44 protein-coding genes (2 of these 44 cut by a window edge) are annotated in these 57671 nt (G+C 72.1%); 29 read left to right on the top strand and 15 right to left on the bottom strand.

Going from position 1 to position 57671, the window contains the following annotated elements; all coding sequences use genetic code 11:
- Window positions 1–31, bottom strand: partial view of a secondary thiamine-phosphate synthase enzyme YjbQ gene (locus tag WMF24_RS27335; RefSeq protein ID WP_437730332.1) — the beginning only. Its footprint begins 383 nt before the window's first position; 31 of the gene's 414 nt are visible here — the first part of the coding sequence; it begins with the start codon at window positions 29–31; the stop codon falls past the left edge of the window.
- 180 nt (window positions 32–211) lie between these two features.
- Here WMF24_RS27335 and WMF24_RS27330 point away from each other — a divergent pair, with 180 nt between their 5' ends.
- On the top strand, window positions 212–565 hold the full coding sequence (locus tag WMF24_RS27330; RefSeq protein WP_437730331.1) for an HNH endonuclease: 354 nt from the start codon (window positions 212–214) through the stop codon (window positions 563–565).
- 60 nt (window positions 566–625) lie between these two features.
- On the opposite strand, the gene pdxH is transcribed toward WMF24_RS27330, so the two are convergent.
- Complete coding sequence (gene pdxH, locus WMF24_RS27325; RefSeq protein ID WP_437730330.1) at window positions 626–1213, bottom strand: pyridoxamine 5'-phosphate oxidase; 588 nt, start codon at window positions 1211–1213, stop codon at window positions 626–628.
- Window positions 1214–1495: 282 nt separating this feature from the next.
- On the opposite strand from pdxH, the gene WMF24_RS27320 reads away from it, so the two are divergent.
- The 8 genes from WMF24_RS27320 (at window position 1496) to WMF24_RS27285 (ending at window position 12135) form a co-directional block, all read left to right on the top strand.
- The gene (locus WMF24_RS27320; protein WP_437730329.1) at window positions 1496–3082 is read left to right on the top strand and encodes a serine/threonine-protein kinase; all 1587 of its coding nucleotides are present in this window, start codon (window positions 1496–1498) and stop codon (window positions 3080–3082) included.
- A 104-nt stretch (window positions 3083–3186) separates the two neighbouring features.
- On the top strand, window positions 3187–4263 hold the full coding sequence (locus tag WMF24_RS27315) for a hypothetical protein (protein ID WP_437730328.1): 1077 nt from the start codon (window positions 3187–3189) through the stop codon (window positions 4261–4263).
- Window positions 4264–4345: 82 nt separating this feature from the next.
- Window positions 4346–4543 (top strand): hypothetical protein, encoded by a 198-nt coding sequence (locus WMF24_RS27310; protein ID WP_437730327.1) that lies wholly within the window; start codon window positions 4346–4348, stop codon window positions 4541–4543.
- 64 nt (window positions 4544–4607) lie between these two features.
- A complete protein-coding gene (locus WMF24_RS27305; RefSeq protein ID WP_437730326.1) occupies window positions 4608–6812 on the top strand; it encodes a hypothetical protein in 2205 nt (734 codons plus the stop codon).
- A 106-nt stretch (window positions 6813–6918) separates the two neighbouring features.
- A complete protein-coding gene (locus WMF24_RS27300) occupies window positions 6919–8418 on the top strand; it encodes an FAD-binding oxidoreductase (protein ID WP_437730325.1) in 1500 nt (499 codons plus the stop codon).
- A gap of 4 nt (window positions 8419–8422) precedes the next feature.
- Complete coding sequence (gene ruvC / locus WMF24_RS27295) at window positions 8423–8962, top strand: crossover junction endodeoxyribonuclease RuvC (RefSeq protein ID WP_437730324.1); 540 nt, start codon at window positions 8423–8425, stop codon at window positions 8960–8962.
- Between the two features lie 327 nt (window positions 8963–9289).
- Window positions 9290–9979, top strand: coding sequence for a LolA family protein (locus WMF24_RS27290; RefSeq protein ID WP_437730323.1), 690 nt, complete (start codon window positions 9290–9292; stop codon window positions 9977–9979).
- Between the two features lie 458 nt (window positions 9980–10437).
- The gene (locus WMF24_RS27285) at window positions 10438–12135 is read left to right on the top strand and encodes a PrsW family intramembrane metalloprotease (RefSeq protein WP_437730322.1); all 1698 of its coding nucleotides are present in this window, start codon (window positions 10438–10440) and stop codon (window positions 12133–12135) included.
- Between the two features lie 294 nt (window positions 12136–12429).
- On the opposite strand, the gene WMF24_RS27280 is transcribed toward WMF24_RS27285, so the two are convergent.
- The gene (locus tag WMF24_RS27280) at window positions 12430–13011 is read right to left on the bottom strand and encodes a serine O-acetyltransferase (RefSeq protein ID WP_437730321.1); all 582 of its coding nucleotides are present in this window, start codon (window positions 13009–13011) and stop codon (window positions 12430–12432) included.
- Window positions 13012–13221: 210 nt separating this feature from the next.
- Here WMF24_RS27280 and WMF24_RS27275 point away from each other — a divergent pair, with 210 nt between their 5' ends.
- The 7 genes from WMF24_RS27275 to WMF24_RS27245 all read left to right on the top strand — a co-directional run bounded on the left by WMF24_RS27275 (window position 13222) and on the right by WMF24_RS27245 (window position 21100).
- On the top strand, window positions 13222–13929 hold the full coding sequence (locus WMF24_RS27275) for a response regulator (RefSeq protein ID WP_437730320.1): 708 nt from the start codon (window positions 13222–13224) through the stop codon (window positions 13927–13929).
- A gap of 179 nt (window positions 13930–14108) precedes the next feature.
- Window positions 14109–14882: an energy transducer TonB gene (locus WMF24_RS27270; RefSeq protein WP_437730319.1), complete on the top strand. Its 774-nt coding sequence runs from the start codon at window positions 14109–14111 to the stop codon at window positions 14880–14882.
- 57 nt (window positions 14883–14939) lie between these two features.
- Window positions 14940–15650, top strand: coding sequence for a MotA/TolQ/ExbB proton channel family protein (locus WMF24_RS27265; RefSeq protein ID WP_437730318.1), 711 nt, complete (start codon window positions 14940–14942; stop codon window positions 15648–15650).
- A complete protein-coding gene (locus WMF24_RS27260; RefSeq protein WP_437730317.1) occupies window positions 15601–16062 on the top strand; it encodes an ExbD/TolR family protein in 462 nt (153 codons plus the stop codon). Before WMF24_RS27265 ends, WMF24_RS27260 begins: the two co-directional genes overlap by 50 nt.
- 10 nt (window positions 16063–16072) lie before the next feature.
- Window positions 16073–16504, top strand: coding sequence for an ExbD/TolR family protein (locus WMF24_RS27255; protein ID WP_437738861.1), 432 nt, complete (start codon window positions 16073–16075; stop codon window positions 16502–16504).
- A gap of 198 nt (window positions 16505–16702) precedes the next feature.
- Window positions 16703–19624, top strand: coding sequence for a TonB-dependent receptor domain-containing protein (locus tag WMF24_RS27250; RefSeq protein ID WP_437730316.1), 2922 nt, complete (start codon window positions 16703–16705; stop codon window positions 19622–19624).
- Between the two features lie 81 nt (window positions 19625–19705).
- Window positions 19706–21100 carry a T9SS C-terminal target domain-containing protein gene (locus tag WMF24_RS27245; RefSeq protein WP_437730315.1) on the top strand — a complete coding sequence of 465 codons (1395 nt, stop codon included), beginning with the start codon at window positions 19706–19708 and terminating at the stop codon, window positions 21098–21100.
- 127 nt (window positions 21101–21227) lie between these two features.
- Here the strand turns inward: WMF24_RS27245 and WMF24_RS27240 are convergent, their stop codons facing one another.
- Window positions 21228–21875, bottom strand: coding sequence for a hypothetical protein (locus WMF24_RS27240; RefSeq protein WP_437730314.1), 648 nt, complete (start codon window positions 21873–21875; stop codon window positions 21228–21230).
- A gap of 206 nt (window positions 21876–22081) precedes the next feature.
- Here WMF24_RS27240 and WMF24_RS27235 point away from each other — a divergent pair, with 206 nt between their 5' ends.
- Both WMF24_RS27235 and WMF24_RS27230 read left to right on the top strand, forming a co-directional pair.
- Window positions 22082–23476, top strand: coding sequence for a sigma 54-interacting transcriptional regulator (locus WMF24_RS27235; protein WP_437730313.1), 1395 nt, complete (start codon window positions 22082–22084; stop codon window positions 23474–23476).
- Window positions 23477–24595: 1119 nt separating this feature from the next.
- Entirely contained in the window at window positions 24596–25813 is a 1218-nt protein-coding gene (locus tag WMF24_RS27230; RefSeq protein ID WP_437730312.1) for a GRAS family protein, read from the top strand.
- A gap of 33 nt (window positions 25814–25846) precedes the next feature.
- On the opposite strand, the gene WMF24_RS27225 is transcribed toward WMF24_RS27230, so the two are convergent.
- From WMF24_RS27225 to gltB, 4 genes are all read right to left on the bottom strand, one after another.
- Window positions 25847–26125 (bottom strand): hypothetical protein, encoded by a 279-nt coding sequence (locus WMF24_RS27225; protein WP_437730311.1) that lies wholly within the window; start codon window positions 26123–26125, stop codon window positions 25847–25849.
- Window positions 26126–27011: 886 nt separating this feature from the next.
- Window positions 27012–28001: an MDR/zinc-dependent alcohol dehydrogenase-like family protein gene (locus WMF24_RS27220; RefSeq protein WP_437730310.1), complete on the bottom strand. Its 990-nt coding sequence runs from the start codon at window positions 27999–28001 to the stop codon at window positions 27012–27014.
- 9 nt (window positions 28002–28010) lie between these two features.
- Window positions 28011–29450 carry a glutamate synthase subunit beta gene (locus WMF24_RS27215; protein WP_437730309.1) on the bottom strand — a complete coding sequence of 480 codons (1440 nt, stop codon included), beginning with the start codon at window positions 29448–29450 and terminating at the stop codon, window positions 28011–28013.
- Entirely contained in the window at window positions 29443–34047 is a 4605-nt protein-coding gene (gene gltB / locus WMF24_RS27210; RefSeq protein ID WP_437730308.1) for a glutamate synthase large subunit, read from the bottom strand. Before gltB ends, WMF24_RS27215 begins: the two co-directional genes overlap by 8 nt.
- 303 nt (window positions 34048–34350) lie before the next feature.
- Between gltB and WMF24_RS27205 the strand changes: the two genes are divergently transcribed.
- Together WMF24_RS27205 and WMF24_RS27200 are read left to right on the top strand one after the other, a co-directional pair.
- Complete coding sequence (locus tag WMF24_RS27205) at window positions 34351–35190, top strand: metallophosphoesterase family protein (protein WP_437730307.1); 840 nt, start codon at window positions 34351–34353, stop codon at window positions 35188–35190.
- Window positions 35191–35931 (top strand): 4'-phosphopantetheinyl transferase family protein, encoded by a 741-nt coding sequence (locus tag WMF24_RS27200; protein ID WP_437730306.1) that lies wholly within the window; start codon window positions 35191–35193, stop codon window positions 35929–35931.
- A 74-nt stretch (window positions 35932–36005) separates the two neighbouring features.
- Here the strand turns inward: WMF24_RS27200 and WMF24_RS27195 are convergent, their stop codons facing one another.
- Window positions 36006–37628 (bottom strand): metallophosphoesterase, encoded by a 1623-nt coding sequence (locus WMF24_RS27195; protein WP_437730305.1) that lies wholly within the window; start codon window positions 37626–37628, stop codon window positions 36006–36008.
- A gap of 411 nt (window positions 37629–38039) precedes the next feature.
- On the opposite strand from WMF24_RS27195, the gene WMF24_RS27190 reads away from it, so the two are divergent.
- The 6 genes from WMF24_RS27190 (at window position 38040) to WMF24_RS27165 (ending at window position 45269) form a co-directional block, all read left to right on the top strand.
- Complete coding sequence (locus WMF24_RS27190; protein ID WP_437730304.1) at window positions 38040–39275, top strand: YncE family protein; 1236 nt, start codon at window positions 38040–38042, stop codon at window positions 39273–39275.
- Window positions 39272–40036, top strand: a complete 765-nt coding sequence (locus WMF24_RS27185) for a c-type cytochrome (protein WP_437730303.1) — start codon at window positions 39272–39274, stop codon at window positions 40034–40036. The genes WMF24_RS27190 and WMF24_RS27185 overlap by 4 nt, the downstream gene beginning before the upstream one ends.
- 25 nt (window positions 40037–40061) lie before the next feature.
- Window positions 40062–40691 carry an endonuclease III domain-containing protein gene (locus WMF24_RS27180; RefSeq protein WP_437730302.1) on the top strand — a complete coding sequence of 210 codons (630 nt, stop codon included), beginning with the start codon at window positions 40062–40064 and terminating at the stop codon, window positions 40689–40691.
- 269 nt (window positions 40692–40960) lie between these two features.
- Window positions 40961–42013: a 3-oxoacyl-ACP synthase III family protein gene (locus WMF24_RS27175; protein ID WP_437738860.1), complete on the top strand. Its 1053-nt coding sequence runs from the start codon at window positions 40961–40963 to the stop codon at window positions 42011–42013.
- A 149-nt stretch (window positions 42014–42162) separates the two neighbouring features.
- Window positions 42163–42972 (top strand): class I SAM-dependent methyltransferase, encoded by an 810-nt coding sequence (locus WMF24_RS27170; protein WP_437730301.1) that lies wholly within the window; start codon window positions 42163–42165, stop codon window positions 42970–42972.
- A 620-nt stretch (window positions 42973–43592) separates the two neighbouring features.
- Complete coding sequence (locus tag WMF24_RS27165) at window positions 43593–45269, top strand: protein kinase domain-containing protein (RefSeq protein WP_437730300.1); 1677 nt, start codon at window positions 43593–43595, stop codon at window positions 45267–45269.
- A 36-nt stretch (window positions 45270–45305) separates the two neighbouring features.
- Here WMF24_RS27165 and WMF24_RS27160 read toward each other — a convergent pair whose 3' ends face one another.
- Window positions 45306–46280: a BON domain-containing protein gene (locus WMF24_RS27160; RefSeq protein ID WP_437730299.1), complete on the bottom strand. Its 975-nt coding sequence runs from the start codon at window positions 46278–46280 to the stop codon at window positions 45306–45308.
- A 205-nt stretch (window positions 46281–46485) separates the two neighbouring features.
- On the opposite strand from WMF24_RS27160, the gene WMF24_RS27155 reads away from it, so the two are divergent.
- Entirely contained in the window at window positions 46486–48255 is a 1770-nt protein-coding gene (locus WMF24_RS27155) for a MutS-related protein (protein ID WP_437730298.1), read from the top strand.
- A 55-nt stretch (window positions 48256–48310) separates the two neighbouring features.
- Window positions 48311–49294, top strand: coding sequence for an aldo/keto reductase (locus WMF24_RS27150; protein WP_437730297.1), 984 nt, complete (start codon window positions 48311–48313; stop codon window positions 49292–49294).
- Window positions 49295–49351: 57 nt separating this feature from the next.
- Here the strand turns inward: WMF24_RS27150 and WMF24_RS27145 are convergent, their stop codons facing one another.
- Together WMF24_RS27145 and argG are read right to left on the bottom strand one after the other, a co-directional pair.
- Window positions 49352–49711, bottom strand: a complete 360-nt coding sequence (locus WMF24_RS27145; RefSeq protein WP_437730296.1) for a phage holin family protein — start codon at window positions 49709–49711, stop codon at window positions 49352–49354.
- A 156-nt stretch (window positions 49712–49867) separates the two neighbouring features.
- Window positions 49868–51220 (bottom strand): argininosuccinate synthase, encoded by a 1353-nt coding sequence (gene argG / locus WMF24_RS27140; RefSeq protein WP_437730295.1) that lies wholly within the window; start codon window positions 51218–51220, stop codon window positions 49868–49870.
- A gap of 201 nt (window positions 51221–51421) precedes the next feature.
- On the opposite strand from argG, the gene WMF24_RS27135 reads away from it, so the two are divergent.
- Entirely contained in the window at window positions 51422–52249 is an 828-nt protein-coding gene (locus WMF24_RS27135; RefSeq protein ID WP_437730294.1) for a GNAT family N-acetyltransferase, read from the top strand.
- A gap of 355 nt (window positions 52250–52604) precedes the next feature.
- On the opposite strand, the gene WMF24_RS27130 is transcribed toward WMF24_RS27135, so the two are convergent.
- The 3 genes from WMF24_RS27130 to WMF24_RS27120 all read right to left on the bottom strand — a co-directional run.
- The gene (locus WMF24_RS27130) at window positions 52605–54758 is read right to left on the bottom strand and encodes an anthranilate synthase component I (RefSeq protein ID WP_437730293.1); all 2154 of its coding nucleotides are present in this window, start codon (window positions 54756–54758) and stop codon (window positions 52605–52607) included.
- A 109-nt stretch (window positions 54759–54867) separates the two neighbouring features.
- The gene (gene pabB, locus WMF24_RS27125; protein ID WP_437730292.1) at window positions 54868–57048 is read right to left on the bottom strand and encodes an aminodeoxychorismate synthase component I; all 2181 of its coding nucleotides are present in this window, start codon (window positions 57046–57048) and stop codon (window positions 54868–54870) included.
- Window positions 57049–57145: 97 nt separating this feature from the next.
- Window positions 57146–57671, bottom strand: the 3' portion of a protein-coding gene (locus tag WMF24_RS27120) for an isochorismate synthase (RefSeq protein ID WP_437730291.1). The gene runs 755 nt beyond the window's last position; 526 of the gene's 1281 nt are visible here — the last part of the coding sequence; its start codon lies off the right edge, out of view; the stop codon is at window positions 57146–57148.

The raw sequence follows: 57671 nt of genomic DNA, 5'->3' as shown, positions 1-57671 counted from the left end.
CGAAGTAGAAATAGTCGGTCTTCGACTTCATGGCTCCTCCTGCGCGCCCCTCGCGGGCCGTGACGGGGCGCGCGCGATCAGCGACAGCGCGGTCGCGCCGCGGCCGCCTGCCCCCCGCGGGCGCGCGCCGGCTCGGGGGCTCCATAGCCCACCTGCCGGCCCGGCGCGAACCGCGTGCGGGCCGGGCGCGCGCAGGCTACGGTCGAGCGCCGTGAAGGCCGCGCGGCGCCGGTTGATCCTGGACATCGTGGCGACCGACGCGACGTTCGAGCGCACCGAGATCCGCGGCCAGGCGGCGTGGGTGGGCAAGTGCATCCACTGCCTGTCGCACGTCGTCGTCGGCCTCGACGGCGAGCCGATCCAGCGCGCGACGATAGAGCACATCGTCCCGCGCACGCACGGCGGCACCGACGCGCTCGACAACCTGGCGCTCGCGTGCGGCCGGTGCAACGCGCTGAAGGGCATGCGGCTCGACGTCCGGCGCCGCGACGACCCGAAGCTCGTCGCGGTGATCGAGCGGCTCAAGGAGCGCAAGGCGAGCCGCCGTCGCATCAGCGGGGCGTAGCGTCGCCGCGATCGAGCGGGGCGTGGCGCCGCGATCGAGCGGGGCGCAGCGCCGCCGCGATCAGGGGTAGAGCCGCTCGACGCGCCAGCCGTCGCCGTCGCGCAGGTAGACAACGCGGTCGTGCAGGCGGCTCTCCTGGCCGCGCCACAGCTCGACGCGCTCCGGCACGACCCGGTAGCCGCCCCAGAACGCCGGCCGGGGCACCGGCCGCCCCTCGAAGCGGGCCTCGATCTCGTCCACGCGCTCGATGAGCCGCTCGCGCGAGGGCAGCGGCGCGCTCTGCCGCGACGCCCACGCGCCGATCTGGCTGCCGCGGGGGCGCGTCGCGAAGTAGGCGTCCGACTCCGCCTCGCCGATCCGCTCCACGCGGCCCTCCACGCGGATCTGCTCCGCCGCCTTCGCCCAGTGGATGCACAGCGCGGCGAACGGGTTCGCCTCGAGCTCCGCCGCCTTGCGGCTCGCATAGTTGGTGAAGAACACGAACCCGCGATCGTCGATGCCCTTGAGCAGCACCATCCGCGCCGAGGGGCGCCCGGACGCGTCCGCGGTGGCCAGCGTCATGGCCGTCGCGTCGGTCGGTTCGGTGGTCTGCCGCAGCTCGAGGAGATCGCGCGCGAGGACGAGGGGATCGTTCGGCTCGGTGGTCATGGCGAAATTGCGGCATGCATATACAGGCGCGGGGCGCCCCTGGCGAACCCGAACGGTGCGCGAACGGTGCGCGAACGATGGGGGAACGATGGGGGAATGATGGGGGAACCGTACGGCAACGGCGCGCGGACAGTGCGCCGCGTCGCCCCGAGCCCGCGGCGTCGCTTCGCTTCCGGTTCCGCTCTGGTTCCGGTTTCGGTTCGGCTTCCGGATTCCGGGAAGGCTCGCGTTGTGGCCCACTCCCTGTTTTGATACTAGCGAGGAGCCAGAGCGAGGGCGTGCATGGTCGCACCGGTGAGCGTGGGGGACGTCCTCGCGGACAAATACGAGGTCGAGCGCGTCCTCGGTGAGGGCGGGATGGGCGTGGTCGTCGCCGCCCGCCATCTCCTGCTCGGCGAGCGGGTGGCCATCAAGTTCCTGCTGCCGAAGGCCCGCGAGCGCGCGGACCTCGTGGCGCGCTTCCTGCGCGAGGGGCAGGCCGCCGCGCGCATCCGGAGCGAGCACGTGACGCGCGTGTACGACGTCGGCACGCTCGCGCGCGGCGAGCCCTACCTCGTCATGGAGTACCTCGAGGGCACCGACCTGAAGGCGCTGCTGCGCGATCGCGGGCCGCTGCCGGTCGAGCTCGCCTGCGACTACCTGCTGCAGGCGTGCGAGGCGCTCGCGGAGGCGCACGCGCTGGGCATCGTCCACCGCGACCTCAAGCCGGGCAACCTGTTCCTGAGCCAGCGGGCCGACGGCAGCCCGCTCCTCAAGGTCATCGACTTCGGCATCTCCAAGATGGCCCTCGGGGCGGCCGAGTCCGCGGCGCCCAGGGAGCACGACATGACCGAGAGCTCCGCGATGCTGGGCTCTCCGCTCTACATGGCGCCGGAGCAGATGGTCTCCTCGAAGAACGTCGACGCGCGCGCCGACGTCTGGTCGATGGGCGCCATCCTTTACCAGCTCCTCACGGGCGCCATTCCCTTCCGGGGCGACTCGGTGATGGAGATCTACGACCGCATCCTGGAGGGGCCGCCGCGGCTCGGCGCCCTGCGCGCCGACGTGCCCGGGCGGATCGACTGGGTGGTGCAGCGCTGCCTGCAGAAGAGCCCCGCCGATCGCTTCGGCAACATCGCCGAGCTCGCCGCCGAGCTCGCCCCGTTCGCGCCGCCGCACGCGCAGCACCTCGCCGAGCGCGCCGCGCGCGTGCTGCGGGTCCGCCTCGACTCGATGACGGAGGGGGCTGCCGCCGGCGGCCGCTCGCTGGGGCCGCCGCGGGCCCCGCTCTCCACGGCGCCGGGGCCCCCCGGCGGGACGCCGCAGCCCGGTCGCAGCTCGAGCGGGCCGAGCGTGCCGGCCGGTTCCGCGTGGGGCGCGCCCACCGCGCTGCTGGCCGACGGCGCGGCCACGGATCGCTCCTGGGGCGGCACGCGCGCCTCGTCGGGCCGCCCCGGGGCGCGCGCCGTCGGGGTCGCGGCGGGCATCGCCGCGGCGCTCCTCGGCGCCGCGTGGCTCGCGTGGTTCGCGCTCCGCCCGCCCGCGTCGGACGCCGCGCCCGCTGCCTCCGTGGCTCCCTCGTCGGCGCCCGAGGCCCCGCCGCGCGCCGCGCCGTCGCCCGCGGTCGATCCCGCGGCCGGCGAGGCCCCCGGGCTCCTCGACGGCGGCCCCGCGCCGCAGGCAGGCGCGAGCGCGACGGCGCCGCCGTCGAGCGTGACGGTGCAGCCGAGCGCGAGCGCGACGGCGCAGCAGCCGCCGAGGGCGAGCGGATCTGCGGCGCCGAAGCCCGCCGCATCCGTCAGGGGTACGCGGCCGCCGGCGCGGCCCTCGGCGGCGCCAAGGCCCGCGGCGCCCCGGCCGCAAGACGAGCTCTTCTCCGATCCGCGATGACACAACGTGAGCCCAAGCGAGGTCCCGTCTTGCTCTGCCATCGTCGTCCGTCGAGCACCTGTCCGGAGGCCGGCCGCCGCGCAGCGGCCTCCAGCGCGCCTCCGATGACCGCCGGCGCGCCTCGCCGGGCGCTCGCGGTCCTGTCGGCGCTCGCCGCGCTCACCGCGCTCGCGCCGGCCGCGCGCGCCGCGGATCCCACCCCGGAGGAGCGCGCCGCCGCGGTTGCGCTGTTCGACGAGGGGCGCGCGCTGATGGCCGCGGGCAAGTACGCCGAGGCGTGCCCGAAGTTCGCGGAGAGCCACGGGATCGACCCGGGCATCGGCACCCTCTTCAACCTCTCGGATTGCCACGAGCGCACCGGCAGGACGGCCACGGCGTGGATCGGCTTCCGTGACGTCGCGGCCGCCTCGCTGTCGGCCGGGCAGCTCGAGCGCGAGCGGGTCGCGCGCGCCCGCGCCGCCGCGCTCGAGCCGCGGCTCTCGCGCCTGCAGATCGTTGTCCCGCCGGAGGCGGCGATCCCCGGCCTGGAGCTCACGCGCGACGGTGTCCCCGTGGGGCGCGCGCTCTGGGGGACGGCGGTGCCGCTCGACCCCGGCGAGCACCGGGTCGCGGCCGCGGCGCCCGGGTACAGGCCCTGGGAGACGAAGGTCGAGCTCGGGAAGCCTGGTGTCGTGAGCGTCACCGTGCCGGCGCTCGAGCGCGCGCCGGCGTCGAGCGCCGCCCCGGGGACGAGCAGCGCGCCGAAGGCGAGCGTCACGCCGCCGGTCCACCCGCCCGCGGCCGACGCGCCCGCGCCGCAGGGCGGGAGCGTCCGCAGGCCGATCGGCATGGTGGGGGTGGGGCTCGGCGTCGTCGGGCTCGGCGTGGGCACCGCGCTCGGCTTCATGGCCAAGTCGACCTTCGACAAGGCCACCGAGGGCGGCCACTGCAACGCGGCGGGCGAGTGCGTCGACCAGGAGGGCCTCGACCTGCGCGACGACGCGGTCGCGAAGGGCAACATCGGGACGGCGGTGTTCATCGCCGGGGCGGTCCTCGCCGCCGGCGGGGCGATCCTGTGGATCACCGCCCCCTCTGCGCCGCCCGCCGCGACGCCGTCCGCGCGCGGGCTGTCGGGCGGCGCGCCCTGGAGCGCGCGCCTCGGCATCGGCCCCGGGAGCGTGTGGATCGAGGGCAAGCTCTGATCGGAGCGCGGTGCGGGCGGCGCGCCCTCTTCCGAGCGCCCGGCGGATGTGCTTGGCTTGCCCCGCTCATCCAGGAGGAGCCATGAAGAATGTCTTGACGGTGCTCGTGGCGCTCGGCGCCGTGTCTCTCTTTGGCTGCGAGGACAAGCCCGCGCAGGTGGCGCCCGAGCCGCCGAAGGCCGCCGCCACGGCCGAGGCGGCGAAGCCCGCGGCCACGCTTGAGCCCGCGAAGGCGGCGCCGGTCGAGACCGCCAAGCCGGCGAGCACCGGCGGCTGGTGAACCGCGCGGCGGCGCGGACCGCCGCCCTGCGGCGCCGCGGGTCGCCGCCCTGTCGCCTCGACGCATGGACGCGGTGCGCCTCGCGCTAGCGCTCTCGCTCGCCCTCGCCGCCCTGGCCTGCGACGGCCGCCCCGCCGCGCCGGCCCCCGCCGGCGGCGCGCCGGATCCGCTCGAGCCGCTGCGGCAGCTCGAGGCGTCGCGCCGCGCCGCGACCGATTTCTCCCGCCAGCCCAGCTCCGACCGCCTCCACGGGCCCGACCCGATCGCGCTCCGCCCCGTGGATCCGCGGGGCCGCCCCGCCGCGCCGGGCGCTCCTGCGCTGCTCTCGCCGCTCCGCGGCCGCGACGCGCTCGTCCTGCTCGACGCGTCGCTGCGCGAGCTCTCCCGCGCCCCCGCGCCGGCCTCGCCGACGGGGGTCGCGGTCCTGCCCTCCGGCGAGGTCTTCGCGAGCGGCGAGGCGTCGCCCGCGCTCTTCCGCTACGCCCTCCGAGGCACCTCGATCGAGCCCTCCGGCCGCGTCGAGCTCGCCGGCGTCCGCGGCGTCCGCGACCTCGCCGCCGGCCCCGAGGGCGTCCTCTACGCGCTCGACGAGCGCGCCGGCGCGCTCGTCACGCTGCGCCCCGGCCCCGCCGGCGCGGACGGGCACCTCGCGCTCGAGCGCTGGGACGAGCCGATCGGCGCCGGTCCCTTCCGCGTCGTGCGCCTCGCGCGTCACCTCCTCGTCGGCTGCCTCCTCGACCACACGCTCGTCGTCCTCCCGGTCGGCCCGGACGGCCGCCCGCTCCCCGGCGGCGCGGCGCGCATCCGCCACGACGGCCCGATCTGGAGCTTCGACGCGCTCGAGACCGAAGGCGGCGGGCTCCTCCTGGCCGCCGGCGGGGTCGAGGATCACCCGCTCGACAGGACCGGCGGATCGTTCGGCTACATCGACTCGTTCGTCTTCCTCTACCGTGTCGCGACGGGCGCCCGGCCCGAGGTCGCGCGGCTCTCGGCCGTGAACGTCTCGGAGCACGGCGTCCTCACCCCGAAGGCGATCGCGATCTCGGCCGTCCCCGGCTCGGCCGACGTGCGCGTGATCGCGACCGGCTACGGCGGCGATCGCCGCGCCGAGCTCCTCTTCCGCGCCGCGGAGGCCGGCCTCTCGCCTGCGCCGGAGGTCTCCACCCGCCCGCTCGCCCCCGGCGTCGCCGCGATGGCCGCGCTCGGCGGCGGCGCGTTCGCCTACGCGGACCCCCTGCTCGACGCGTGGCTGCTCGACGCCGGCGGCGAGCTCGTGAAGCGGCCGGTCCACGACGGCGAGGACGCCCGCTCCGGGGAGGTCCGCCTGGGCGAGGCGCTCTTCTTCACGTCGCTGATGGCGCCCTGGAACAGGACCGACGGGCCGCTCAGCCGCTTCACCTGCGAGACGTGCCACTTCGAGGGCTACGTCGACGGCCGCACGCACCACACGGGCCGCGGCGACGTGCGCGCCACGACGAAGCCGCTGCTCGGCCTGTTCAACAACCGCCCCCACTTCTCGCGCGCCCTCGACCCGGATCTCACGACGGTCGCGGACAACGAGTTCCGCGTCGCGGGCGCGCTGAGCGGCCACGACCCGTGGTTCTCCCTCTCGCGCGAGGCCGCGCCGTGGCTCGTCGACCTCGGGGTCTTCGCCGGGCGCGATGGGCCTTCCGGGCGCGCCGAGCTCGCGCCCGAGGCGCTCCGCCGCGCGCTCATGAGCTTCCTCATGGAGCTCTCGCACCGCGCGAACCCCGCCGTCCTCGGCCGCACGGGCTTCACGCCGCTCGAGCGCGACGGCGCGCGGGTGTTCCGGGATCGCTGCGCGCGCTGCCACGCGCCCGTGCTCCGCAGCGACGATCCTGGCTCCGCGGTGCCGTTCGAGCGCTGGGAGGATCTCGTGCTCGCGCCCGAGGGGGCGATCGTGTGGGGGAGGGCCGGGTACGAGAAGACCGGCGTCGTCCCGTACGTGCACGAGCAGGGCGCGCGGGTGCCGTCGCTGCGGCGGCTCTACAAGAAGCGGCCGTACTTCACGAACGGCTCGGCGAGGACGCTGCGGGACGTGCTCGAGCGGGCGCGCTTCGCCGCGCCGGGCGGCCCTGGCGCCGCCGCCGCGCCGGGCACCGCCGCCGCGCCGGGCGCCGCCGCCGCGCCGGGCGCCGCCGCCGCGCCGGGCGCCTTCTTCCACGACGGCGCGCCCGCGGGCGAGGGCCTCGTCGCGCTGGATCCCGCCGCGATCGAGGCGCTCCTCGCCTTCCTCGATCTGCTCTGACCACCCCACCGCGGCACCCGATCGCGGTCCGGCCACCCCCGAGCCCGCCTGCGCGGATCCCGCAGCATCGCCCGGCGATCCGGGGTAAGGTAGGCAGACCAAGGCCATGCGACTTCACCCTACATTCCCCCGCCCGTCGGCGTCGGCCATCGACAAGGCGCGCCGGCTCCTGGAGCGCGCGCTTGGCCCCTCCAAGGTCATCACGTCGGCCGAGGGGTGCGCTGCCTACGCGGGGGACGAGTCGGATCAGCCGCCGGTGAGCCCGGATGCGGTCGTGCTCGCGTCCTCGGCGGCCGACATCGAGAAGGCGCTGCGGGCGGCGAGCGAGGCGGAGGTGCCGGTCGTGCCGCGCGCCGCCGGCAGCGGCAAGTCGGGCGGCGCGGTGCCCGTGGCGGGCGGGATCGTCATCGCCACGATCGGCATGAACTCCATCAAGGAGATCAGCCGCGAGGAGCAGGTCGCGGTCGTCGAGCCGGGCGTCATCCTCGCCGACCTGCACGCGGCGGTGGAGGCCGAGGGGCTCTTCTACCCGCCCGATCCGAACTCGTTCAAGATGTGCGCGCTCGGCGGCAACATCGCCGAGAACGCCGCCGGGCCGCGCGCCTTCAAGTACGGCCCCACGCGCGACTACGTCCTCGGCCTCGACGCGATCCTCGTCGACGGCACGCGCCTCCGCACCGGCCGGCGCACGGTGAAGGGCGTGACGGGCTACGATGTCACGGCGCTGCTCGTCGGCAGCGAGGGCACGCTGGCGATCACGACGGAGGCGACGCTCCGGCTCATCGCGAAGCCCCCGTCGGTCATGACGCTGCTCTGCCTCTTCCCGGACGTGCGCGCGAGCGGCCGCGCCGTGAGCGCGCTCGTCGCCGCCGGCGTCGTCCCGCGCTGCCTCGAGCTGCTCGACCGCCCGACGCTCGAGGCCGTCCGCGCGCGCGGCGTCGGTGTCGACGAGCGCGCGGGCGCGATGCTGATCATCGAGGTCGACGGCGAGCCCGCGGACTGCGAGGTCCAGACCGAGCGGGTGGGGCAGGTCTGCATGGACGCCGGGGCGCTCGACGTGCTCGTCGCGCAGGACAAGGCGCAGCGCGACCGGCTGTGGGAGGCGCGCCGCCAGCTCTCGCCGACGACGCGCGCGATGGCGCGCCACAAGATCTCGGAGGACGTCGTGGTCCCGCGCGACAAGATCCCGGCGCTGCTCGAGGAGGTCGCGGAGATCTCGGCGGCGACCGGCGTCCGCATGCTCACCTACGGCCACGCCGGCGACGGCAACCTCCACGTGAACCTGCTCTGGAACGACCCCGAGCTCGTGCCCCAGGTCGAGACGGCGCTGTCGCGCCTGTTCCACGCGGTGATCGGCATGCGCGGCACGCTGAGCGGCGAGCACGGCATCGGCACGTCCAAGGCCGAGTTCCTCGGGCTCGAGCAGTCTCCCGAGCTCATCGCGATCCAGAAGCGCATCAAGGCGGTGTTCGACCCGAAGGGCCTGCTCAACCCGCACAAGATCTTCCCCCGGCGCGCGCTCGAGGCGGCCGATCGCGACGGCGCGGCCGAGCGCGCGCCGGGGTTCCCGACGCGGGCCGTGGCGCCGTCGCACGGGGCGTGTTGACGCGATGAGGGTCCTCGGCATCGACCCCGGGTCGCGCCACCTCGGCTGGGGCCTGCTCGTGCGGCAGGGCACGCGCGTCGAGCACGTCGCGCACGGCGTCATCGACATCGACACGAGCGGGACGTTCGCCGGCCGGCTCGTGGAGATCGACGACGAGCTCGGCAAGGTGATCGCGTCGCTCGCGCCCGACGCGGCGGCGGTGGAGAGCCTGTTCTTCGCGAAGGACGCGCAGAGCGCGGCGAAGCTCGGCCACGCGCGCGGCGTCGTGCTGCTCCGGCTGGCGCGGGCCGGCCTGCCGATCGCGGAGTACCCGCCGGCGCTTGTGAAGCGGACGATCGTCGGCCGGGGCGCGGCCGACAAGGCGCAGGTGGCGCAGATCATGACGGCGGTCCTGCGCCTCGCCGCGCCGCCGCGGCCGGACGCCGCCGACGCGCTCGCCATCGCGATGACGCACCTCAGCGCCGCGGGCTTTGCCGCCGCGCTGGCGGCCTCGGGCGCGCCGGCCCCGTCCCGGTCCCGGCCGCGCCGGGCGCGCCTGGCCTGACGTGGGGCCCCCGGGCGCGGCGTCGTGGGCGAGCGTCGTGGCCGATCGCCCGTCCGCGGCGCGCGGCGCGGCGGCTGAACGTTGCCGCGGCTCCTCGCGTCGACGCGGGTCTGCCGGGCGCCGCCTGGGCGGTCCTGTCGCACACACCGTGTGCTATGGAGCCTGCATTGGACGCGCCCGCGCCGCGTCCAAGAGGAAAACGGTGCGGCGCGCCCCGGCTTCAGCGAGGGCGACGGCCGCCGGGGGAGCCGGCGATCACCACCGGCGCCCCCGTCTCACGGAGCGCGGAGGCAGCACGCCTCCGGACATCAAAGGAGATCGGGAAGGATGACGCGAACCTCACTTTACCGCCTGGCCGCTGCTTGCCTCCTCGGGCTGACGGTGCCCTTCACGGTCGTCGTCGCGACCGCCGGCGAGTCCCAGGCAGCGGGCCCCACCGCCGAAGAGCTCGGCAGGCGCGTCCAGCAGTTCTACGACTCCACGAAGACCTTCAAGGCGACCTTCACGCAGACCTACACGATCAAGGTCCAGGACGTGAAGAAGGTGTCCACCGGCAAGGTGACCTTCGAGAAGCCCGGCAAGATGAGCTGGATCTACGACGCGCCGAACGGAAACCGCGTCGTCTCCGACGGCGTGACGATCAAGGTCTACGAGAAGGACAACGAGCAGATGTTCGAGACGCCGGTGAAGGGCTCGCAGTACCCGGCGGCGCTCGCGTTCCTGATGGGCAAGGGGCAGCTCACGAAGGATTTCTCTCTGCGCCTGCTCGACCCTGCGCAGATGAAGTTCGAGGGCGGCTATGTCCTCGAGGGGACGCCGAAGGAGGCGACCCCTGCCTATCAGAAGATGCTGCTTTACGTCGACGGGCAGACAAACCAGGTCCGTCGCGTGCTGATCCTCGACGCGCAGGGCAACCGGAACCGGTTCGACTTCTCGGCGCCGGTCGTCAACCAGCCTGTCGCGAAGGGCGAGTTCGATTTCACGCCCCCTCCCGGCACGCGCGTCGTCCGCCCCTGACGTCATCCGCTTCACGCACCGTTCTCACCTCGGCGGTGAGCGCCGCCAGGTCGGGCTCCTCGAGCCCCTGACGCCACTTCCTCCACGCACCGTCCTCACGCAGGTTCGCTCGCGCGGACCGCGGCCGTCGCCACGGAAACCGCCGTCGTCGGCTCGCGTCAACGCGCGTCCGATCGCGTCAGCGTCGAGGAAGCCGAGGAAGCGGAGCGTCACCGCGCCCGTGCACGTCGCCGGCCGCGCGGGACGCCGATGGCGCCGGGAGATATGCCCGGCGCGTCCCCGGCGTGGTAGAAATATCAAGTGATGCTTCGATTCCACGCGCGCGGGCGGCAGGTCCGAGACGGCGGTTGCCGGTCGCGGATCGTGGCCGTTGCTCGCGGCGCCGTGCGTGGGGTGGGCGTTCGTATCGGCCGGACGGTCCCCCGCTGTCACGAGGACATCGCGAGCGCGCTCGATCCATGAACAACCGCCACGGACACCGTCCCGATTTCCCCGGCGCGCAGCAGCAACCCCGGCCGGCGGAGCGCGCGACCGAGCACGCTCGCCCTGGCGGCGGGCAGGTCCCCGCGGGCTATCCGGCGCGCGGCGCGGGGCACGTCCCAGCGGCAGAGCCGCCGCGCTGGCCGCAGGGGTACGGTCAAGGCCCGCAGGGCCACGGTCATGGCCCGCAGGGGTACGGTCAAGGCCCGCAGGGCCACGGTCAAGGCCCGCAGGGCCACGGTCAAGGCCCGCAGGGGTACGGTCACGGCCCGCAGGGCCACGGCTACGGCCATGGGCCGCAGGGGTACGGTCACGGCCCGCAGGGCCACGGCTACGGCCATGGGCCGCAGGGCCATGGTCACGGCCCGCAGGTGCACGGATTGCCGGGCCGTGCGCCGATGCCGGCGCAGGGCCATGTACCGCAGCACGGCGCTCCCGTGCAGCACGGCCTCCCTGCGCGTTCCCTGCAGGGGCCCGGGCCGCACGGCGCCCTGCAGCCTGCGGTCGCGAATTCGCCGGCCGGCTACCCTGTCGTCATCCGGGGCGCGCGCAGGCCCGACCCGGACCGGCGGCGGCGCATCGTCGGGCTGTGGTTGTGGGCCAACGGCATCATCGCGGGCGCGGTGCTCAACGTGATCTTCGCGCTCTTCGGCGTGCTCGGGTCCGGGGGGAGCATGCTGGGCGCCATGGTCGTCGGAGCGCTCTTCGCGTTCCCGCCGCTCGTCATCTACCTCTTCGTCCCGATGATCATCGATCGGTACGACCCGGAGCCGTGGTGGTGCCTGCTGATGGCGTTCCTCTGGGGCGCGCTCGCGGCGACCGGCTTCTCGATCCTGATCAACACCGGCGTTCACGTCGGCGTCGCCAGCAGCTTCGGCGAGCCGGTGGGCGAGCTCGTCAGCGCGTCGATCAGCGCGCCGTTCGCGGAGGAGCTCTTCAAGGGGCTCGGCGTGTTCGGCTTCTTCTACTTCCTGCGCCGGGAGTTCGACGGCATCGTCGACGGCATCATCTACGCCACCTTCTGCGCGCTCGGGTTCGCCGCGGTGGAGAACGTGCTCTACTACGCGCGCGCCGCGATGCAGGGCAGCGACGTGCTCGCCGGCACCTTCGTCCTGCGTGGCGTGTTCACGCCCTGGCTTCACCCGCTGTTCACGTCGATGACCGGGATCGGCTTCGGGCTCGCGCGCGAGTCGTCGAGGACCTGGGTGCGCGTCGCGGCCCCCATCGGTGGTTACCTGCTCGGCGTCGCGCTGCACGCGGTGTGGAACTTCCTCCCGACCGCGCTGGGGCGCGCGATGGGGGACATCTTCATGCCGTGGCTCCTGCTCTGGCTGTGCTTCGTCGCGTCGTTCTTCGGCATCATCGTGGCGCTCGTCATCCGCAAGGGCTGGGTGATCCGCGATCATCTGCGCGACGAGGTCGCGCTCGGCATGCTCACCCAGGACGAGCTGGAGCTCGTCTGCTCGCCCATCGGTCGGCTCCGGTGCACCCTGGGCTGGCGCGGGGCCACCGGCCGGAGCTTCATCCGCGCCGGCGCCCGCCTCGCGCTCAGCAAGTGGCACACGGCGCGCGCGCTGGAGGGGCGGAACCGGACGCTGAGCGCCGATTTCATCGGCCCGCTCCGCGACGAGATCGCGCAGCTCAGGCAGGAGCTCCTCGCGCGAGCCCCTCGCTAGCGCAACAAGCGGGTTGAACCCGCCTGAAACGAGCAGAATTTCGAACCGCCAAGGCGCCAAGGACGCCAAGGCGCCAAGGACGCCAAGGCGCCAAGGACGCCAAGGCGCCAAGGACGCCAAGGACGCCAAGGACGCCAGTGTATCGTCCTCTTCTTGGCGTCCTCGGCGCCTTGGCGGTTCATTTCTCGCTCGAGCAACGCGATCGGTGCTCTTGCGCTGCTCTCGCGCCGTGCCGCGCGACGTGTTCCCTCGCTAGGGGTCGGGCAGTTCGGCAGGGCCTCGCGGCCGCGCAGGTCAGTTCTGCGAGCCGTTCGACTCGTCGGCGCTCGGGCGCGCGGCTGCCTGGGCCGCTCGATCCTCGCGCCGCTGCACGGGTTTCGCGGGGATGCCGACGACCGTCGTGTTCGGCGCGACGTCGTGAACGACCACGGCGTTGGCGCCGATCCTGGCGCCGTCGCCGACCGTGACACCGCCGACGATCTTCGCGCCCGCGCCGATGAAGAGGTCGCTCCCGAGCACCGGCGTCTGCCGCCGATCGGCGCCGATCGTCACCTGGTGCTCGATCAGCACGTTGGACCCGCCGCGGACGTTGCCGTTGATGACGACGCCGTTCGAGTGGATGAGCACGAAGCCCGGACCGAAATCCGCGCCGCGCCCGATGACGCAGCCGCCGGCGAGGTTCGTCGCCTTGTTGAGCACCATCTCGAGCACCGGCATCCGGTGGGCCCGCGCGGCCTGCGTGAACCGGTAGAGCACCATCGCCGCCGTGCCGTCGGTCGCCAGCGTCTTCAGGATCGTCGGCGATGATGCGCTGCCGTAGCACCAGGCCGCCTTCTGGCGCACGTCGGCCGCGATGAGTCGCAAGGTTCGCAGCATCGCGACGAGGATAGCGCATCCCGCCCCGCCCGTGCGACCTTTCGCGGCGCGCGCTCGCGTCGCTCGTCGCGCTGCCGCACGTACGTTGCGGGAGCCCTCCCCGGAATCGCGCGGAGCGGCGGCGAGTCTCGTCGATGAGCTCGGCCGCACGGCGCTGTTGCCGTTCGGTCATCGACCCGTCACATCGCTCGGGTACACGCGCTCTTCAGCATGGCGCGGATTTTGGTTATCGAAGACGAGCCGGCGCTCCAGAAGGCACTCGACTACAACCTCAGGCAGGCCGGGCATGAGGTGCTCCTCGCGGGGCAGGGCGGTGAGGGGGTCCGGCTGGCGATGGACCAGCGCCCCGACCTCGTCCTGCTCGACCTGATGTTGCCCGACATCTCCGGGACCGAGGTGTGCCGCGCGCTCCAGCAGCACGAGGGCACGCAGCAGATCCCCGTGATGATCGTCTCGGCGCGCGGCGACGAGGTCGATCGCATCGTCGGCTTCGAGCTCGGCGCCGTCGATTACGTGGTCAAACCGTTCAGCGTCCGGGAGCTCGTGCTGCGGGTGCAGGCCGTGCTCCGACGCGCCACGTCCTCCGGCGCAGGGGAGCGGAGCATCGAGTTCGGCTGCCTGCGCATCGACGAGGGCGCGCATCGCGTGTGGGTCGATCGCGAGGAGGTCGAGCTGACGCTCCTCGAGTTCAAGCTCCTCGTCGCGCTCTACGAGGCGCGCGAGCGCGTCCAGACGCGCACAGCGCTCCTCGACGGCGTGTGGGGGATCGACGTCAGCATCACGACGAGGACCGTGGACACCCACGTCAAGCGGCTGCGCGACAAGCTGCGTCGCGCCGGCGATTACATCCAGACCGTCCGCGGCATCGGATATCGATTCGCTGCGTCGCCCGAGGCGCCCGAGAGCCGCAGCGCCTGATCGCGGTACCGGGAGAACCACGACAATCGTTGCCTCCCCGTCATCCTTCCGCAACGGAGATCAGTGTACCGTGCGGACATTGGCTCACACGAGATGGGCCACGCCGGTGCAGCTCCGCTGTCCTCTCATGAGGTGAGGCGGAGCTCCGGTATTCGCGCCAGGAGGCGCCGGGAGCTTCGATGCACCTTGAGACGTGGAATGCGGGGGAGGCCGACCCTGACCGAGCGAAGCGGCTCGCGATCGGGTACGCGGCCGGGCTCCTGCTGTTCGCGGGCATCGCGCTCACCGCCGCCCGCCTGAGCGGCGCGATCCAGCCTCCTCCGCCCGAGGAGGAGGTCGTCGACGTCAAGCTCGCCGCCCGGATCCCCGAGGCGCCGCCCCCCGCGCCGGCGCCCCCGCCGCCGGCGGCCGAGGCCCCGGCGCCTCGCCCCGCGGCGGCGGCGCCCCGGCGCCCGGCGCTCGTCGCGCCGACCGCGGTGCCCACCGAGGCCCCGCCCGAGGCCGACCCGGGCGAGGCCAAGGCGAGCGAGGACGAGACCTACGGCGAGCCGGGCGGCGCGCCAGGCGGCGTGCCCGGCGGCGTCCCCGGCGGCGCCGGGACGGCCGTCGAGGCGACCCCCGCGCCCCCGCCGCCTCCTCCTCCCCCGCCGCCGCAGCCGAAGGGGCCCATCCACCTCCCCGAGAACGCGACGCCGCCGGTCGCGCTCTCCAACGCGCTCCCTCCCATCCCCGAGGCGGCGCGGAGCGCGGGGATCGAGGCCACCGTGGTCGTCCGGTTCGTCGTCACCGAGACGGGCGAGGTCACGAACGTCACCATCGTTCGCGGCCATCCGCTCTTCAACGACGCGGTCCTCGGGACGGTGAAGACGTGGCGTTACAGGCCGGCGATCCACGAGGGGAGGCCCGTGTCGACCTTCAAGACGGTCAGGATTCCCTTCAAGGCGAAGAGATGATGTCGAGCGCGAGGCCGTGAACAAGGCCTCTCGCGGGAGCAACGAAGGAGTGGAACCATGGTGCAGTTCGATCTCGGGCACATCTGGGCGACGATGGGGCTCCTCAGCAAGCTCGTCGCGTTCGCCCTCGTGCTCATGGCGCTGGCGAGCGTCGCCGTCGTGGTGGAGCGGCTCATCGCGCTCGCGCGTCAGGCGTCGGAGACGCGGCGCTTCGCGACGGAGGCGCGGCCGGTGATGGAGGCGTGGGACACCGCGCGCCTCGTGTCGATCGCCGATCGCTACGACAGGTCCGCGCTCGCCCGGCTCGTCGCGTCGGCGGTGCGCCGCTTCCAGCGCGCCGTCGACGCCGGCGACGGCGGCGTGCCCCCGGTGGAGCTCGCGCGCCGCGAGGCGTCGCGGCGCCGCGAGGCGATCTCCGCCGATCTGCGCCGCGGCCTCTCGGTCCTCGCCACGGTCGGCTCGGTGGCCCCGTTCGTCGGGCTGCTCGGGACGGTCATCGGCATCATCACCGCCTTCCAGACGATCGCCTCGACCGGCTCGGGCGGCCTCGGCGCCGTGAGCGGCGGTATCGCCGAGGCGCTCATCGTCACCGCCCTCGGCCTCGGGGTCGCCATCCCGGCGGTGCTTTGCTTCAACTACCTGACCACCCGCATCGCCGCGGTCGAGCTCGCGCTCGAGCGCAGCGCGGGGGAGCTCATCGACGAGATGGAGAACGAGCATGGGCGTTCGAGCGGAGAGCGATCGCTCGGGTCGGCAGCCGCCGCCTGAGCCGGAGATCAACGTCACGCCGCTCGTCGACGTGGTGCTCGTGCTCCTCATCATCTTCATGGTGATCGCGCCCCAGCTCGAGCACGGCGAGCGGGTCGAGCTCCCGTCGGTGTTCCGGCCGGACTCGAGGTCGAAATCGAAGCTCGACCCGATCTACGTGACGATCACCGGCGTGGGCACCGTGTTCCTCGAGAAGGAGGCCGTCGCCGACCTCCGGTCGCTCGGCGATCGGCTGCGGGCCATCCGCGCGGCGGAGCCGGAGCGACGGGTGGTCATCAAGGGCGACTCCTCCGTGAAGTACGGCCTTGTGCGGGAGGCCTTCGCGCTCTGTCAGGAGGTCGGCTTCGCCGGGATATCGCTGCAGGTGAGCCAGCGGGGCGGCGGGGCCTCCCCGGAGCCGGAGGAGGGATAGCGCCGTGGGGATGAGCGTTCCGCAGGGCGGAGGCAAGCGGCGCGGCGTCGCGCCGAGCATGAACGTCACGCCGCTCGTCGACGTGGTGCTCGTGCTCCTCATCATCTTCATGGTCGTGACGCCGCTGCTCGCGAAGCAGCTCTGGCTGAACCTGCCGAAGAAGGACGACACGGCGAAGCTCACGCCGCCGCCGGACGACGCCGACAAGCCCGTCGTGCTCACGGTGGATGAGCGCGGCGTCCTTCGCATCAACCAGGCCGAGGTGCAGCGCGGCGAGCTGAAGGAGCGGCTCGCCCGCATCTTCGCCGCGCGCTCGGACGACGTGCTCTATTTCGACGCGGACGACGAGGCCGTCTACGCGGTCGCCGTGGAGGCCATGGACGCCGCGCGCATGGGCGGGGCGAAGACGATCGCCGTCCTGACGGAGAGCGCCGGCCGCTGAGCGCGGGCGGCGCGCGGCCCGGGCGCGGCGTCGGCTCGGGGCTCGCGCGCGGGCCCTCGCGAAGGGGCGCGCTCGCGGCGCGGTGAACAGCAAACGGCGTGCGGAGAGCTGGCTCTCCGCATGCCTCGTGGACGGGCGCCGGTGCGCCCAGGGATCGATCTGCGCGCCCGAGCTCGGGTCGCGTGAAGGGACAGGTGCATGATTCGCAGAAGGTTCTCGGGGGCAGTCGCAGCGCTCGTGACACCGCTTTGCTGGGGGGCCGCGGCCCTCGCCCAGGGCGACCCCGGGGCCGCCGCGCCGCCGCCGGAGGGGGCCGGGGCGCAGGCCGACGCCGCCGCCGCGGAGGCGCTCGCGGGGGCCGATGAGCCGAGCCCGTCGCGCCCGCCTCCCGCCGGGAAAGGCGTCGTGTGGGGCGTCGTCACGGACTCGGCGTCGAAGGAGCCTGTCCTCGACGCGCAGGTGTCGGTCGTCGGGACCAAGCTCAAGGCCATCGCGGATCTCGACGGGCGCTATCGCCTCGAGCTCCCCCCGGGCAACTACCAGCTTCGGATCTGGTACGAGGCCTACAGGCCCCAGCGCGTTCAGGACGTGCGGGTGGCCGCCGGGCAGGTGCTTCAGGTCGACGTCGGCCTGGACCCCGACCAGCAGGCGGAGGAGGTCGTCGAGGTCGAGTTCGAGCCGGAGCGCGCGAGCGTCGCCGCGCAGCTCCTCCTCCGGAAGAACGCGCCCCACGTCGGCGACGCTGTCGGCGCCAAGGAGATCGCGAAGACCCCCGACCGCAACGCCGCCGAGGCCGCGAAGCGCATCGTCGGCGCGACGGTCGTCGACGGCAGATACGTCTACGTGCGCGGCCTCGGCGATCGCTACACGAACGCGCTCCTGAACGGCGCCCCGCTGCCGAGCCCCGAGCCCGACCGGCAGGCCGTCCCGCTCGACCTGTTTCCCTCGCTGGTCCTCAGCGACATCACCGTCGTCAAGACGTTCACGCCGGACATCCCCGGCGATTTCGCCGGCGGCTCGGTCCAGATCAACACGCGAGAGCTCCCGACGAGCTTCCTCTTCCAGGCGTCGGTGTCGCTCGCGGCGAACACGCAGAGCACGTTTCGCGATCGCCTGACCTACGACGGATCGAGCACGGACTGGCTCGGGATCGACGACGGCACGCGGGCGTTGCCCGGAGAGCTCCCCGAGCACAAGGTGGCCCGCGGGATCCGCCGGCCGGACGGCACGCTGATCACGAGGGACGACATCGCGGCCTACGGGAGGGCGATCAACTCGTCGATGGCGACGCGCCGGTCGTTCACCCCGCCGAACGGCAGCGGCAGCGTCGTCGTCGGCGACACCCTGGAGCTCCGCGGCGAGCAGCGCCTCGGCTACCTCGCCACGCTGAGCTATGGCCGGAAGTTCACCCCGCGCGCCGACGAGGTCGGCCGGATGTTCGCGTTCGATGCCGCGCGCGAGAGCGGCCTGAGGCAGGTCAACGAGTCCACGACGGACAGCATCCGCGACCAGGTGTCCTGGGGGACCTTCGCCAGCGTCACCTACACGCCCGGTCGGGATCACAAGGTGATGCTCACCGGCCTCCACAGCCGCTCATCGGACGACGTGGCCCTCCAGTCGAGGGAGGTCGGCGAGGAGAGCGGGGCGGTGTACCGCGACACGCTGCAGCGCTTCGTCTCGCGGGCGCTCACCCTGGGCCATCTCTCGGGGGAGCACCGCATCGCGGCCCTCGGGGGCGGCACGCTCGACTGGAAGGCGTCCGTCTCCCGCGCGACGTCGGACGAGCCCGACGCGCGGGAGAACGTCTATACCAGGGACGACACGAGCGGCGCCTGGTCGTGGGACGACGGCACGCTGAGCGGCTCGCACGTCTTCCTCGGCCTGTCGGACACGAACCATGGCGGGCAGCTCTCTTACGCGCTGCCGCTCGTCCGTGGAGACGCCCCGACCCGCCTGAAGCTGGGCGGCCTGGTGAATTTCCGACAGCGTGATTTCGACGCGCGCCGCTTCCGGCTCAAGACGCTCCGGCTCGACGACTCGACCGTGCTGCGACAGGAGCCGGGCCGGCTCTTCTCGGACGAGAGCATCGGCACCATTTTCGAGCTCGAGGAGACGACGCGCAACACGGACGACTACACGACCCGCACCGATCTCTACGCGGGTTACGTGATGACCGACACCCACATCACGCGGTGGCTCCGGGCGATCCTCGGCGCGCGGGTCGAGGCCTCCGTGCTGTCGATGGATGTCCCGGATGCTCCCGAGAAGAACGTCGACAACGACGACGTCGATCTCTTGCCCGCGGCCAGCCTCGTGGTCAAGACGAGCGCGAAGTCGAACCTGAGGTTCAGCGCGACCAGGACGCTCGCTCGACCCCAGCTCATCGAGCTCAGCCCGGCGCTGTCCCAGCCGGGTTACAGCGCGCGGGAGGTGGAAGGCAATCCAGAGCTCGCGCGGACGAGCATCGTGAACGGCGATCTCCGGTTCGAGCTCTTTCCGACGGCCGGCGAGGTGATGGCGGCCAGCGTCTTTTACAAGCGCTTCGAGCAACCGATCGAGGAGATCATCAAGCCGAGCAGCGGCAAAGGGAGGCTGAGCTGGACGAACGGGGACAGCGGCTATGTCGCGGGCGTCGAGCTCGAGATCAGAAAGAGCCTGGGCTTCATCGACCCGTTCCTGCGGGAGGTCACCGTGCTCGGCAATGTCACGCTCGCGACCTCGGAGGTCAAGATCAACCCCGAGCCGGAGGAGGGAGGCGTCACGATCCAGAGCACCGCGACGCACCCGCTCCAGGGGCAATCCCCCTTCGTCGTCAACCTGGGGCTCGACTACAGCGGCGAGTCGACCGGCACGAGCGCCCGGCTCCTCTACAACGTGTTCGGCGCCAGGCTCAGGACGGTGGGGAAGAACATGCCGGACGAGTACGAGCAGCCGCGTCACCAGATCGATCTCACGGTCGCGCAGCGCCTCGGCGAGCACGTCGAGCTGAAGTTGGCCGGTGAGAACCTCATCGACGCTCCCGTCCTCGTCACGCAGGGTAAAGAGAGCACAGAAGACAACGTTGCGCTCAAATACCACGTTGGTACGACGGTGACGCTGAGCGCGGCGCTGACCTATTGAGCGCGTGCCACCGAATCGTCACGTGGCGATGTTCACGATGTTGCCAGTGCGGACTACCTTCGTCATCGAGGTAAGAAGACCATGAGGATATCGAGAGCTGCCTTGGTTTGCGCGTCGGCGCTCGCCGTCGCGATGGTTGCCGCTTGCGGTGATGACGAGGGCGGGCCGCGCCCGGTCGGCACGTCGTCGGCGACCAGCGGCGGCGGCGGCGACGGCGGTGGCGGCGGCAATGGCGGGGGCGGCAACGGCCCTGACTGCGCCGCCCCGGTGGAGGTCACGGAGGCGATCGAGGCGGACACGACGTGGAGCGCTGATGCCTGCTACCTGATGAAGGGCACCATCTTCGTCGAGGAAGGCGCCACCCTCACCATCGAGCCTGGCACGACCATCATGGGCGACAAGGAGACGCTCGCGACGCTCGTCGTGAAGCCAGGCGCCATGATCAACGCCAGGGGCACCGCCGACGAGCCCATCGTGTTCACGAGCCAGAGCCCGAAGGGCGAGCGCTCCGCGGGCGACTGGGGCGGCGTCATGCTGCTCGGCAATGCCCCCATCAACGTTCCCGGCGGCAGGGCGGAGGTCGAGGGAATCGTCGGCGTCGAGTACGGCGGTGATGTGGAGGACGACAACAGCGGTGTGCTCGAGTACGTCCGCATCGAGTTCAGCGGGATCCTGCTCTCCCAGGACAACGAGGTGAACGGCCTCACGTTCGCCGGCGTGGGCTCCGGGACGACGGTCGACCACGTGATGGTGCACCACACGCTCGACGACTGCTTCGAGTTCTTCGGCGGCACCGTCAACGCGAAGCACCTCCTCTGCGCGCAGAACGGCGACGACGGCTTCGACTGGGACCTCGGCTATGTCGGCAAGCTCCAGTTCCTCGCCCTCCAGCAGGACGCCTCGGTCGCCGACGAGACGAACGGCTTCGAGGGCGACAACGACGCGGAGGGGTCCGAGAACACCCCCATCAGCGAGCCGACGATCTACAACGTGACCCTGTGCGGCAAGAACAAGGACGTCGACAAGCAGCAGTACGGCATGCTGCTCCGCCGCGGGACCAAGGCCCATATCTTCAACACGATCGTGACCGGCTTCGAGGCGGGCCTGGATCTCAGGAACGCATCGACCGAGGTGGAGCTCGCCAGCTCGATCTTCTCCGGCAACGTCGAGGCGAACATCGCTTACGAGGAGAGCGACGCGGACAAGTCGACGGAGTCGACGCTCGACGACGACGACGACGGCGGCGTGGACGAGGTCGCGTGGTTCGAGGACGAGGCGACAAACAGCGTCGAGGATCCGCAGCTCGCCGACTGCTTCGCGGCCACGCCGGACTTCCGCCCGGCGGCCACGCTCACCGAGAACGCGGCGCCCCCGCCCGACGACGGCTTCTTTGACGCGGAGGCGAGCTATATCGGCGCCTTCAAGGTCGATGACACCTGGGCGACGGGCGCCTGGGTCTCGTTCGACGCCGAGTGAGCCCGCGCCGTCCGCTCCGCTTCACGGTCGCTCGGGGCGTACCGGATATGTATTGATGGAAATGACGGAAGGCCGGCTCTTCAGCCGGCCTTCGACGTCATCAGCATCGCAGGTCCGCCGCAAACGCTCAACGCACGCGCGGCGTGAACCCGGACACGTGGCTCCGGTGCTCGCTGCACACGCCGCGCGCGTCCGGGCTGTCCTTGAATGACACCCTCCCGCACACCTCACAGATGCAGAGGTGTGCGCGATAGAACTCGCGATCGAGCAGGATGTCTGCAGCGAGCAAGCTGAGCACAATGTCACCGAGAAAGTCGATCTCGCGGGGCGAGGCGACCCAGACGGGACGGCCGCCGACCGCGGCCCGGCGGACCCTTCCCCCGTAGATCGCCGCGTTCAGGAACCGATCGTCGGCGACGGGCGCGATGAGCCCGCGCAGGGCCGTGATGACGCGGCCGCGCGCCTTGTGGATGAGCTCCTCGAGGTTGCTGCCGCCGTCGGCGCGCGGGTCGAGCATGACGGGCGTCGCGCCGGGCTCGCGCACGATCTGGGGGCGCTTCATCAGGCCCGGGGCGACGAGGTGGTCGGCGAACCAGTCCTGGAGATCCTTGATGGTCCACTCGGAGGCCGGCCACTCCAGGAACTCGAGCGCGCCGCGCAGGCCCGTGATGCTCTGGAGCCCGGGGTGGGTGGGGAAGCTCGGCAGGGTGCGCGATGTGTGCAGGCGCCGGGGGGAGCGGCGACCAGCCTCGTCGATGTTGCGGCCGGAACCCATGTTCACCTCGAGGGCGGACCCCCGGTCCCGATGGATGCGAGCTCGTGCAGAGGCCACCATACCGAGAAAACAAGCACAACTTGTGCCGAACCTGGCGATCGGGGCGAGCTGGATTTGCCGGGACTTCTGCCCGGGGGACCTCGAAGCGCCGCGGTGGTGGCCGGCCACTGGCCGGCCAGGTTCTTCAGCGGGTAAGATAGCTCCTGATGGATCACTCCACTGTCCGCGTCTCGGTTCCCCCCGAGCCCTCGGTCGCCGAGCCCGTTCCCGGCATCGTCCTGATCTTCTCGGGGAATCAGCCGCGATGCGCGCCGATCCCGCTGGACGGCGGCGCCGTGGTGCTGGGGCGCGGAGGGGTGGCCGGCGTGCCGCTCACGGACGACTCGCTGATGTCGCGGCGCCACGCGCGCATCGCCTTCGACGGGGCGGGCTGGACCGTGGAGGACCTCGGCAGCACCAACGGGACCACGGTCAACGGCGAGCCGATCCGCGGCGAGGTGCGGCGGGAGGCGATCCAGATCGTCGGCGCGGGGACGTCGGTGTTCCTCGCGCTCCCGGACATCCGGTGCTTCGCGCGGGGGGGCGTGCGCATCGAGAAGGAGAGCGTCCTCGGGCCCAGGCTCCAGCAGACCTACGACACCATCGTGCGCGCGGCGGCCGCGGGGGACAGCCTCCTCGTGACGGGCGAGAGCGGCACGGGCAAGGAGCTCGCGGCCCGCGCCTACCACGAGGCGGGGCCGCAGGCGCGCGGCCCGTTCGTGGCCGTCAACTGCGCGGCCATCCCGGAGGGGCTCGCGGAGCGGCTGCTCTTCGGCGCTCGCCGCGGCGCCTACTCCGGCGCGACGCACGACACCGAGGGCTACGTGCAGGCCGCGCACGGGGGCACGCTCTTCCTCGACGAGGTGGCGGAGCTCGACGCGGCGGTCCAGGCGAAGCTGCTGCGCACGATCGACACGCGGCAGGTGCTCGAGCTCGGCGCCGTCGCGCCCCATCCGGTGCAGATCAGGATCTGCGCGGCGACGCACGATCTGCGCGCCCGCGTCGCCCAGGGCCGCTTCCGGGACGATCTCTACTACCGCATCGGCCGGCCCGAGGTCCGGCTCCCGCCGCTCCGCGAGCGGATCGAGGAGATCCCGTGGCTGCTCGCGCAATGCGCGAAGGCGGTCGGCGCGGTCGGAAGCAGCGCGCCGCCGACGATTCATCATTCGCTGATCATCGCGTGCGCGATGCGCCGCTGGCCGGGGAATCTGCGCGAGTTCGTCGGCGAGGCGCGGCGCGCGGTGACGCGCGCGCTCGACGAAGGGCGCCACACGGTCGAGGCCAAGGACCTGGACCCGCTCGCCGGCGTCGGGCTGGGCCCGGAGGCGGTCGATTCGCACGCACGGCAGACATCGAGCGATCCTCGACCGGCGCCGGCGCGCGCGAGCCAGGCGCCGCCTCAGGATGAGATCGCCGAGGCGCTTCGCCTCGAGCGAGGCAATGTGTCTCGCGCCGCCAGCAGGCTCGGCGTGCACAGGAATCGAATCCGGCGCTGGCTGGAGAAGAATGGCGTCGATCGCTCGCATTTCGCCGAAGGAGGCGATCTGCGCGACAACGAATGAGTCCGTCGCGCCCGCCGACGTATGCACGGACACGAAAGCGGGTCAATGGGGGCGGTTCGTCGTGGAGAGCGACTGCGCCCTCGCTGCGGTTCAATGACGGAGCCACGCCCGGCGTGGGCGGTTGAGCTCGACAGGACGGCCGTTCCACACATCGCCTCCAGCCAGCGCCACATTGCCTCCAGCGAGCGCCGAGCCCCTCCAGGGTTTTGACGTCCTCCGCGGTGTGCGCTCCCTCGGCGATGACGAGCCCGGTCGTGGCAGGATTGCCTTCATCGGGCCACGCAGCGCAGGCTCTATCGACCGGTCGTCCGTGCACAGGGCCTTTACAGTCCCCGTCATGCAGGATGTAATATGCTGTGCAAGCACCGTCTCTGGCGAGGTGCTGTCACGAGCACGGTGATGTCAACGAATCCGGCGCGCGCGGCGCGCCAGGTCGAAGCGTGCGAAGCGCGATCGCGACGCGCCACCAGGAGAACAGCGGTGATGTGCCCGGTGTGCTGCGCCTCGCGATCGATCCGCGTGTCCGAGCTGGCGCGCGCGTCGCGCGGCCCTTGTGCTGGAGTCTGCGCGCGCATCGCGCGGCACGGGGGACATGCACCTCGGGCGCGCGTGGCTGCCTCGTTTGACGCCCACGAGAGCCTACGTCTGCCGCCAGGCGGCCCGGGCGGCGTGAGCGACGCGCGGAAGGAGCGCCGCGTGTCATGACCATCTTGGGCTTGACCGGGCGGGCGGCTTCATCGATCTACAAGTACAGAGAGTTGTCTGTCGAGCCCGCGTGTGAGCTCCGCTTCGATCGTGTCATGGGCGGGCGCCGCGCATGCCCTGGAGCCGAGCGTCCGTTCCCCTGCTTCCGCTGTTTCCCCTGCTCGCAGTCGGGCTCTCCCGCAACGACGTCAGCGAACATTGAAACCCCCCGGCTCCCGCGAGGCGGTCGACGTCATGCGTTCGCGCTTGAAATCGGCGGATCGCGGAGAGCCCAGCCAGGACGGCGGGCCCCCTGGTTGAACAGCCCTGGACACCATGACCGCGACCCGTAGACACGCATCGTCCGAAGAGGCGCCTGTAGGCCTTGGAGCGCGCACCGAGGAGCCCACGAGCGGCGCCGCCTCGGGAACCGGGGTGGGGCATCAGCCGGGCTCCGGGACCCGGCAGACGCACTCGAGGCGCCGGCCGTTCCTGAGCCGCCTCCTCGCGGCGGGCGAGGCGATCGACGCGGGGGATTGCGAGCGCGCGAGGGCGCTCGTGGAGGGCATCCTGCGGGCGGAGCCCGATACGGGGGATGCCTCGGAGCGCATCTCGGGTGTGTTCGGCCGGGCGCTGCTCGCCCGTCTGGACGGAGATCGCTCCGGCGATGGCAACCTGTACCTGCGCAGCGCCGGTCCGCGGGACATGCTCGCGGCGTTTCAGCTCCTCGTGCACGCGACGCCGCTCATCCGCTTCGGCTATCTCGGCGCGAACGCGGCCATCGTCGAGGCGTTCCAGGGCGAAGAGGAGGTCCATGTCATCGACATCGGCGTCGGTGGAGGCACGCAGTGGCCGTTCCTGCTACATCGGCTGGCGTCGCGGCCCGGCGGCCCACCGCGGGTCCGCCTGACCGGGATCGATCTGCCGTGCCGGGGCCCGGATCCCGAGCAGCGGCTGCGCTGGGCGGGCGCGTTCATCGGGGGGTGGGCGGAGCGGCTGAACGTCCCCTTCGAGTTCCACGGCGTCGCCTCGTCGGTGGAGCGCGTCGACTGGGCCCGGATCGCGTCCCGCTCTTCGGCGCCCATCGCCGTGAATGCGGCCTTCGCGTTGCACCACGTGCCGGACGCGTCGGTGCACCCCACGGCGAACCGCGACATGATCCTCACGAGGATCCGCGCGCTGTCGCCGCGCGTGCTGACGCTCGTCGAGCCGGACGTGGAGCACAACGCGCTCCAGTTCCTCCCGCGGCTGTCCGAGGCGATCGGCCATTACTACGCGGTATTCCAGGCGCTCGAGGCGCTGCTGCCGCCGCACATCGCCGCGCGCGAGACCATCGAGCAGGTCTTCTTCGGGCAGGAGGTGATGAACGTGGTGGTCGGGGAGGGCGCAGCGCGGGTCGAGCGGCACGAGCGCCGGGGCGCCTGGCAGCGCCGCCTCCGCATGAACGGCTTCGAGCCGCTGCGCGTCTCGCCGCACGAGGCGCTCGTCCGCGGAGGGCTCCGCCTGAGCCAGGGCTTCGACGTCCGGGCGGACGAGCCGGCGCTGCTGCTCATGCGCAACGGGGTGTCCATCGTGGCCGCGTCGGCGTGGCGGCCGCGGCAGGTCCCGCCGCCTTCGCGGTTCATCTCGGGGCTGTTCCGCCGGGTCGGCTGAGCGCTCTCGCGCCAGCGCACGCGGCGCTCGCCCTCAAGGCCTGACAGCCGCGAGCGCCGCCCAGAGCGTCAACGCGCCGAGGGCGACGACCACAAGCAGGACGAGCCGCACGGCGCGGCGCCCGCGCCGGAGGCGGGCCGCGGGGTCCTCGACGAGCTCCGGGGCGGGATCGACGACGCCCTCGGCCTCGGCGCCGCGAGGAGGGAGCGGGCTCAGGCCGTGGCGCCTGACCACGTCGAAGAGCACGGAGCCGCGCGTCTGGGCTCGCGCGAGCCGCTCCAGCATCTCACGACGGCAATGGAGGCAGAACATCGACGAATCTCCTTCGACGTCGTCGAGGCCGAGCTCCCGCAGCTTCTGTTGCTCCCAGCTCTCCCTTGCTCGCCGGGCGTCATGCAAATCACCCGCTCGCCGGTCGTGATGGTGTGGACTCCCCTTGGCGCTCATCGATGCTCCTGATCCCTGCCGCAACGTGCGACTCCTACCAGGATCTATTCCAGTCGGCTGCGTGAAATTCTCTTGAGGAGCGCTCCGAGGCATCTCTCGCGAAAGCCGAGCCCGCGAGCTGCGCCGGGCGGGCGCTTTTCGTGAGAGGCCTGCGACGGCTCATGGGGCTCACGCGTTGCTTGCGGCTGCCGGAGATTCTCATCCCGAGAACGTGAAAACGCGCTGAAGTTCATCCCGGTGTTTCCTGTCGTGACGCCACGACCAGCGATCGGTCGAGCGGCGGCTGCGGCCGATTCCCCGGGAGAGGGCGATTCCGTGGTTCTGCGGATGCGCTTGCCTGAATGCAGACCGCGGTGGGTGCCGTGTCGCCCTGCTGCACGGAACGCATGGGGCGGACGCGTGACATCGGAACGGAGGGAGACGTCACGGAGGGAGACATCGGCCCGTTCGCCTTGTTGAGCGAGAAGCGTTCGGGGCAACGCCGCTCATATCACCAGCACGCCTGCTCCGGACAGCAAACAGACGGGCTCTGCCTTGGCCGTGCGCGGGCGGAGGGGGCGAACGCGGCGCCCCTCCGTTCCTGGTGACGAAGCAGAAAGAATGAACAACTGGATGCGGGTGTGGCCGAGATCGCGGAATGGCATCCCGCGAGATCTGACCTCGCCGGGGCGGGGGACGGGCACGCCGCCCTCCAGCCCGGGTCGAAGCTGCCGCAGGGCGCGGCGCCGAGCTCAGCGCGTGACGAGCACCTTCAACGCGTGACGAGCACCTTGAGGGCCCCTGGCGCCGCCGCGGCCTCCAGCGCCTCGGCGGCGCGCTCGAGCGGGAGCCGGGTCGACACGAGGGAGCGGACGTCGATGCTGCGGGCCTCCAGCGCGCGCAGCGCCGGCTCGAACAGCCCGCAGCGAGACCCCACCACCGTGATCTCGTGGACGACGAGCTCGGCGAGGTGGACGCTGGAGAGCCCGGCCACCGTGCTCTTCAGCACGAGCGTGCCGCGCGGCCGGGTCGCGCGGACCGCCCTCGCGAACCCCTCGGCCGTGCCCGTGGCCTCGACGACCAGCTCGGCCTGCTCGCCCGCCCACGCGCCCTGACGAGGCGCCGCGCCGGCCTCGCCCGTGAGCTCGGGGCGAAGGAGCTCTGTCGCGACGCCCCGCGCGCGCAGCAACGCGAGCTTCTCCTCGTGCTTGCCGACCGCGAGGACGCGGGCGCCCGCCTGCTGGAGCACCTGCGCGATGAGCAGGCCGAGCTTCCCGTCGCCGAACACGAGCGCCGAGGTGCCCGGCGCCACGCGCACCTGCTCCAGGATCGCGAACGCCGCCGCGAGCGGCTCCGTGAACACCGCCTCCTCGTCGTCCACGCGTTCGTCGACCGCATGGAGGTTGGCGACGGGCACCGCGACGCGCTCCGCCAGCGCGCCGTCGGCGCCGACGATGCCCATCACGGTGCGCGCCGGGCAGTGCCGCCCCAGCCCGCGCGCGCAGGTGCTGCAGCGGCCGCACGCGAAGTTGATCTCACCCACCACGCGGCGACCGCGCCACGCGGCGGGCCCGTCCACGACGTCGCCGACGAACTCGTGCCCGAGCGTGCCGCGGAAGCCCATGTACCCGCGGACAATCTCCAGATCCGTGTTGCAGATCCCCGCGCACCGCACCTCGACCACGGCCATGCCAGCCGTGGTCGAGGGAGGTTCGCGGTCGACGACGCGCGCGACCGTGCCGTCCCAGACAAGCGCGCGCACGGGCGAGCCCTAGCTCGCCGCCAGCGCCAGCCGGCGCTTCGCCGGTTGCATCAGGTACGCGTCGACCGCCTCCGCGGCCTTGCGCCCCTCCGCGATCGCCCAGACGACGAGGCTCTGGCCGCGCGACATGTCGCCGGCGGCGAAGACGCCCTCCACGCTCGTGATCTGGCCCGGGGCCTTCACGTTGCCGCGCTGGTCCATCGCGACGCCGAGCTGCTCGATCAGGCCCTCGCGCTCGGAGCCGACGAAGCCCATCGCGAGCAGGACGAGCTCGCACGGGATCTCGAAATCGCTCCCCGGGACGGGCACGAACTTCCCGCCCTCCAGGCTCACCCGCGTCGCCTTGAGCGCCCGGACGTTCCCGCGCTCGTCCCCGACGAAGCCCGTCGTCGACACCGACCAGTCCCGCTCGCCGCCCTCCTCGTGCGAGGACGACGTGCGGAGGATGAGCGGCCACGCCGGCCACGGGTTCGTCAGCGAGCGCTGCTCCGGCGGTCGGGGCAGGAGCTCGAGCTGCGTGACGTGCGCCGCGCGGTGGCGGTGGCTCGTGCCGAGGCAGTCGGAGCCGGTGTCGCCGCCGCCGATGACGACGACGCGCTTGCCCGTCGCGAGGATCGCCTCGCTGTCGGGGATCACGTCACCGGCGACCCGCTTGTTCTGCTGGGTAAGGAAATCCATCGCGAAATGGATCCCCTTCAGCTCCCGGCCCGGCACCGGCAGGTCGCGCGGCCGGCGCGCCCCGCCGCACAGCACGATGGCGTCGTACTGCGCGCGCAGCGCGTCGCCGGTGATGTCGACCCCGCAGTTCACGCCCGTGCGGAAGGTCACCCCCTCGGCCTGCATCTGCTCCATGCGCCGGTCGATGAGGTGCTTCTCCATCTTGAAATCGGGGATGCCGTACCGGAGCAGGCCGCCGATGCGATCGTCGCGCTCGAAGAGCGTCACGTCGTGCCCCTTGCGCGCGAGCTGCTGCGCGGCCGCGAGGCCGGCGGGACCGGACCCGATCACCGCGACCTTCTTGCCCGTGCGCTGCTTCGCGATGACCGGCGCGATCAGGTTCCGCTCGAACGCGCGATCGGCGACGCCGCGCTCGACGTTCTTGATCGTGACCGGCTTGCCCTCGATGTTCAGCACGCAGGACGCCTCGCACGGCGCCGGGCACACGCGCCCCGTGAACTCGGGGAAGTTGTTCGTCGCGTCGAGCGCCGCGATCGCCTCGGGGAGGCGCTCGCGGAACATGTGATCGTTCCAGTCGGGGATCAGGTTCCCGAGCGGGCACCCGTCGTGACAGAACGGAATGCCGCAATCCATGCACCGCGCTGCCTGGTCGCGCAGCTCGGGATCGGGGATCGGGAGCTCGAACTCCTGCCAGTCGTTCAAACGCTCGGAGACGGGCCGCTTCTTGATGTCGACCCGCTGGATCTCGAGGAAGCCTCGTACCTTACCCATGGGCGGCCGACCTCTCTCCCGTGCTCGCGGGACCCGCGTTGGCGGGGATGTAACGTCCAGTGGAAACGTAGGGGGTGGAGGGTGAAAGGAGGGACACGATCCCGTTCGACGCGTCCGCCCCGTTCGTCGCGGGCGCCGACGCGGCCTCGAGGGCGCGCCGGTACTCGCTCGGGACGACCTTCACGAACTTCGGCAGGACGGCCTGCCAGGAGTCGAGCAGCTCGGTCGCCTTCCGGCTGCCCGTCCGCTGCACGTGCTCCTCGAGCAGCGCCCGCACCGACTCGGCGTCGGCCGCGGTCATCGTCTCGAGCTGCACCATCTCCTTGTTGCAGCGCGCCTCGAACAGGGCGTCCTCGTCGAAGACGTAGGCGAGCCCGCCGCTCATGCCGGCCCCGAAGTTGCGGCCGGTGGTGCCGAGGATGATCACGGTGCCGCCCGTCATGTACTCGCAGCCGTGGTCGCCCACGCCCTCGACGACGGTGGTGGCCCCGCTGTTCCTGACCGCGAAGCGCTCGCCGGCGCGGCCGTTGAAGAACGCGCGGCCGCTCGTCGCGCCGTAGAGCACGACGTTGCCGACGATGACCTGGTCGTCCGGCTTGAACGGCGCCTGGCGCGGCGGGCGCACCGCCACGACGCCGCCCGAGAGGCCCTTGCCGACGTAGTCGTTCGCGTCGCCCTCGAGCTCGAGCGTCATGCCGCGCGAGGCGAAGGCGCCGAAGCTCTGGCCGGCGCTGCCGCTGCACCTCACGACGATGCTGTCCTCGGGCAGGCCGGCGCCGCCGTGGCGGCGCGCGATCTCGCCGCTCAGCATGGCGCCGATCGTCCGATCCGAGTTCCGCACGCGGGTCTCGATGACGACCGGCGAGCCGCCGTCGATCGTCGCGCGCGCCTGCTCGATCAGCTTGAGGTCGAGCACCCGGTCGATCTTGTGGTCCTGCAGCTCGACGCAGTGGGTCGGGCTCGTGAGCGCCTCCTTCGGGCGGTAGAGCACCTCGGAGCAGTCGATCTTCCGCGCCTTCGGGTGGAGCCCGGTGCGCCGCTGCACGATGCAATCGGAGCGCCCGACCATCTCGGTCAGCGTGCGGAAGCCCAGGCTCGCCATGATCTGCCGGAGCTCCTCCGCCACGTAGAAGAAGAAGTTGATGACGTGCTCCGGCGCGCCCGTGAACTTCTTGCGGAGCTCCGGGTCCTGCGTGGCGATGCCGACCGGGCAGGTGTTCAGGTGGCACTTGCGCATCATGATGCAGCCCGTCGCGACGAGCGGCGCCGTGGAGAAGCCGAACTCCTCGGCGCCGAGCATGGCGGCGAACGCGACGTCGCGGCCGGTCATCAGCTTGCCGTCGGTCTGGACGATGGCGCGGCCGCGGAGCCCGTTCATCACGAGCACCTGGTGCGCCTCGGCGAGCCCGAGCTCCCACGGCACGCCCGCGTGGTGGATCGACGTGAGCGGGGAGGCGCCGGTGCCGCCCGAGTCGCCGCTGATCAGCACCACGTCGGCGTGCGCCTTGACGACGCCCGCGGCGATCGTCCCGACGCCGGCCTCGGCGACGAGCTTCACGCTGATGCGCGCCTTCGGGTTGATGTTCTTCAGGTCGAAGATGAGCTGCGCGAGGTCCTCGATCGAGTAGATGTCGTGGTGCGGCGGCGGCGAGATCAGCGTCACGCCGGGCGTGGAGTGGCGCACCTTCGCGATCACCGCGTCGACCTTGTGGCCCGGGAGCTGGCCGCCCTCGCCGGGCTTGGCCCCCTGCGCCATCTTGATCTGGAGCTCGTCGGCGTTGACGAGGTACTCGGCCGTGACGCCGAACCGCCCCGAGGCGACCTGCTTCACCGAGCTCCGCTTCGAGTCGCCGTTCGCGAGCCGCAGGAAGCGCGCCGGGTCCTCGCCGCCCTCGCCCGTGTTGGACCTCGCGCCGATGCGGTTCATCGCGACGGCGAGGGTCTCGTGGGCCTCGGCCGAGATGCTCCCGAACGACATCGCGCCGGTGGCGAAGCGCTTGACGATCGAGGCGGCGGGCTCGACCTCCTCGATCGGCACCGGCGGGCCCGCGGGCTTGAAGTCCCACAGCCCGCGGAGCGACATCGGGTGGTCCTGCTGCTCGTTGATGACCGCGGCGTACTCGGCGTAGCTCTTCGCGTCGTTGAGGCGGACCGCCCGCTGGAGCGACGAGATCGACTGCGGCGTCCAGAGGTGCCGCTCGCCGAACACGCGGTAGTGGTGGTGGCCGCCGACGTCGAGGTGCGCGCGCGCCCGCTCGCCGTACGCCGCCTGGTGGCGCGCGAGCGCCTCCTCGGCGATCTCGCGCAGCCCGACGCCGCGGACGCGCGACGCCGTGCCGGTGAAGTACGCGTCGATGACGATCTGATCGATGCCGATCGCCTCGAAGATCTGCGCGCCCTGGTAGCTGGAGAGCGCGCTGATCCCCATCTTCGACATGATCTTCAGGATGCCCTTCTTGAGCGCCTTCACGTACCGCGAGCTCGCCGCGGACGGCGAGAGGTCGCCGAGGGTCTTGTCCCGGCACATCGCCGCGATCGACTCGAACGCCATGTACGGGTTCACCGCGCCCGCGCCGTAGCCGATGAGCAGCGCCATGTGGCCGACCTCACGCGCCTCGCCGGTCTCGACGATGATGCCGGCGCGCGTGCGCGTCCCCTCGTTGATGAGGTGGTGGTGCACGGCGCCCATCGCGAGCAGGCTCGGGATCGGGGCGAGCGTCTCGTCGATGCCGCGGTCGCTCAGGATGAGGATGCTCGCGCCGTCAGCGATCGCGCGGCTCGCGTCCTTGCACAGCTTCGCGAGCGCGCTCCGCAGGTTGTCCTCCGGGTCACCGTCGACCGGGAAGTACATCGGCAGCGTGGCCGCCCGGAAGTCGGGGAAGACGTTCTTGCGCAGCTTGGACAGATCGTCCTGCGTGAGGATCGGGTGCGGCAGCTCGAGCATCCGGCACTGGCGGGGCGTCTCCTCGAGGAGGTTGCCCTCGCCGCCGACGCAGCTCACGAGCGACATCACGATCTCCTCGCGGAGCGGGTCGACCGGCGGGTTCGTGACCTGGGCGAAGAGCTGCTTGAAGTAGCGGAAGAGCAGCTGGGGCTTCTCGGAGAGGACGGCGAGCGGGATGTCGATGCCCATCGACCCCACCGGCTCCTCGCCGAGCGTGGCCATGGACGCGAGGATCATCCGCAGATCCTCCTCGGTGTAGCCGAAGGCCTGCTGCAGGGTCCGGAGCTCCGCGTGCGGGACGGTGTAGAGGCTCGGCACGTCCTCGAGGGCGCGCAGGTCGATCTTGTTCTCGGCGACCCACGCCGCGTACGGCTTCTGCGTCGCGACGCGGCGCTTGATCTCGTCGTCGCTGACGACGCGGCCCTCGCTCGTGTCGACGAGGAACATCTTGCCCGGCTGGAGGCGCCCCTTCTGGATGACGCGCGCCGGCTCGATGTCGAGCACGCCGAACTCGCTCGCGAGCACGACGAGCCCGTCGCTCGTCACGACGTACTTCGCGGGGCGCAGCCCGTTGCGGTCGAGCGTCGCGCCGATGAGCCGCCCGTCGGTGAAGCAGAGCGCCGCGGGGCCGTCCCAGGGCTCGATCAGGCAGCCGTGGTACTCGTAGAAGGCCTTCTTCTCGGCCGACATGTCCGGGTCGAGCGCCCAGGCCTCGGGCACGAGCATCATCATCACGTGCGGGAGCGACCGGCCGCTCGCGAGCAGGAAGTCGACGACGTTGTCGAGCGCGGACGAGTCGGACCCGCCCGGGCGGATGATCGGCTTGAAGTCCTCGATCGCGTTCGCGAACACATCGCTCTTGAGCAGCGCCTCGCGCGCGCTCATCCACGCGGTGTTGCCGCGGACGGTGTTGATCTCGCCGTTGTGCGCGATGACCCGGTAGGGGTGCGCGCGCTCCCAGGTGGGGAAGGTGTTCGTGGAGAAGCGCGAGTGCACCATCGCGAGCCGCGACACGGTGCGCTTGTCGGAGAGGTCGGGGTAGAACGCCGAGACCTGCTCCGCGAGCATCAGCCCCTTGTAGACGACCGTGCGCGACGAGCAGGACGCGATGTAGAAGTCGTCGGCGTGCGCCGTGCGGCCGGCGCGCTTGCGGATCGCATAGAGGACCTGCTCGAAGGACTGGCGAGGCGCGGCCCGGCCGATGAAGAGCTGGCGGATCGCGGGGCGCGAGTCGCGCGCGACAGGGCCGATCGCCCCGTCGTCGATGGGGACGTCGCGCCAGCCGAGGACGCGCTGGCCGTGGTGCACGACCGCGGCCTCGAGGATCGCCTCGCACTGGCGGCGCCGCGCGGGGCTCTGCGAGAAGAACACCGTCGCAACCGCGTAGTCTCCGGGAGCAGGCAGCTCGATGCCCAGGGCCGCGAGGGACGCGGCGTACAGCTCGTGCGGGATCTGGAGGAGGACGCCCGCGCCGTCGCCGGTGCAGGGGTCGCAGCCAGCGGCGCCGCGATGGGTTAGATTTTCGAGGATCTCGAGCGCTTGGCAAACGACCTCGTGCGTCGCTTCACGGCGGAGCGTGGCGACGAATCCGAGACCGCAGGCGTCGTGTTCGAAAGCCGGATCGTAAAGACCTTGTCGTTGGGGCAGAGGCATGGTGCTGACTTCACACGCGCGTAGCACATGTGGCACTCGGATTGGAGCCCTAGTTAATGCGGCGCGCCAGCTCCGGCGGGATCGGCGGCAAATCAGGGCCAGACCGGGGGCCAGATCCGGGGGCCGGATCGGGGACGGACCGAGCGCGGGTCCGGGGGGAGGCGTCCTCCGCTCCCTGGCTGGACGGGGGGAGGGGGGTCGGGGGAGGGGGCTATGCTCGGCAGTGGACGCCCGTCGTCGCCCGTGGTCTGTGGGTGGGGCTGGCCGGCCTGCTGGCCCGGCCGCCGGTGACGTGTCGTTAGGATGAAGCTCTTCGCACTCAGTGATCTCCACGTCGGCTATGCGGAGAACCGGTGGGCCATCGCGGGCGTGACGCCGCGGCCGAGCGACTGGCTCATCCTCGCTGGCGACCTCGGGGAGACGGAGGAGCACCTGCTCTACGTGCTCGACACGCTGGGCCCGCGGTTCAAGCGGCTCGTGTGGGTGCCGGGCAACCACGAGCTCTACACGATGCCGAGTGAGCGCGGCGGGCCGCGCGGGCAGGCCCGGTACGAACGGCTGGTCGAGCTGTGCCGGAGCCGCGGCGTGATCACGCCGGACGACCCGTACGTGGTTTGGGAGGGCGAGGGCGGGCCGCTCGTGCTCGCGCCGATGTTCCTGCTCTACGACTACAGCTTCCGGCCGGCCGACGTGTCCGAGCGCGACGCGGTGGCCTGGGCGGTGGAGAGCGGCGTGCTCTGCAGGGACGAGGAGCTGCTCGACCCGGCCCCGTACGAGAGCAGGCCGGCGTGGTGCCGGGCTCGCCTCGCCCAGACGGAGGCGCGACTCGCCGCGATCGGAGAGCTCCCGACGGTGCTCATCAACCACTTCCCGCTGCGCGAAGAGCTCGTGCGCTTGAGCCACATCCCGCGCTTCTCGATCTGGTGCGGGACGCGGCGCACGCACGATTGGCATACGCGCTTCCGCGCGCGCGTGGTCGTGTCCGGTCACCTCCACATCCCGCGAACCGACTGGATCGATGGTGTTCGTTTCGAGGAGGTGTCGTTTGGATATCCTCGCCAGCGCCCCATCGATCGCACCGCCGACAGCTGCCTGCGGGAGATCCTGCCGGGGCCGGCGGGCGCGCCTCCGGTGAGGGCGTAGATGCTCGAGATCGGCCCCGGCGCCGCGCACCTCTGGTACGTCTTCTCCGACGCGGTCCGCGACGAGGCGCTACTCGCGGCGTACCACCGGCTGATGGCGCCCGACGAGGCGACCCGGCAGGCGCGCTTCCTGTTCGCCGAGAACCGGCACGAGTACCTGCTCACGCGGGCGCTCGTGCGCACGGTCCTCTCGAAGTACGCGGACGTCGCGCCCGAGGCGTGGACGTTCGTCCGGAACGAATTTGGTCGACCGGAGATCGCGGGCCCGCCGGGCGTGCCGCCGCTGCGGTTCAACCTGTCGAACACGCACGGGCTCATCGCCTGCCTCGTGGCGGTGGACCGCGACGTGGGCGTCGACGTCGAGGACACCGAGCGCGTGCGCAGCGCGACGGAGATCGCCGACCGGTTCTTCTCGCCCGCCGAGGTGCGCGCGCTGCGCGCGCAGCCGCTGGAGCGGCAGCGGACGCGCTTCTTCGAGTACTGGACGCTCAAGGAGTCGTACATCAAGGCGCGCGGGATGGGGCTCGCGATCCCGCTCGACCACTTCTCCTTCCACCTGGACGACGGGCCGACGATCGGCATCTCGTTCGACCCGCGGCTCGACGACGATCGCGCGGCCTGGCAGTTCGCCCTCCGCAGGCCGTCGGCGCGGCACATGATGGCCGTCGCCATCCGCCGGGGGAGCGATCCGCCCCTGTCGATCGAGCTGAAGGAGACGGTGCCGCTGCTCGACCGAGGATGAGCGGCGGCGGGCGTCGCGCCGCGTGAAGCGCGCGCGGCGTCGCCGTGGAGCGCGAGGCGAAGCGGCGCGCGCGATCAGTCCGGCCGCTCGATCGAGAGCTCGACGTTGCGCCACGAGGGGTCGCCGCTTCCGTCCTTGCCGAAGCCGGAGGTGACGTCGACGACCGCCCGGCGGCGCCCCTCGGCGGCGACGGGGTCGTCGTCGACGGCGTAGTCGAGGGCGATGCCCCGGATGGCGAGGAAGCCGTTGTCCTCGTCCCAGATCTCGATCACGCGGACCTGGTGGGGGTAGTCGGAGAGCGCGGAGGTCTCGAGCTCCCAGTAGGCGTGCCCGCCGCTCGGCGTCACCGGGGTGACCCGGTGCACGTGCGTGTGGCCGGCGAGGTGGAGCAGCACGTTGTCGTAGCCGCCCACGAGCGCCTGCCACGCGTCGACGGTGAGCGCGCCGGGCACGGTGGGCGCGCCCGTCCCCGCGAACGAGCCGTCCCCGAGCAGGCGCGACGCGTGGTGGGACGCGAGGACGACCCACCGGCCCTCGCGCTGCGCCCGGTCGAGCGCCGGGCGGAGGAAGCGATCGACATCGTCCTGGACGATCACGCCGTTCGCGCCGCCGGTCTCGGCGGCCGTGTCGAGCACGACGACGCGGAGGGGCGTGTCCTTCACGTCGAACTCGTAGAACGCCTTGCCGTACGCGCGCGTGTCCGCCCCGATCCCGTGCCCGTCGCCGGAGGCCGCGAGCTGCTCGAGCAGGGCGGGCCGGCTCAGGAGCGCCCGGCGCGGGTCGGGGACGACCTCGCCGGTGACGACCGGGCCGCCGGGGAGCGACCAGTCGCGCGTCCCGCCGTCCGACGTGCTGCCGATCGCGAGCTCGGCGCGGGTGTCCACCGGGAAGTTCCCCTGGTGCAGGACATCGTGGTTGCCGGTCACCCAGCGCCACGGCATGAGCAGCCCCTCGGCGAAGAACGGGTCCTTGGGGTCGTTGCCCGGGCCCTTCACCGGGTCGTCGTCGGCGCCCGAGTCGCACTCGACGCGCTCGGCGCCGTCGAGGATGGCCGTGAACCACGCGATCTCGTTCGTCTGCGCGCTGTCGGCGTTGTCGCCGCCGAGCAGGACGAAGTCGATCGGCGTGCTCCGGTGGAGCGCGTTGATCGTGCGAACGGCCGCGTTGAGGATCCGGCACTCGTGCCCCTCCTGCGGGCGGAACGCCGACGCGAACGGGCCGGGCCCGTCGAAGATCGCGAGCCGCGCGGGCGACTCGTCGTCGGCGAGCTGGGTGTCGGCGAGGTGGACGAAGCGCGTGAGCAGCTTCGGCCGCGGGCCGCGCGGCGGCGGCGGCGGGGCGCCGTCGAGCGTGGCCGGCGCGAGCGGCTGTCCCGGGCCGACCTCCATCTCGCCGTAGCCCTCCGCCAGCATCGCCTCGATCTCCACCGGCACCGCGGGGTTCCTCTCCGGCGGATCGAGCACCGCCGAGCGCGGGATCAAGGTGCGCTCGGTCGTCAGCGGCGGCGCGCCGCGGAGCGCCGGGAGCGGCTCCGGCGCGGAGACGGGCGAGGGCGCGACGTGCTCCTCCGACGCGCAGGCCGCGAGCGCGAGCAACGAAACGAAGGAGCACGCCGCGGCGCGGCCCCGGCGCGCGCACGGGACCAGCGGCCTGCCGTGCTCTGCCGCACCGGCGCCCACAGCTCGAGTCTGGCTCATCGCTTCCTTACATGACAACACGCCAGCGCCTGATCAAGAAATGTTCATCCTGACGGTAGAGTCGTTGTCGCGAGCGGGCGTCGATCGATGGAACGAGAGATCCTGGATGGGCGTGCTGTATCTCACGTGGTGCGGCATGGCGTCGCAGGCCGCCTGCGGGCGCTCACGGGCGGCCTGCGCCATGGTAGGGCGATGTCGCGGTCGCGGGCCCCCGCGCCGGCTGCTGTCAGAGCGACAAACGGGTTGCACCCGCCGGAAACGAGCAGAACTTCGAACCGCCAAGACGCCAAGGACGCCAAGACCTTGTCTTCTTCTTGGCGTCCTTGGCGTCTTGGCGGTTCATTTCTCGCTCGATCAACGTGATCGTTGTTCTAGGATGCGGCGCGTCCGGGCTCCCTCTCGAGGTCATCCATGGTCCTTTCGCGATTCCTGGGCTGCGCGCTCGCGGCGGCGACGCTGGCGAGCTGCGCCGAGCCCGATCCCATCATCGAGACCCATTACGAAGCGTACGAGGGGGACGCCTATCCGAGCCGGCGTCCCAAGATCGTGATCCCCGAGGGGGGCATGGGGGTGGTGAGCGACAGCCGATCTGACACGCTCTCGCTCATCTCGCTCGCCACGGGGGAGCGGTTCGGCGTTCACCCCGTGGGGCGCGATCCGGTGACGATCGACGGGCCTCATCACGTGGCGGTGGACCCTTCGCAGAGAGCCCTCTATGTCGCGCTGTCGTATCCTGACCTCATCGGCGCGGTCGGCCCCCACGCCAGCCACGGGGGGAGCTCGGTGGCAGGATACGTCCAGAAGCTCGCGCTCGACGACCTGCGCCCCCTCGGGCAGGTGCGCGTCGAGCCGAATCCGGGCGATATCGTGATCTCCGAGGACGGCAGCCGACTCGTCGTGTCCCATTTCGATCTCCAGCGCGCGATAAAGAACCCCGGCGACGTCGACGCGGCGCGCTCATCCATCGCGGTGATCGATCCGGAGGAGGTCCTCCCCTCGGGCTCGGCCGCGCCGGTGCATATCCCGGTCTGCATCACGGCGCACGGGATCGCCCTCTCGCGCCCGGACGGCGCGCGCGCCTACGTCGCTTGCTATGGCGAGGATGTCCTCGCGATCGTCGACCTGACGGACCCCGCCGCCGAGGTGAAGCGCGTGCCCGTGGGGCCGAGCCCGGCCATGTTCGAGCCGTCCTATGGGCCCTACGCCGCGGCCATGTCCCCGGATGGGAAGACCATCGCCGTGAGCAACGTCCGCAGCAAGGACGTGCGCTTCTTCGACGTCGAGTCCGGCGCCTTCCGCGAGCCCGACTCGGACGCGATCCTGTTCGGCTCGCCGTACTTCGTCGCGTGGAGCCCCGATTCGAGCCGCATCTACGTGCCGATGCAGGCGCCCGACGCGATCCAGGTCATCGACGTGGCCGCCGGGAGCACGGCGCTCGCCTACCGCGACCTCACCGCGGTCTGCGACAGGCCGCACATCGCGGACTTCGACGGGGCCGGCGCGCTCTTCGTCGTCTGCGAGGGGGACCAGATCGCGACGCCGGGCAGGGTGCTCCGGCTCGACCCCGAGACGCTGGAGACGCTCAGCGACACCGAGGTGGGCCTCTATCCCGACGCGTTCGCGCGCGTCGCGGCGGAGGCGCCGTGAGGGCGCGCGGAGGCCCCGCGGCCGCGCTCGCCTGCGCGGCGCTCGTCTGCGGCGCCGGCGCGTGCGCGGGCGATCCCGAGACGAAGATCGTCGACGCGACCGCCGTGGAGCACGGCGCGGCGCTCTTCAGCGACCCGTCCGTCGCGGAGACGAGCTTCAACCGGTATTCCTGCGCGACCTGCCACGAGGCGACCCCCGGCGAGGCGGGGGACGCCATCCTCCCCGGCGCCCCGCTCGCCGGCGCGGTGAATCGCCCGCATTACTGGGGCGGGCAGGAGGTCGATCTCCTCTCCGCGATCAACCACTGTCTCTATTACTTCATGACGAAGGACGTGCCCTGGACCGCCGAGGACGAGGCCGCGCGGGCCATGTACGCCTACCTCGAGTCGCTGCCAGCCGACGGCGATGCGGCCGAGGCCGCCCCGTTCACGCCCATCTATATCCTCCGCCAGCCGCCGCGCGGCGATCCGGAGCGGGGCGCGCTCATCCACGAGCGCGCCTGCGCCTCGTGCCACGGCCGCGCTCACTCGGGGGAGGGGAGGCTCGTCGAGCGCGCTCCGGCGCTGCCCGACCAGACGCTCGACGAGCACCCGCGCGACGAGTACACGGCGGTCGAGCGCCTGCTGATCTTCGTCGAGAAGGTCCGGCACGGCGGGTTCGTCGGCTACGGCGGGCAGATGCCGCCGTTCTCCCTCGAGGTCCTCTCCGAGGAGGAGTTCGGTGATCTCCTCTCCTTCTACGAGCTCTACGAGCTTCGCTGACCCGCGTCGAGCTGCCTGAGCCCCCGTGAAGCGCGCCGAGAAAGCCGCGAGGATCGGCGAGATCCTCGATCGATTGTACCCGCAGCCGGGCATTCCGCTCGCCCACGAGGACCCGTATTCGCTGCTCGTCGCGGTGATGCTCAGCGCCCAGACGACGGACAGGATGGTCAACGCGGTGACGCCGGCGCTGCTCGCGCGCGCCCGGACGCCCGCGGAGATGGCCGAGGTGCCGGTCGAGGAGATCGCCCGGCTCATCCGGACGGTCGGGCTCGCGCCCACCAAGGCGAAGAACCTGAAGGCGCTGAGCGAGCGGATAGCGCGCGAGCACGGCGGCGTCGTCCCCGCCTCGTTCGAGGCCCTGGAGGCGCTGCCGGGGGTCGGCCACAAGACGGCCTCGGTGGTCATGGCGCAGGCCTTCGGCCACCCCGCCTTCCCGGTGGATACCCACATTCACCGGCTGGCGTTTCGATGGGGCCTGTCGTCCGGAAAGAACGTTGTCGAGACGGAGCGCGACCTCAAGCGCACGTTCCCCCCCGAGCAGTGGAACAAGCTCCACCTGCAGATCATCTACTTCGGCCGCGAGCACTGCCCGGCGCTGCGGCACGACATGGCGAGCTGCCCCATCTGTAGCTGGGCCGCGCGCCGGCGACGCTGAGCGCGGCGCCTCGGCACGACGGGCAGCCGCGCGTCCGGGCGTGCGTCGCAGCGTGTACTGCGGTTGCCCACCGCCGCCGGGAAGGGCCGCGAGGGTATCCGGAGCGCCGGTGGCGGTCAAGCAAGGCGCACCGTGTCGGCGCCGTCCGGAACGTCGTCGCGGGCGCGTGCCGCTCGCCGCGCTGCGGCGCGGCTCGTTTCGGGCGCGGTCCGGTGCGGTTCCCCGTCGCCGCGCGCGTGCGGTTCGAGTAAGGCATCCCGGTGGCAAAGATGGGATTTGAGATCATCGGGACGGGGCACTACGTGCCCGGCGAACCTGTCACCAACGACGACCTCGCGCGGGTGATCACGACCTCCGACGAGTGGATCTACCAGCGCTCCGGCATCCGCCAGCGGCATTACGCGCCGGACGGCGTGGGGGTGAGCGACCTGGCGTGCGAGGCGGCGAAGCGCGCCATCGAGTCCGCCCGCATTTCCCCGTCGGAGATCGACTACATCCTCTTTGCCACGATGACGCCGGACTACGTGTTCCCCGGCTCCGGGGCGCTGCTCGGCGCGAAGCTGGGCATTCCCGGCGTCCCGGCGCTCGACATCCGGCAGCAGTGCGCCGCCATGCTGTTCGGCCTCCAGACGGTCGACGGGCTCATCCAGACCGGGGCCGCGAAGACGGTCCTGTTCGTCGGCGCGGAGGCGCACGCCGGCTTCATGCCGTGGGAGGACTGGGGCGCGCTCGATCCGAAGAACGGCCGCTCCGCGACGCCGGAGGCGCGGGCGCGCGCCGATCGCCACCGCAACCTCGCGGTCCTCTTCGGAGACGGGTCCGGCGCGCTCGTCCTTCGCGCGACCGACCGGGACGCGGGCCTTCGCGCCAACAAGATCTGCTCCGACGGGCGGTTCGCCGAGCTCCTCTTCGTGCCGGGCGGCGGCTTCCGCTCGCGCCCCTACTGGAAGCAGGGGTCGTTCGAGGAGGACGCGCACATCCCCCGCATGGATGGCCGCGAGCTCTTCAAGTTCGCCGTGACGAAGCTCCCGGCGACAGCGCGGGAGCTCTGCGCCTCTCAGGGCGTCACGATCGAGGACATCGACGTGTTCCTGGCGCACCAGGCGAACGGCCGGATCAACGAGCACATCCGCAAGGACCTCGGCGTGCCCGTCGAGAAGCTCCCGAGCAACATCGACCGGTTCGGCAACACGAGCGGCGCGACCGTGCCCATCCTCATCGACGAGGAGATGCGCGCGGGCCGGGTGAAGAAGGGGCAGCTCGCCATGGTGCTCGCGCTCGGCACGGGCGTGCACTGGGGCTGCGCGCTCTGGAGGCTCTGAGCCGCTGAGCGGCCGCGAAGGCGCCGCCGCTCCACACCCCCGCGCGCCGGGGCTGGCATCGATCTCGCCTTTGCCTCCAGGCCCGGTGGGGGGCGCCGGACTCGTTCGCGCCCGCCCGGTGGTCTGGGCAGGGAAGGAGCACGGCGGGGGTGCAAAGCACGGATCAGCTCGTGCGATCGGTCTACGACCGCATCGCCGAGCTGTACGACGACCGGTGGGGCCGCCACATGAGGCTGCCTCAGGATCGGCTCACGGAAGGGCTCGAGCTCGCTCCGGGCGCGCGGTGCGTCGACCTCGGGTGCGGCACGGGGGTCGAGACCGTCGAGATGCTGAGGCGGGTCGCGCCCGGCGAGGTCGTCGGGGTCGACTGCTCCGAGGAGATGCTCCGCGCCGCCAGGGCCCGTGCCGCGGCGGCGGGGCTCACGCTCTCGACGAGGCGCGCCGAGGCGGAGGCCTTCCTCCGCCGCGCGGGGGCGTCGAGCTTCGACATCGTCACGCTGCGCTTCTGCCTCGCCTACCTCGACTGGCGGTCGGCGCTGCCGTGCCTCGGGCGCGTCGTCCGGCCCGGCGGCCGCGCCGGGATCCTGACGAACCTCTCGAGCAGCACGCCGCAGGCGTACGCGGTCTACTGCCGGATGGCGGACGAGCTCGCCCTCGATCGGGTGAAGCTGCCGGTCCCGGACAGCGCCGGACAGGTCAGCGAGGCGCTCGAGCGCGGCGGGCTCTGCACGGTGGAGGCCTGGACCCACCGGTTCCGGCTGTGGTTCGGCTCCGGGGCGCAGGTGGCCGCCTGGCTCCAGGAGAGCGGGTTCGTGACCCACGCCGCGCTGCGCGAGTTTCCCCCGGAGATGCTCCAGCCGCTCTGCGATGAGTTCGCTGCCCGCCTGGAGGCCTACAGGGAACCCGACGGCATCCCGCTCGATTTCGAGCTCGCCGGCGTCATCGCGGCCCAACCGTGAGGCGACGAGCGACGAGCGACGCGAGAGGCGCCCGAGCGCGAGCACAGGGCTGTCGTGAGCGTGTTCGATCCGCCGTGGCAAAAGGCCTCATGTGCACGGAATGAGCGAAAAGGCGCGAAAGGCTCGAAAGGCGCGAAGGGCGCGGAACACGCCGGACGGCGGAACGCGCAGGGCGCGCACGATTTTCCATGGGAACCGCCTGTGGCGGATTGCACGCGGCGTCCTCTTTGTTACCTTTCATCCACCGCCCGCAGCGACCCCTCGTCCGCAGCGCCGTCGACCGACGCCGGCCTGCGCGACGCGTCTCCGGCAGATCCGGCCCCACGCGCAGCGGTGAGACGAGCAGCGGTGAGACGAGCAGCGGTGATGCAGCGCGCGCCGCCAGCACCTGGCGACACGCGGCAGCTGCGGCACCTGCGGCGACCACGGCGACCTGCAGCGACATGCCGATGTTCACGTGGTCTGCTGTGTTCGGATGTCGTCTCGCCTCCTTCTCGTCCGCACGATCCCCGGCCCTTCAATCCACTGGGGCATGTTGCCTCGGCGGAAGCAGCACCAACGCTTCGTATTGAGTATTGACTTGGACACGCAATTATTGAATTTTGGATACTGAGGTGAGTGTGACCGGAGAACACGGAGCGTCGATCTTGAGGGACACGCCGACCCAGCTCGGGCTCGGCCGATATCGCCCCATTGCGAAGCTCGGCCGCGGCGGGATGGCCGACGTCTTCCTCGCGATGGCGCACGGGCCGGCCTCCGTGAACAAGCTGGTCGTGGTCAAGCGGCTTCGGAACTTCGCCGACGAGGATCGACAGGTCCTCATGTTCATGGACGAGGCCAAGCTCTCGGCCCGGATGAACCACCCGAACGTCGTCCAGACCTACGAGGTCGGCAGCGATCAGGACGGCTACTTCATCGTGATGGAGTACCTCGAGGGCCAGCCGCTGAAGCGCGTCATGAAATCGGCCGTCGACCGGGAGCCGGGCACGGGCGGGCTGGTGCGCGCGACGTGGCTCCGGGTCATCGCCGAGGTGCTGCGCGGCCTGCACTACGCGCACGAGCTCTGCGATTTCGACGGCAAGCCGCTCGGGATCGTGCACCGCGACGTCTCCCCACACAACATCTTCATCACGTACGACGGCGCGGTGAAGCTCGTCGATTTCGGCGTGGCCAAGGCCGCTGTGAACTCCTCCCACACCGAGACCGGGACCTTCAAGGGCAAGCTGACCTATATGGCGCCCGAGCAGGTCACGTCGGGCAAGTCGGTGGATCGCCGGGCCGACATCTTCGCTGTGGGTATCGTGCTCTGGGAGCTCCTCGCCGGGCGGCGGCTGTTCGAGGGCGACCAGATCACCGTGATGCACCAGCTCCTCCTCGGGAAGATCCCGCGGCTCTCGACCGTCTCGCCGGGGATCCCGATCGCGCTCGACCAGATCGCCGCGAAGGCGCTCGAGCGCGAGCCGTCGAAGCGCTTCTCGACCGCGCAGGAGATGTGCGACGTGATCGAGAGCTACCTGCAGTGGTCGGGCGAGGACGTCCGCAGCGAGTTCCTCGGCGCGTGCATGCGGGGGATCTACGCGGAGAGCCGGGCGACGATCCGCCAGCAGATCAAGGCGCAGATCGACCGGGTGGCCAGGACGGCGGCCGCGAGCGAGAGCTCCGGCCCGGTGACGCTCAGCGGTGTCGGCCTCTCGATGGGGGGACCGACGAGCTCGCGCTCGGGCTCGGGCTCGGCGAGCAGGCTCCCCTACCTCGGGGAGCCGAGCCACCCGGGCATCGAGCCGTATTCGGGCCTCGAGCGGCACTCGGGCCTCGAGCGGCACTCGGGCGTCGCGCGGCCGAGGACGCCCGTGAGCGACTCCGTGAGCCTGCGCGCGACCGCGATGCCGGCGCCCCCCTCGAGGCGCGGCTACCTGGTCGGCGCATCCGGCCTGGCGGCGCTGGCCGCGGTGGCCGGGGGCGCGCTCTATGTCGCGAGCCAGCGCGTGCCCGCCGCCGCGCCCGCGGCGGCGGCCGCCGCCGCGCCCGCCGCGGTGGCCAGGGAGGCCGTCGAGAAGAAGCCTGACGAGAGCCCGAAGGCGAGCGTGGTGATCGCGAGCGACCCGCCGGACGCGATCGTGAGCTGGAAGGGCAAGACGCTCGGCAAGACGCCGCTCAAGACCGAGCTGCCCGTGGGGACGCAGGTCGTTGTCGTGTCGAGGTCCGACTGCTTCGACGAGACGATCATGCTGACGCTCGCGCCCGCGGAGTCCGTCGAGCGCTCCGTCAAGCTGCGGCCCACGAACTACGCGAAGTAGCCCTGTCCGGGCGAGCGCTGCCCGGGCGGCCGGCCGTCATGAGCCGTGGCGGATGGTGGAGATCACCTTGGTGACGCCCTCGGCATCCATGGCATCCTTCACCGCCTCGGTCGCCTCCTTGACGCTGCCGACGCTGCCCTGCAGCGTGACGACCCCGTCGCGCACCGTGACGTTCAGCTTCCTCACCGCTTCGTGATCGCTGTCCGCGAGCTTGCCGCCCACCGCGTTGCGGAGCTCCTGGTCTGTCGGCCGCTTGTCCGCTCCCTTGCCCTGCTTCGTGGCAGTGACGGAGCCGTCGCGGTTGAAGCTGACCTGATAGTCGTCGTCCTTCGCCGCCTGCGTCCAGGCGTCGCGCGCGCTCGCCACGGCGCTCCCGGGTTGCGCCTTGTCCCTGGCGCCGGCGGTCTGGTCCTGCTGCTCCTTTCCTTGGTGGCCTTGCGGCGCGGCCTGATCGCTGGGGGCCGCGGGCCGCCCGGCCTGCTCGCGGCCGGCCTGCTCGCGGTCGCCCTTGGGCGCGCCGGTCTGCTCGCGGCCGGCCTGTTCGCGGTCGTCCTTGAGCGCGCCGGTCTGCTCGCGGCCGGCCTGCTCGCGGTCGCCCTTGGGCGCGCCGGTCTGCTCGCGGCCGGCCTGCTCGCGGTCGCCCTTGAGCGCGCCGGTCTGCTCGCCGACCCGGTTCATCCGGTCGCTGACCTCGCTGCCCACCTGGCGCCCTTGCTCGGCGAGCTGCTCGGCTTTCTCGCCCACCTTCTCGGCCTGCTCGCGCGCCTCCCTGCCGAGCTCCTGGCCCTCCCGGGCGAGCTCTTCGGCCTTGTCGCCAAGCCGCTCGGCCTGGTCGCGCCCGTCCTGTCCGGGCGACTGGCCCTGCCTGTCGGCCGGCACGTTCCTGTCGCCGGTCTGGTCCCCCGGCTCGCGGACCGCCCCTTCGGCTCTCTCGCTCTCGCTCCTGCAGGCCGTGCCGACGAGGGCGATCGCGAGGACGGCGGGGCCGGAGAACCAGCGGATTCTGCTCATCGTGCAGCGGTAGCTCATGGTGCCTCTCCGTCCGCACACCCAGGCAGACGCCGTGCCATGGATGCGGTCGCCCCCGGCCGTTCGGGAACAACAGCGCGGCGCGCGTGTCGGCTGGGCCATGCCGAGAACTTCCCTGGCCACCGCGCGGCGGCGGCAACGGACACCGGACGAGCGCCCCGGCCCGACGCAGCGTAGGCTCGAGGCCGTGAGCGCGGCGTCGCCGGAACCTGTCCTGCTCGACGCCCTGCCCGGGCAGCGCGCCGCGCCGGATCTGCTCTCGTACCGGCCCGCGCTGCGGGTCGACGCGCGGGCGGTCAAGGAGTCGCTGGCGTTCGCGTTCGCGGGCGGCGCCCCCTCGGGGGCCTTCGACCGGCACATCGAGTCGGCGTCGCTGCCCGCGTCGACCTGGGACCCGGCGCGCTTCGCGCAGCACGTGTTCCTGCAGGAGCTCATCGTGGGCTGCCTCCACTTCACGAGCGAGGGGCGCACGTACATCCCGAGCCCGGCGCTGCTCGGCCGCGCGCTCTCGCAGCCGCCGAGCGACCGCGACACCGTCGAGCTCCGGCGCGACGTCTTCCGCGAGCTCGCCGGGTCGGAGGCGCTGCGCCGCGATCTCGGCCGCGCGTACGCGGCGCTCCGCCGCTGGGTTGGCCAGCTCGAGACGATCTCGATCTCCCGCCGGGAGAGCAGCCGGCGCCGGCTGGACATCCTCGTGGCCGCGAAGGAGGCGATCGACGCGCTCGCCGACGGGTTCGCTGGCGCTCGCTCGGGCCTCTCGCGGCTCCCCGCGTTCGGCGCGGCCGTGCGCGCGACGGAGGGCTACCGCCGCCTCGCGGACCTGCTCGCGTACGACGAGGAGCTCGCGACGCTGGACGTCCGGATCCGCGTCGGCTCCGACGGCCACGTGCGCGATCTCCGCGCGCTGTCGATCCGCGAGAACGACGGGAACCGCTTCTACCAGTCGCCGATCGGGCGCGTGCTCACGAAGCTCGTGATGCTGTGGAGGGGGTACCGGTTCAGCGACGACGAGCTGCTCACCCGCCACGTCAACGGCGTGTTCGAGGGCATCGAGGACGAGCTCGTCGCGCTCGTCCAGCTCGTCGGGGACTTCGAGTTCTACCTCGCGGGCCTCGCGCTGCGCGAGCGCGCCCGCGCGGCCGGGCTCTCCGTCTGCCTGCCCGAGCTCGCCTGGCCAAGCGGCCCTGAGCTCGTCAGACCAAGCGGCCCTGAGCTCGTCAGACCAGGCGGCCCTGAGCTCGCCATGCCACGCGGCGCGCGCGACGAGGCGCCGGGGCGTGAGCTCAGGGGGCTGTTCAACCCGCTCCTGCTCGCGAGCGCGGCGAGCATCGTGCCGTGCGACATCGCGACCGAGCGCCACGACGCGACGGTCATCGTGACGGGGCCGAACTCCGGGGGGAAGACGCGGCTGCTCGAGGCGCTCTCGCTCGCGCAGATGCTGGGGCAGGCGGGCTTCTTCGTGCCGGCCGCCGAGGCCCGCCTCTCGCCGTGCCACGGGCTGTTCGTGTCGCTGATCGAGCAGGCGCAGGCCGACCAGAGCGAGGGCAGGCTCGGGATGGAGCTCCTGCGCATCCGGGCGCTGTTCGAGGCGATGCAGGTCGGCGACATGGTGGTGCTCGACGAGCTCTGCTCCGGCACGAACCCGTCCGAGGGGGAGGAGATCTTCCAGCTCGTGATCTCGCTCCTCGCGGAGCTCCGGCCGCAGGCGTTCATCACGACGCACTTCCTGGAGCTCGCGGCGCGGCTGGAGCGCGACCGGCCGGTCGATCGGCTCGTGTTCCTCCAGGTCGAGCTCGATGCGCAGCAGTGGCCGACGTACAAGTTCGTCGGCGGGGTGGCCCGGACCTCGCTCGCGCAGCGGACCGCGGCGCGGCTCGGGGTCACGCGCGAGGAGCTCGTCGCGCTCGTCGAGCGCAGCAAGCGCGCGCACCGCCGGCGCGAGGCCGAGCCCGGCTGATCGCCTGGCTCGGCGCGCTCGCCGCGGACGGAAAAATCTGATTGTATGCGCCGCCATGGAGTATCGATCTCTTGGCAGGACGGGTTTCCGCGTCTCCACGGTGAGCTTCGGCGCCTGGGCGATCGGGGGCACCTGGGGCGACGTCGACGACAAGGAGTCGCTCGCCGCGCTGCACCGGGCCGTCGAGCGCGGCGTGAACTTCTTCGACACCGCCGACGTGTACGGTGACGGCCGGAGCGAGCGGCTGCTCGCGCGCCTGCGGCGCGAGCGGCGCGAGGAGATCGTCATCGCGACGAAGGCGGGCCGGCGGCTGAGCCCCCACGACGCGGCCGGCTACAGCGCGGAGAACCTCACGGCCTTCGTCGAGCGCAGCCTGAAGAACCTCGAGACGGACGCGCTCGACCTCGTGCAGCTGCACTGCCCGCCGACGGACGTCTATTACCGGCCCGAGGTGTTCGATGTCCTCGACCGGCTCGTGAAGGCGGGCAAGGTCCGTTTTTACGGCGTCAGCGTCGAGCGGGTGGAGGAGGCGCTGAAGGCGATCGAGTACCCCGGCGTGCAGTCGGTGCAGATCATCTACAACGTGCTCCGGCAGCGCCCGGCCGAGCTGTTCTTCCCGGAGGCGAAGCGCCGGCAGGTCGGGATCCTGGCGCGACTGCCGCTCTCCTCGGGGCTGCTCACCGGCAAGATGAGCCCCGCGACGAAGTTCGCCGCCGACGATCACCGCAACTTCAACCGCGAGGGCGCCGCGTTCGACAAGGGCGAGACGTTCTCGGGGGTCGACTACGAGCTGGGCCTCGAGGTGGTCGAGGAGCTCCGCCCGCTCGTGCCGCCCGGCGTGAGCATGGGCGCGTGGACGATGCGGTGGATCCTCATGCAGGACGCGGTGACGTGCGTCATCCCCGGCGCGAAGCGGCCCGATCAGGTGGACCAGAACGCGAGCGCCGCGGACCTGCCCGCGCTGCCGCCGGAGACGATGGCGAAGATCCGCGAGATCTACGACCGCCGGCTCCGGCCGGTGGTTCACCAGCGCTGGTAATCGAGACGTCGGCGAGGAGGCGCCGGGGCCGGCCGGCGCCGACTCACCGGCGCCGACTCAGAGGATGCGCGGCAGGAGCCACCCGGCGAACGAGACGAGGGCGGCCGTGCCGAAGAGCGAGCCGAGCCCGCGGATCTCGAAATCGTCGATCAGCTTGTCCGTCGCCCAGAGCAGCACGGAGTTCACGACGATGCCGAAGAAGAGGTAGGCCAGGCCGAGCGTCAGGACGGCGGCGGGCAGGAGCGCCACGGCGACGAGGAACTTCACGAACCATCCGAGCAGGAGGTTGAGGAGCGTGAAGACCGCGGCGACGACGAGGGCCGTCCCTGTCTTGCGGATGCGCACGCCGGGCATGAGCTTCGTTCCGACGAGGACCGCGAGGCCCGCGGCGAGTGCCTGGATGATGAGCGTCTTCATGACCACCTCCCTGGGCCGGCGCCGCGCGGGGCGGGCCGGGGTTCGCCCGTTCTTGGTGACCCAGGCGCGGGCCGGGCGCAACCTCGCCCGGCCGGGGGCTGAGCGCCCGGGACGCGTTCAGCGGTCGCCCGGGCGCTGCAGGTCATGGACTCGCGGTCACGGCTTCGGCTTGTCGCCGCCGAGCAGCTCGCCGATGGCGGGGGCGCCGCCCGGGCCGAGGGCCTGGGCGCTCTCGATGAGGTGGATCAGGAACTGGCGGTTGTCGGTCACCGAGAGGTTCTGGAGCTCGAGCGCGCCGATGCGGTCCTCGGGGGTGAAGTAGGCCTCCTCGACCTTCTCCATCGAGAGCTTCTCCGGCGCATAGGCCATGTAGTCGGCGCGCGTGCTCAGGATGCTGTAATCGTCGCCGCGGCGCAGCTCGAGCGTCACCTCGCCGGTCACGCCGGGGGCGATCCAGCGCGAGAGCGCGTCCTTCAGCATCATGGCCTCGGGGTCGTACCACTTGCCCTCGTAGAGCAGGCGCCCGAGGCGGCGGCCCTGGGTGAAGTACACGTCGAGGGTGTTCTCGTTGTGGATCGCGGACAGGAGCCGCTCGTACACGGCGTGGAGCAGGGCCATGCCGGGCGCCTCGTAGATGCCGCGGCTCTTCGCGTCGATGACGCGGTTCTCGATCTGGTCGCTCATGCCGAGCCCGTGGCGCCCGCCGATCCGGTTGCACTCGACGAACAGGTCGAACAGCGAGCCGAAGCGCTTGCCGTCGATCGTCGTCGGGACGCCGCGCTCGAAGCCGAGGGTCACCGTCTCGGGCTCGATGGCGACCTCCGGCCGGAAGGAGGCGACGCCCATGATCGGCTGGACGATCTTGATCCCGGTGTTCAGGTGCTCGAGGTCCTTCGCCTCGTGCGTCGCGCCGAGCACGTTGGCGTCGGTGCTGTAGGCCTTCTCCGTCCCCATGCGGTAGGGCAGCCCGTGGCGCTGGAGGTACTCGCTCATCTCCTTGCGCCCGCCGAGCTCACCGACGAACTTCGGGTCGAGCCAGGGCTTGTAGATCTTGAGCGAGGGGTCGACGAAGATGCCGTAGCGGTAGAACCGCTGGATGTCGTTGCCCTTGTGCGTGCTGCCGTCCCCGAACACGTGGACGTCGTCGTCGCGCATCGCGCGCACGATCGCGGTCGTCGTCACCGCGCGGCCGAGCGGCGTCGTGTTGAAGTACTTCTTGCCGCCCGTCGAGAGGTGGAAGGCGCCGCACTGGATGGCGAGGATGCCCTCGCGGACGAGCGCCTCGCGGCAGTCGACGAGCTTCGCGGAGACCGCGCCGTGCTGCAGGGCGATCGGCGGGATATCGCCGGGGGAGTCCTCGTCCGGCTGCGCCAGATCGGCGGTGTACGCATGCACCTTGAGCCCGTTGCGCGCGAGCCACGCCACCGCGCAGCGCGTGTCGAGCCCGCCCGAGAACGCGATGCCGAGGTGGGTGCCGGCCGGGGGAAGAGAACGGAAGATCCTGCTCATGGCGGCGCAGCATAGCCACAACGCGCGCGGACGCGCGAGCGTTGATCGCGGCCCGGGGGAGCCCGGACGGCGGCTGCATCGGAGCGCGCCGCCGGCCGCGCGTGGGCTCGCCCGCACGGAGCGGGGCTCGTCGGACCAGGATGGAGGGCACCTTCTCACGCAGTCCTTCACGCGAGCCCTGCTCGCCGATAGAGGTGCGTCATGCCGAAGCTGTCGTACGCCGAGATTGCCCGGATCGAGGAGCGCCGCCTGGCGCTCGGCACCGCCGCCGTCGTCGCGTGCGCGGAGCCGATCGCGGGCGGGTGGATGACCTTCGACGGCGAGGGCTCCTGGGGTAACTTCGCCGTGGGGCTCGGGCTCGACGGGGCCGTCTCCAGCGAGGAGCTCGATCGCCTCGTCGCGTTCTACACGACGCGCGGCGCGGAGCCGCAGATCCAGGTCTGTCCCTTCGCGCACGAGTCGCTCGTGCGCGGCCTGGCCGAGCGGGGGTTCGTGCTGCGCGAGTTCGAGAACGTGCTGGCGCGCGAGATCGCGCCGGACGAGGATCTCCGGGCGCTGCTGGCGCGCGGCGGCCCCGAGCGGCTGGAGATCGTGCGCGTCGACCCCGCCGACGACGCGCAGGTCCGGGTGTTCATCGAGATCTCGACGAGCGGCTTCCGCCCCGAGGGCGAGCCGATCGCGCCGGCGCTCTTCGACATCACCCGCCGCCTTGTCGCGCACCCCGGGTGCGACTCGTACCTGGCGCTCGTCCACGGCGAGCCCGCCGGCGGCGGCTGCGTGGAGGTCTCCGGCGAGGGCGCCGCGCTCTTCGGCGCCTCGGTGCTCCCGCGCTTCCGGGAGCGCGGCATCCAGCACGCGCTCATCGTCCGCCGCATGGAGCGGGTGCGCGAGCGGGGCTGCCATCTCGTGTGCATCAGCGCGAGCCCCGGCATTCCCACGGAGCGGAACGCCATGCGGCTCGGGTTCTTCATGGCCTACAGCAAGGGTGTCTTCGTGCGGCGTGGCGAGAATTCGCAGAACCCAGGCTGAGTGCTCCTCGAGCGCCGTCGACCCGCGCGCTTGCAGGCGTGCAGCTCCGTCCTTGCAGAAGCGAAACAATCGCTCCGGACATCCATTCGAAATGCCCGGCCACGACGAGAACGTGCCGTGGCATGTCCAGTGCTACTAGCCAGAGCAGCGTCGCTGGCGTGGCCTTCTCCCCCCCCGAGGCCCCGGCGGCGCTTTTTCATTTTGTGATCCGGAGCCGGTCGCGCGCCTCGGACGTCGAGTAACGCGCCTCCGCGTTGAGCGGGTCATCAAGAGCTCCACGGTAAGCTCCGTGAGGGGGCGCCCGCGGCGCGGCGGACTCCCCCTCACGGAGCCGGGCGACTCGGCTCTCCCTTTCTTACCGCCCGCTGGCCCGCCGCAGCTCGGTCACCGCGTTTCGCACGAGCCGGAGCCCCACGTTGTCGTCCTGCGACAGGATCGACTCCGGGTGGAACTGCACCGCCGCCATCGGCAGCTCCGCGTGCTCGATCGCCATCACGACCCCGTCGTCGCTCTCGGCCGTGACCCTCAGCGACGCGGGGAGCGCGTCGCGCAGCGCATACAGCGAGTGGTAGCGCCCCGCCCGGAACTCGCGCGGCAACCCCTCGAAGATCCGCCCCCCGAGCACGCGCACCTTCGAGGCCTTCCCGTGCATCGGGTAGTCGAGGATGCCGAGCTTGCCGCCGAAGTGCTCGACCATCCCCTGAAGGCCGAGGCACACCCCGAAGACCGGCAGCCGCCGCTCGAGCAGCGCCGACAGCGTCCCCGAGAGATCGAAATCGCTCGGCGACCCCGGCCCCGGCGAGAGCACGACGAGATCCGGCGCGTACCGGTCGAGCTCGCCGTGAGGGAAGCCGGCCCGGAGCGTCACCACCTCGGCGCCCGTCTGCCGCAAGTAGTTGGCCAGGGTGTGAACGAACGAGTCCTGATGGTCGACGAGCAGCACCTTGAGCCCGGCCCCCGGCGCCGCCCCGAGCGCCGCCGGCGCCTGCGCAGGGACGCCGCGCGGCCTCCGGATCGCGTCGAGCAGCGCCGACGCCTTCACGTGCGTCTCGCGCTCCTCCTCGTCGGGATCGGAGTCGTAGAGCAGCGTCGCGCCCACGCGGACCTGCGCCACGCCGTCCTTGACCCGGATCGTGCGCAGCGTGAGCCCCGTGTTCATGTTGCCGTCGAAGCCGACGACCCCGACCGCGGCCCCGTACCACGCGCGCGGCGAGCGCTCGTGGTCCTCGATGAACTGCATCGCCCACGCCTTCGGCGCCCCCGTGACCGTCACCGCCCAGGTGTGCGCCAGGAACGCGTCGAGCGCGTCGAACCCCTCGCGCAGCCGGCCCTCGACGTGATCGACCGTGTGGATGAGCCGCGAGTACATCTCGATCTGCCGGCGGCCGATCACGCGCACGCTCCCCGGCACGCAGATGCGGGACTTGTCGTTGCGGTCGACGTCCGTGCACATCGTCAGCTCCGACTCGTCCTTCGCGGACGCGAGCAGGCGGGCGATCTGCGCCGCGTCGGCGATCGGATCGCTGCCGCGCGGGATCGTCCCCGAGATCGGGCACGTCTCGACGCGATCGCCCTCGACCCGCACGTACATCTCCGGCGACGCGCCGACGAGGTACTCGGCGTCGCCGAGGTTCATCAAGAAGCCGTACGGCGCCGGGTTGCGCTCGCGCAGCCGGTAGAACAGCTCGGTCGGCGGCACAGGGCACGGCTCGTAGAGCGTCTGGCCCGGGACGACCTCGAACAGATCGCCCCGCTTGAACGCCTCGCGCGCGACCCCGACCAGCGCGGCGTAGTCGCCCGGCGCGTACTCGTTCGGCGGCGCCTTGTCCGCGCCGACGTAGGCGCGCGCCGCGCCCTCGCGCGGCAGCCCCTCGGTCGAGCGACCGCCGTGCTCGATCTCGTAGCGCGTGCGCGTCGCGCGCTCGCGCCGGTGATCGACGGCGACGATCTCGTCGGGCAGGTAGAGCACGAGATCCCGCTGATCCGCCGGGCGCTCGAGGCGGAGCCGGATCGGCTCGAACTGGAAGGCGAGATCGTACGCGAAGGCGCCGTACAGCCCGAAGAGCGGGTCGCCCGAGGCGCTGAACAGCTCGATGAGCCGCCGCAGCACCGAGAAGATGGACGGCTGGCGGCTGCGCAGCTCCTCGGGCACCCGCTCCCCCGCCGGCCGGACCGCGCCGACCAGCTCGTCCCCGCGGCGCTCGAGGGCCGCGAGCGCGTCGAGGTCCCGGAGCGCCTCGTCGATCGCCGGCAAGATGACGCGCCCGCGCTCGTTCAGCGCGGTGAACCGGAAGTCGCGGCCCCGCGAGACGAGCACGAGCGGCGGATCGATGAAGCCGATATCCCATCGCGTGTACCGGCCGGGAACCTCGTAGCTGGACGCCAGGACCACGCCGAGGTGGCTGTCGAGCGCCTCCACGATGGGCTGGATCGCGCCGTCGACGGCGAGCTCCTCGACCACCCGCCGCACCGCGACTCCCTTCCGCGTATCGTTGCTCTCGCGTTTCAAGACTGCGTCTCCTTCTGCGCGGCGAGTATATGCGGTGCGGCATGCGCTCCGCACCGGCTTCTTCGCCGCGGGCAAGTGTTCGTCGGGCACGTCGGGCACGTCGGGCACGTCATCCGCGCGCTGCCCTCGGCGGACGCGCGCGGGGCGCGTCCCGCGCGGACGCGCGATCGGCGTCCGCGGCGCGCTCGGCGAGGTAGACGGCGCGGAGCAGCGGGAAGCTTTTGACGAGGACCTCCTCGTACTCGGCCTCGGGGCTCGACTCCGCGACGATCGCGCCGCCGCTGCCGAAGCTGACCCCCTCGGCGTCGGCGACGAGGGTGCGGATGGCGATGTTCATGTCCATCGTGCCCTCGAAGGCGAGGTACCCGATCGCGCCCGTGTACACGCCGCGCGCGCGCCGCTCGAGCGCGTCGATGATCGCGATGGTCCGGTGCTTCGGCGCCCCCGTGATCGAGCCGCCGGGGAAGCACGCTTCGAGCGCGTCGAGCGCGCCGCGGCCCTCCCGCAGCGCGCCCGTGATCACCGAGGAGAGCTGGAGCAGGGTCGCGTGCTCGGTGATCCGCATCAGCTCCTCGACCTCGATCGACCCCATCGCGCAGACCCGGCTGAGGTCGTTGCGGACGAGGTCGATGATCATGAGCAGCTCCGAGCGGTCCTTGTCGCTCGTCGCGAGATCGAGGCGCTGGGCCTGCGTCTCCTCTGCGGTCGCGCCCTTCGGCCGCGTCCCCTTGATCGGCTCGCTGCGCACCCGCCGCGCCCTGTCGACCGAGAGGAACCGCTCCGGCGACGACGACAGCACAGCGCCGTCCGGCAGCCGGAGGTAGGCCGAGAACGGCGCGGGGTTCGTGCGGCGCAGCACGCGGTAGAGGGCGAACGGGTCGAGCGAGGTCCGCGCGTGGAACTCGTTGGTGAGGCACACCTCGTACGTCTCGCCGTCGTGGATCGCGGCCAGGATGGCCCGGGCGGCGTCGAGGTGCTCCCGGCGCGAGAGGCGCTGCGACAGCGCGATGCCGTCGGCGAAGCCCTCGGGGACGGGCGGGAGCGCCGGCTCGGCGAGGTCCGGGAGCTGCCGGAGCCGCGCCGCGATCTCGTCGAGCCACGCGTCCCACGAGGGCGCCGCGCGCGAGCCCGCGTCGATGCGCGAGGGCGCCTCGGGCTCGCCCGCGTCGATCGCGCACGCGTACACCGCGCGCTCGACGTGGTCGAAGGCGAGGAGCCGCCGCGCGACCATCATCGCGCTGTCCGGGAGCGCGCGGCGCGGGTGGGCGGACGCGCCGAAGCCGAGGTGCTCCTTGAGCTCGTAGCCGAGGTAGCCGACGAGGCCGCCGGTGAAGGGGAAGGGCAGGCCGCTCGGCTCGAGCGACACGGACGCGAGCTCCCGCCGGAGCGCCGCGAACGGGCTCCCCTCGGACAGGGCCGGGGTGAAGAGGCCCCCCGGGCCGCCGGCGCGCCAGCGGGTCACGGCGGCGCCGCGGCTCTCGATCGCCTCGGTCGCGCTGCCCATGAACGAGAAGCGCCCGTCCGCGCCGGGCGCGCTCGAGTCGAGCCAGAACGCGTACGGGGCCGCGGCGAACAGCCCGGCGAACGCCCGCTCGGGGTCGACCCAGGGGAGCCGGACGCCGCGCACGCGGCCGCGCCCCCGCGCGCCCGCCGGGCGGGCCGCCGCGGCGCCGGGGCGCGCCGCAGCGCTCCTGTCGCGCGCGGCGCGCGCGGCGATGTTGCGGAAATTGCTGAGGATTTTTCTTCCGTGCTCGGTGCCGATCGACTCGGGGTGGAACTGCACGCCGTAGAACGGCCGGTCCTTGATCTTGAGGGCCATGATCAGCCCGTCGCCGCGCGTCCGCGCGGTCACCTCGATGTCGGCCGGGAGGTCGTCGTCGCTGACGAGGAGCGAGTGGTAACGCACCACCTTGAGCGGGCTGGGCACGCCCTCGAACAGCCCGTCTCCGCCGTGCTCGACCTCGGAGACCTTGCCGTGCATCACGCGCGGCGCGTGGCGGATGCGCCCGCCGAAGCGCGCCGCGAGCCCCTGGTGGCCGAGGCAGACCCCGAGGATCGGCGTCCCGGCGAGCGCGTCGATCACCTCCGCGCAGACGCCGAAGTCGTCCCGGCGCTCCGGGCGGCCGGGGCCGGGGGAGATGACGATGCTGTCGACCTCGAGGTCCCTGATCTCGGCGAGCGAGAGGCTGTCGTTCCTGACGATGATCGGCTCCTCGCCGTTCACCTCCCAGAGGTACTGCCCGAGGATGTGGGTGTACGAGTCGTAGTTGTCGAGGAGGAGTGTCTTCACGGCGAAGCTCCCCTGGGGGCCCGCGCGAAGCCCGTCGGCGCGGGGGCGCCGGCGCGGAGGCCGGCATGGATGAGGCGCCCGGGCGGCGGCCCTGGCATCAGGGGCGGATGATGGCCGCGAGCATGGCCTGGAGCTTCAGCTGCGTCTCGACGAGCTCGGCCTCCGGGCTGGAGCCCGCGACGACCCCGACGCCCGCGACCATGCGCGCGCGCGCGCCGTCGACCGTGGCGCTGCGGATCCCGATGAACCAGTCGCCGTCGCCGCGCGCGTCGACCCAGCCCACGATGCCCGCGTAGAGCCCGCGCCGGATCCCCTCGTGCGCGCCGAGCCACGCCTCCGCCGCCTCGCGCGGCGTGCCGCACACGGCGGGCGTCGGGTGGAGCCGCGCGGCCAGCGTGAGCGCGTCCGGCGCCGTCTCCTGGAGCTGGCCGTGGATCGGCGTGCCGAGGTGCATCACGTTGCGGAGGCTCAGGATCGACGGCTCGCTCGGCACGTCGAGCGACGCGCACTCCGGCGCGAGCGCCGCGGCGACGGCCTCCACGACGAAGCGGTGCTCGCGCTGATCCTTGGCCGACCTCCGGAGGACCTCGGAGAACCGGCGGTCGGCGTCGACGTCGGCGGAG

The sequence above is a fragment of the Sorangium sp. So ce1335 genome (assembly GCF_051521615.1).
GTDB lineage: Bacteria > Myxococcota_A > Polyangia > Polyangiales > Polyangiaceae > Sorangium.
The sequence above is the reverse complement of the archived record's forward strand: the minus strand, read 5'-3'. Positions and strand labels throughout refer to the sequence as shown.

Bases quoted from the DNA above. Each gene is read 5' to 3' on its own strand.
- WMF24_RS27200 (WP_437730306.1), top strand. From the start codon at position 35,191: ATGCTCGAGATCGGCCCCGGCGCCGCGCACCTCTGGTACGTCTTCTCC.
- WMF24_RS27310 (WP_437730327.1), top strand. From the start codon at position 4,346: ATGAAGAATGTCTTGACGGTGCTCGTGGCGCTCGGCGCCGTGTCTCTC.
- WMF24_RS27270 (WP_437730319.1), top strand. From the start codon at position 14,109: ATGCACCTTGAGACGTGGAATGCGGGGGAGGCCGACCCTGACCGAGCG.
- WMF24_RS27150 (WP_437730297.1), top strand. From the start codon at position 48,311: ATGGAGTATCGATCTCTTGGCAGGACGGGTTTCCGCGTCTCCACGGTG.
- WMF24_RS27255 (WP_437738861.1), top strand. From the start codon at position 16,073: ATGAGCGTTCCGCAGGGCGGAGGCAAGCGGCGCGGCGTCGCGCCGAGC.
- WMF24_RS27305 (WP_437730326.1), top strand. From the start codon at position 4,608: ATGGACGCGGTGCGCCTCGCGCTAGCGCTCTCGCTCGCCCTCGCCGCC.
- argG (WP_437730295.1), bottom strand. From the start codon at position 51,220: ATGAGCAGGATCTTCCGTTCTCTTCCCCCGGCCGGCACCCACCTCGGC.
- WMF24_RS27320 (WP_437730329.1), top strand. From the start codon at position 1,496: ATGGTCGCACCGGTGAGCGTGGGGGACGTCCTCGCGGACAAATACGAG.
- WMF24_RS27260 (WP_437730317.1), top strand. From the start codon at position 15,601: ATGGGCGTTCGAGCGGAGAGCGATCGCTCGGGTCGGCAGCCGCCGCCT.
- WMF24_RS27145 (WP_437730296.1), bottom strand. From the start codon at position 49,711: ATGAAGACGCTCATCATCCAGGCACTCGCCGCGGGCCTCGCGGTCCTC.
- WMF24_RS27175 (WP_437738860.1), top strand. From the start codon at position 40,961: ATGGGATTTGAGATCATCGGGACGGGGCACTACGTGCCCGGCGAACCT.
- WMF24_RS27285 (WP_437730322.1), top strand. From the start codon at position 10,438: ATGAACAACCGCCACGGACACCGTCCCGATTTCCCCGGCGCGCAGCAG.
- WMF24_RS27135 (WP_437730294.1), top strand. From the start codon at position 51,422: ATGCCGAAGCTGTCGTACGCCGAGATTGCCCGGATCGAGGAGCGCCGC.
- WMF24_RS27265 (WP_437730318.1), top strand. From the start codon at position 14,940: ATGGTGCAGTTCGATCTCGGGCACATCTGGGCGACGATGGGGCTCCTC.
- WMF24_RS27290 (WP_437730323.1), top strand. From the start codon at position 9,290: ATGACGCGAACCTCACTTTACCGCCTGGCCGCTGCTTGCCTCCTCGGG.
- WMF24_RS27245 (WP_437730315.1), top strand. From the start codon at position 19,706: ATGAGGATATCGAGAGCTGCCTTGGTTTGCGCGTCGGCGCTCGCCGTC.
- gltB (WP_437730308.1), bottom strand. From the start codon at position 34,047: ATGCCTCTGCCCCAACGACAAGGTCTTTACGATCCGGCTTTCGAACAC.
- pdxH (WP_437730330.1), bottom strand. From the start codon at position 1,213: ATGACCACCGAGCCGAACGATCCCCTCGTCCTCGCGCGCGATCTCCTC.
- WMF24_RS27215 (WP_437730309.1), bottom strand. From the start codon at position 29,450: ATGGGTAAGGTACGAGGCTTCCTCGAGATCCAGCGGGTCGACATCAAG.
- WMF24_RS27280 (WP_437730321.1), bottom strand. From the start codon at position 13,011: ATGCTGCGAACCTTGCGACTCATCGCGGCCGACGTGCGCCAGAAGGCG.
- WMF24_RS27315 (WP_437730328.1), top strand. From the start codon at position 3,187: ATGACCGCCGGCGCGCCTCGCCGGGCGCTCGCGGTCCTGTCGGCGCTC.
- WMF24_RS27235 (WP_437730313.1), top strand. From the start codon at position 22,082: ATGGATCACTCCACTGTCCGCGTCTCGGTTCCCCCCGAGCCCTCGGTC.
- WMF24_RS27190 (WP_437730304.1), top strand. From the start codon at position 38,040: ATGGTCCTTTCGCGATTCCTGGGCTGCGCGCTCGCGGCGGCGACGCTG.
- WMF24_RS27275 (WP_437730320.1), top strand. From the start codon at position 13,222: ATGGCGCGGATTTTGGTTATCGAAGACGAGCCGGCGCTCCAGAAGGCA.
- WMF24_RS27300 (WP_437730325.1), top strand. From the start codon at position 6,919: ATGCGACTTCACCCTACATTCCCCCGCCCGTCGGCGTCGGCCATCGAC.
- WMF24_RS27160 (WP_437730299.1), bottom strand. From the start codon at position 46,280: ATGAGCAGAATCCGCTGGTTCTCCGGCCCCGCCGTCCTCGCGATCGCC.
- ruvC (WP_437730324.1), top strand. From the start codon at position 8,423: ATGAGGGTCCTCGGCATCGACCCCGGGTCGCGCCACCTCGGCTGGGGC.
- WMF24_RS27240 (WP_437730314.1), bottom strand. From the start codon at position 21,875: ATGGGTTCCGGCCGCAACATCGACGAGGCTGGTCGCCGCTCCCCCCGG.
- WMF24_RS27225 (WP_437730311.1), bottom strand. From the start codon at position 26,125: ATGTTCTGCCTCCATTGCCGTCGTGAGATGCTGGAGCGGCTCGCGCGA.
- WMF24_RS27195 (WP_437730305.1), bottom strand. From the start codon at position 37,628: ATGAGCCAGACTCGAGCTGTGGGCGCCGGTGCGGCAGAGCACGGCAGG.
- WMF24_RS27205 (WP_437730307.1), top strand. From the start codon at position 34,351: ATGAAGCTCTTCGCACTCAGTGATCTCCACGTCGGCTATGCGGAGAAC.
- WMF24_RS27250 (WP_437730316.1), top strand. From the start codon at position 16,703: ATGATTCGCAGAAGGTTCTCGGGGGCAGTCGCAGCGCTCGTGACACCG.